The organism is Pseudomonas sp. TE6283 (assembly GCF_054060555.1).
In genome coordinates this window covers 224,058-280,105 of record NZ_JBSSDH010000003.1, presented here as the reverse complement: position 1 = coordinate 280,105, position 56,048 = coordinate 224,058, and the positions used below count along the sequence as shown (strand labels likewise).

Annotated in this window: 52 protein-coding genes and 1 pseudogene (2 of these 53 cut by a window edge); 23 read left to right on the top strand and 30 right to left on the bottom strand. The window is 64.5% G+C overall.

Features of this window, described 5'->3' with window-relative positions; all coding sequences use genetic code 11:
- Together ACVWZ5_RS06765 and ACVWZ5_RS06760 are read left to right on the top strand one after the other, a co-directional pair.
- Positions 1–684, top strand: partial view of a LysR family transcriptional regulator gene (locus ACVWZ5_RS06765; RefSeq protein ID WP_028690200.1) — the 3' portion only. The gene continues 225 nt to the left of window position 1, outside the view; only the last 684 of its 909 coding nucleotides appear in the window; the start codon falls outside the window, past its left edge; its stop codon occupies positions 682–684.
- 76 nt (positions 685–760) lie between these two features.
- Positions 761–934 (top strand): hypothetical protein, encoded by a 174-nt coding sequence (locus ACVWZ5_RS06760; protein WP_167388398.1) that lies wholly within the window; start codon positions 761–763, stop codon positions 932–934.
- A gap of 6 nt (positions 935–940) precedes the next feature.
- On the opposite strand, the gene ACVWZ5_RS06755 is transcribed toward ACVWZ5_RS06760, so the two are convergent.
- The gene (locus tag ACVWZ5_RS06755; protein WP_028690201.1) at positions 941–1,810 is read right to left on the bottom strand and encodes an isocitrate lyase/PEP mutase family protein; all 870 of its coding nucleotides are present in this window, start codon (positions 1,808–1,810) and stop codon (positions 941–943) included.
- 405 nt (positions 1,811–2,215) lie between these two features.
- Here ACVWZ5_RS06755 and ACVWZ5_RS06750 point away from each other — a divergent pair, with 405 nt between their 5' ends.
- The gene (locus ACVWZ5_RS06750; RefSeq protein WP_186599322.1) at positions 2,216–3,667 is read left to right on the top strand and encodes an MDR family MFS transporter; all 1,452 of its coding nucleotides are present in this window, start codon (positions 2,216–2,218) and stop codon (positions 3,665–3,667) included.
- 78 nt (positions 3,668–3,745) lie between these two features.
- On the opposite strand, the gene ttgR is transcribed toward ACVWZ5_RS06750, so the two are convergent.
- Entirely contained in the window at positions 3,746–4,378 is a 633-nt protein-coding gene (ttgR, locus tag ACVWZ5_RS06745; protein WP_028690203.1) for an efflux transport transcriptional regulator TtgR, read from the bottom strand.
- Positions 4,379–4,625: 247 nt separating this feature from the next.
- Between ttgR and ttgA the strand changes: the two genes are divergently transcribed.
- The 5 genes from ttgA (at position 4,626) to ACVWZ5_RS06720 (ending at position 13,028) form a co-directional block, all read left to right on the top strand.
- Positions 4,626–5,780 (top strand): toluene efflux RND transporter periplasmic adaptor subunit TtgA, encoded by a 1,155-nt coding sequence (gene ttgA, locus ACVWZ5_RS06740; RefSeq protein ID WP_062572967.1) that lies wholly within the window; start codon positions 4,626–4,628, stop codon positions 5,778–5,780.
- Between the two features lie 3 nt (positions 5,781–5,783).
- Positions 5,784–8,936: a multidrug efflux RND transporter permease subunit TtgB gene (gene ttgB / locus ACVWZ5_RS06735; protein ID WP_186599321.1), complete on the top strand. Its 3,153-nt coding sequence runs from the start codon at positions 5,784–5,786 to the stop codon at positions 8,934–8,936.
- Entirely contained in the window at positions 8,933–10,378 is a 1,446-nt protein-coding gene (locus ACVWZ5_RS06730; RefSeq protein ID WP_062572965.1) for an AdeC/AdeK/OprM family multidrug efflux complex outer membrane factor, read from the top strand. The genes ttgB and ACVWZ5_RS06730 overlap by 4 nt, the downstream gene beginning before the upstream one ends.
- Before the next feature lie 241 nt (positions 10,379–10,619).
- Positions 10,620–11,873: an OprD family porin gene (locus tag ACVWZ5_RS06725; protein ID WP_457340489.1), complete on the top strand. Its 1,254-nt coding sequence runs from the start codon at positions 10,620–10,622 to the stop codon at positions 11,871–11,873.
- Positions 11,874–12,044: 171 nt separating this feature from the next.
- Positions 12,045–13,028 carry a LysR family transcriptional regulator gene (locus ACVWZ5_RS06720; protein ID WP_280070842.1) on the top strand — a complete coding sequence of 328 codons (984 nt, stop codon included), beginning with the start codon at positions 12,045–12,047 and terminating at the stop codon, positions 13,026–13,028.
- Here the strand turns inward: ACVWZ5_RS06720 and ACVWZ5_RS06715 are convergent.
- On the bottom strand, positions 12,928–13,614 hold the full coding sequence (locus ACVWZ5_RS06715; RefSeq protein WP_096048613.1) for a Crp/Fnr family transcriptional regulator: 687 nt from the start codon (positions 13,612–13,614) through the stop codon (positions 12,928–12,930). The genes ACVWZ5_RS06720 and ACVWZ5_RS06715 overlap by 101 nt on opposite strands.
- A gap of 92 nt (positions 13,615–13,706) precedes the next feature.
- Between ACVWZ5_RS06715 and ACVWZ5_RS06710 the strand changes: the two genes are divergently transcribed.
- A complete protein-coding gene (locus ACVWZ5_RS06710) occupies positions 13,707–14,231 on the top strand; it encodes an Mpo1 family 2-hydroxy fatty acid dioxygenase (RefSeq protein WP_062572961.1) in 525 nt (174 codons plus the stop codon).
- 120 nt (positions 14,232–14,351) lie between these two features.
- Here the strand turns inward: ACVWZ5_RS06710 and pcaC are convergent, their stop codons facing one another.
- The 9 genes from pcaC to pcaR form a co-directional block, all read right to left on the bottom strand.
- Entirely contained in the window at positions 14,352–14,753 is a 402-nt protein-coding gene (gene pcaC, locus ACVWZ5_RS06705; protein ID WP_457340488.1) for a 4-carboxymuconolactone decarboxylase, read from the bottom strand.
- Between the two features lie 10 nt (positions 14,754–14,763).
- Entirely contained in the window at positions 14,764–15,555 is a 792-nt protein-coding gene (gene pcaD / locus ACVWZ5_RS06700) for a 3-oxoadipate enol-lactonase (protein WP_457340487.1), read from the bottom strand.
- Between the two features lie 12 nt (positions 15,556–15,567).
- Positions 15,568–16,920, bottom strand: a complete 1,353-nt coding sequence (locus tag ACVWZ5_RS06695) for a 3-carboxy-cis,cis-muconate cycloisomerase (protein WP_457340486.1) — start codon at positions 16,918–16,920, stop codon at positions 15,568–15,570.
- A gap of 9 nt (positions 16,921–16,929) precedes the next feature.
- Positions 16,930–18,219, bottom strand: coding sequence for an MFS family transporter (locus ACVWZ5_RS06690; protein WP_457340485.1), 1,290 nt, complete (start codon positions 18,217–18,219; stop codon positions 16,930–16,932).
- 136 nt (positions 18,220–18,355) lie between these two features.
- Positions 18,356–19,561, bottom strand: a complete 1,206-nt coding sequence (gene pcaF, locus ACVWZ5_RS06685) for a 3-oxoadipyl-CoA thiolase (RefSeq protein WP_172402399.1) — start codon at positions 19,559–19,561, stop codon at positions 18,356–18,358.
- Positions 19,558–20,337, bottom strand: coding sequence for a CoA-transferase subunit beta (locus ACVWZ5_RS06680; protein ID WP_062572956.1), 780 nt, complete (start codon positions 20,335–20,337; stop codon positions 19,558–19,560). Before ACVWZ5_RS06680 ends, pcaF begins: the two co-directional genes overlap by 4 nt.
- On the bottom strand, positions 20,334–21,194 hold the full coding sequence (locus ACVWZ5_RS06675) for a CoA transferase subunit A (RefSeq protein WP_457340484.1): 861 nt from the start codon (positions 21,192–21,194) through the stop codon (positions 20,334–20,336). Before ACVWZ5_RS06675 ends, ACVWZ5_RS06680 begins: the two co-directional genes overlap by 4 nt.
- Positions 21,195–21,362: 168 nt before the next feature.
- Entirely contained in the window at positions 21,363–22,709 is a 1,347-nt protein-coding gene (locus ACVWZ5_RS06670) for an MFS transporter (protein WP_062572955.1), read from the bottom strand.
- A gap of 357 nt (positions 22,710–23,066) precedes the next feature.
- Positions 23,067–23,936: a pca regulon transcriptional regulator PcaR gene (gene pcaR / locus ACVWZ5_RS06665; RefSeq protein WP_062572953.1), complete on the bottom strand. Its 870-nt coding sequence runs from the start codon at positions 23,934–23,936 to the stop codon at positions 23,067–23,069.
- A gap of 566 nt (positions 23,937–24,502) precedes the next feature.
- On the opposite strand from pcaR, the gene ACVWZ5_RS06660 reads away from it, so the two are divergent.
- Both ACVWZ5_RS06660 and ACVWZ5_RS06655 read left to right on the top strand, forming a co-directional pair.
- Complete coding sequence (locus tag ACVWZ5_RS06660) at positions 24,503–24,703, top strand: hypothetical protein (protein ID WP_028690221.1); 201 nt, start codon at positions 24,503–24,505, stop codon at positions 24,701–24,703.
- Positions 24,704–25,015: 312 nt separating this feature from the next.
- Entirely contained in the window at positions 25,016–26,488 is a 1,473-nt protein-coding gene (locus ACVWZ5_RS06655) for an inorganic phosphate transporter (protein ID WP_028690222.1), read from the top strand.
- 84 nt (positions 26,489–26,572) lie between these two features.
- Here the strand turns inward: ACVWZ5_RS06655 and ACVWZ5_RS06650 are convergent, their stop codons facing one another.
- The gene (locus ACVWZ5_RS06650; protein ID WP_457340483.1) at positions 26,573–28,048 is read right to left on the bottom strand and encodes a helicase HerA-like domain-containing protein; all 1,476 of its coding nucleotides are present in this window, start codon (positions 28,046–28,048) and stop codon (positions 26,573–26,575) included.
- A gap of 171 nt (positions 28,049–28,219) precedes the next feature.
- Between ACVWZ5_RS06650 and ACVWZ5_RS06645 the strand changes: the two are divergent.
- From ACVWZ5_RS06645 to ACVWZ5_RS06625, 5 genes and pseudogenes are all read left to right on the top strand, one after another.
- Positions 28,220–29,236: pseudogene (locus tag ACVWZ5_RS06645) on the top strand (HAMP domain-containing protein); the annotation flags it as partial.
- A 93-nt stretch (positions 29,237–29,329) separates the two neighbouring features.
- Complete coding sequence (locus tag ACVWZ5_RS06640; protein ID WP_371349843.1) at positions 29,330–30,094, top strand: methyl-accepting chemotaxis protein; 765 nt, start codon at positions 29,330–29,332, stop codon at positions 30,092–30,094.
- A 159-nt stretch (positions 30,095–30,253) separates the two neighbouring features.
- Positions 30,254–31,375, top strand: coding sequence for a glycosyltransferase family 4 protein (locus ACVWZ5_RS06635; protein ID WP_084941917.1), 1,122 nt, complete (start codon positions 30,254–30,256; stop codon positions 31,373–31,375).
- A complete protein-coding gene (locus tag ACVWZ5_RS06630) occupies positions 31,368–32,132 on the top strand; it encodes a DUF2334 domain-containing protein (protein WP_084941918.1) in 765 nt (254 codons plus the stop codon). The genes ACVWZ5_RS06635 and ACVWZ5_RS06630 overlap by 8 nt, the downstream gene beginning before the upstream one ends.
- The gene (locus ACVWZ5_RS06625; protein WP_457340482.1) at positions 32,129–33,118 is read left to right on the top strand and encodes a lysylphosphatidylglycerol synthase transmembrane domain-containing protein; all 990 of its coding nucleotides are present in this window, start codon (positions 32,129–32,131) and stop codon (positions 33,116–33,118) included. The genes ACVWZ5_RS06630 and ACVWZ5_RS06625 overlap by 4 nt, the downstream gene beginning before the upstream one ends.
- On the opposite strand, the gene ACVWZ5_RS06620 is transcribed toward ACVWZ5_RS06625, so the two are convergent.
- Both ACVWZ5_RS06620 and purU read right to left on the bottom strand, forming a co-directional pair.
- Complete coding sequence (locus ACVWZ5_RS06620; protein ID WP_081100221.1) at positions 33,027–33,257, bottom strand: hypothetical protein; 231 nt, start codon at positions 33,255–33,257, stop codon at positions 33,027–33,029. The genes ACVWZ5_RS06625 and ACVWZ5_RS06620 overlap by 92 nt on opposite strands.
- 15 nt (positions 33,258–33,272) lie before the next feature.
- On the bottom strand, positions 33,273–34,124 hold the full coding sequence (gene purU / locus ACVWZ5_RS06615; RefSeq protein ID WP_457340481.1) for a formyltetrahydrofolate deformylase: 852 nt from the start codon (positions 34,122–34,124) through the stop codon (positions 33,273–33,275).
- A gap of 298 nt (positions 34,125–34,422) precedes the next feature.
- Here purU and mvaT point away from each other — a divergent pair, with 298 nt between their 5' ends.
- Positions 34,423–34,800: a histone-like nucleoid-structuring protein MvaT gene (gene mvaT / locus ACVWZ5_RS06610; RefSeq protein WP_028690229.1), complete on the top strand. Its 378-nt coding sequence runs from the start codon at positions 34,423–34,425 to the stop codon at positions 34,798–34,800.
- 75 nt (positions 34,801–34,875) lie between these two features.
- Here the strand turns inward: mvaT and sbcB are convergent, their stop codons facing one another.
- The 3 genes from sbcB to ACVWZ5_RS06595 all read right to left on the bottom strand — a co-directional run bounded on the left by sbcB (position 34,876) and on the right by ACVWZ5_RS06595 (position 37,237).
- Complete coding sequence (gene sbcB / locus ACVWZ5_RS06605; RefSeq protein ID WP_457340480.1) at positions 34,876–36,306, bottom strand: exodeoxyribonuclease I; 1,431 nt, start codon at positions 36,304–36,306, stop codon at positions 34,876–34,878.
- Positions 36,307–36,367: 61 nt separating this feature from the next.
- Entirely contained in the window at positions 36,368–36,727 is a 360-nt protein-coding gene (locus ACVWZ5_RS06600; RefSeq protein ID WP_028690231.1) for a PilZ domain-containing protein, read from the bottom strand.
- Positions 36,728–36,850: 123 nt separating this feature from the next.
- The gene (locus ACVWZ5_RS06595; RefSeq protein WP_028690232.1) at positions 36,851–37,237 is read right to left on the bottom strand and encodes a tol-pal system YbgF family protein; all 387 of its coding nucleotides are present in this window, start codon (positions 37,235–37,237) and stop codon (positions 36,851–36,853) included.
- Positions 37,238–37,418: 181 nt separating this feature from the next.
- On the opposite strand from ACVWZ5_RS06595, the gene pyk reads away from it, so the two are divergent.
- Positions 37,419–38,873, top strand: coding sequence for a pyruvate kinase (pyk, locus tag ACVWZ5_RS06590; protein WP_028690233.1), 1,455 nt, complete (start codon positions 37,419–37,421; stop codon positions 38,871–38,873).
- A gap of 95 nt (positions 38,874–38,968) precedes the next feature.
- On the opposite strand, the gene ACVWZ5_RS06585 is transcribed toward pyk, so the two are convergent.
- The gene (locus ACVWZ5_RS06585; RefSeq protein WP_457340479.1) at positions 38,969–39,889 is read right to left on the bottom strand and encodes an iron-sulfur-binding ferredoxin reductase; all 921 of its coding nucleotides are present in this window, start codon (positions 39,887–39,889) and stop codon (positions 38,969–38,971) included.
- Between the two features lie 273 nt (positions 39,890–40,162).
- On the opposite strand from ACVWZ5_RS06585, the gene ACVWZ5_RS06580 reads away from it, so the two are divergent.
- Positions 40,163–41,686 carry a fumarate hydratase gene (locus ACVWZ5_RS06580; protein ID WP_011532463.1) on the top strand — a complete coding sequence of 508 codons (1,524 nt, stop codon included), beginning with the start codon at positions 40,163–40,165 and terminating at the stop codon, positions 41,684–41,686.
- An 82-nt stretch (positions 41,687–41,768) separates the two neighbouring features.
- Here the strand turns inward: ACVWZ5_RS06580 and ACVWZ5_RS06575 are convergent, their stop codons facing one another.
- The 7 genes from ACVWZ5_RS06575 to ACVWZ5_RS06545 all read right to left on the bottom strand — a co-directional run bounded on the left by ACVWZ5_RS06575 (position 41,769) and on the right by ACVWZ5_RS06545 (position 47,280).
- Positions 41,769–42,359 (bottom strand): hypothetical protein, encoded by a 591-nt coding sequence (locus ACVWZ5_RS06575; protein ID WP_062572945.1) that lies wholly within the window; start codon positions 42,357–42,359, stop codon positions 41,769–41,771.
- A gap of 183 nt (positions 42,360–42,542) precedes the next feature.
- The gene (locus ACVWZ5_RS06570; protein WP_062572944.1) at positions 42,543–43,121 is read right to left on the bottom strand and encodes a DJ-1/PfpI family protein; all 579 of its coding nucleotides are present in this window, start codon (positions 43,119–43,121) and stop codon (positions 42,543–42,545) included.
- Between the two features lie 73 nt (positions 43,122–43,194).
- The gene (locus ACVWZ5_RS06565; protein ID WP_062572943.1) at positions 43,195–44,352 is read right to left on the bottom strand and encodes a phospholipase D-like domain-containing protein; all 1,158 of its coding nucleotides are present in this window, start codon (positions 44,350–44,352) and stop codon (positions 43,195–43,197) included.
- A 1-nt stretch (position 44,353) separates the two neighbouring features.
- On the bottom strand, positions 44,354–44,935 hold the full coding sequence (locus tag ACVWZ5_RS06560; protein WP_062572942.1) for a YceI family protein: 582 nt from the start codon (positions 44,933–44,935) through the stop codon (positions 44,354–44,356).
- 44 nt (positions 44,936–44,979) lie between these two features.
- Positions 44,980–45,276, bottom strand: coding sequence for a hypothetical protein (locus ACVWZ5_RS06555; protein WP_062572941.1), 297 nt, complete (start codon positions 45,274–45,276; stop codon positions 44,980–44,982).
- A complete protein-coding gene (locus ACVWZ5_RS06550; RefSeq protein WP_062572940.1) occupies positions 45,273–46,349 on the bottom strand; it encodes a serine hydrolase domain-containing protein in 1,077 nt (358 codons plus the stop codon). Before ACVWZ5_RS06550 ends, ACVWZ5_RS06555 begins: the two co-directional genes overlap by 4 nt.
- Positions 46,350–46,392: 43 nt before the next feature.
- Positions 46,393–47,280, bottom strand: coding sequence for an acyl-CoA dehydrogenase middle domain-containing protein (locus ACVWZ5_RS06545; protein WP_062572939.1), 888 nt, complete (start codon positions 47,278–47,280; stop codon positions 46,393–46,395).
- A gap of 133 nt (positions 47,281–47,413) precedes the next feature.
- On the opposite strand from ACVWZ5_RS06545, the gene olsB reads away from it, so the two are divergent.
- A complete protein-coding gene (gene olsB / locus ACVWZ5_RS06540) occupies positions 47,414–48,169 on the top strand; it encodes an L-ornithine N(alpha)-acyltransferase (RefSeq protein ID WP_028689712.1) in 756 nt (251 codons plus the stop codon).
- Positions 48,169–48,951: a lysophospholipid acyltransferase family protein gene (locus ACVWZ5_RS06535; protein ID WP_186599319.1), complete on the top strand. Its 783-nt coding sequence runs from the start codon at positions 48,169–48,171 to the stop codon at positions 48,949–48,951. Before olsB ends, ACVWZ5_RS06535 begins: the two co-directional genes overlap by 1 nt.
- Positions 48,952–48,961: 10 nt before the next feature.
- On the opposite strand, the gene ACVWZ5_RS06530 is transcribed toward ACVWZ5_RS06535, so the two are convergent.
- Positions 48,962–49,546, bottom strand: coding sequence for an acyl carrier protein phosphodiesterase (locus ACVWZ5_RS06530; protein ID WP_084941920.1), 585 nt, complete (start codon positions 49,544–49,546; stop codon positions 48,962–48,964).
- Positions 49,547–49,697: 151 nt separating this feature from the next.
- On the opposite strand from ACVWZ5_RS06530, the gene ACVWZ5_RS06525 reads away from it, so the two are divergent.
- Complete coding sequence (locus ACVWZ5_RS06525) at positions 49,698–50,000, top strand: ArsR/SmtB family transcription factor (RefSeq protein WP_084941921.1); 303 nt, start codon at positions 49,698–49,700, stop codon at positions 49,998–50,000.
- 19 nt (positions 50,001–50,019) lie between these two features.
- Positions 50,020–51,069, top strand: a complete 1,050-nt coding sequence (locus ACVWZ5_RS06520; protein WP_457340478.1) for an alkene reductase — start codon at positions 50,020–50,022, stop codon at positions 51,067–51,069.
- A 29-nt stretch (positions 51,070–51,098) separates the two neighbouring features.
- Here ACVWZ5_RS06520 and ACVWZ5_RS06515 read toward each other — a convergent pair whose 3' ends face one another.
- From ACVWZ5_RS06515 to ACVWZ5_RS06505, 3 genes are all read right to left on the bottom strand, one after another.
- Positions 51,099–53,303, bottom strand: coding sequence for an autotransporter outer membrane beta-barrel domain-containing protein (locus tag ACVWZ5_RS06515; RefSeq protein ID WP_280071289.1), 2,205 nt, complete (start codon positions 53,301–53,303; stop codon positions 51,099–51,101).
- A 190-nt stretch (positions 53,304–53,493) separates the two neighbouring features.
- Entirely contained in the window at positions 53,494–55,572 is a 2,079-nt protein-coding gene (locus ACVWZ5_RS06510) for an AsmA family protein (RefSeq protein WP_084941924.1), read from the bottom strand.
- A gap of 88 nt (positions 55,573–55,660) precedes the next feature.
- A protein-coding gene (locus tag ACVWZ5_RS06505) for a hypothetical protein (protein ID WP_336196440.1) crosses the window boundary here: on the bottom strand, positions 55,661–56,048 show its final stretch. Its footprint extends 1,634 nt past the window's final position; the window shows 388 of its 2,022 coding nt (coding positions 1,635–2,022); its start codon lies beyond the right edge, outside the window — the gene reads right to left on this strand; its stop codon occupies positions 55,661–55,663.

Here is a 56,048-nt window from a genome sequence, read left to right as displayed (position 1 = left end):
GCCGGCGACCTGCAGAACGCCGTGCGCCAGCCGGACGACGCCCCCCGCGGTGAACTGCGCATCAGCGTCAGCACCTCGTTCGGCCAGGCCCAACTGGTGGATGCGCTGGCCGCCTATGTCAAACGCTACCCTGGGGTGAAAGTGGAACTGCAGATGCTCGACCGCACCGTCAACTTGGTGGACGAGCGCATCGACCTGGCCATCCGCACCAGCAACGACGTCGACCCCAACCTCATCGCCCGGCGCCTGAGCGTGTGCCGCTCGGTGGTCTGCGCCAGCCCCGCCTACCTGCGCGAGCACGGTACGCCGCGCCAGGTCGAGGAACTGAGCCGGCACAACTGCCTGACCCACGCCTACTTCGGCCACAGCCTGTGGCATTTCGAGGTGGACGGGCAGAACGTCGCCGTGCCGGTGCAGGGCAATATCAGCGCCAACGAGGCCATGACCCTGCAGAAAGCCGCCCTGGCCCACGCCGGGATCGCCATGTTGCCCACCTACCAGGCGGCGGCCGCGTTGCGCAGTGGCGAGCTGGTGCGGCTATTGCCGCACGCCAGGCCACGGGAACTGACCCTGAATGCGGTGTACACCTCGCGCAAGCACATGCCGGCGACGCTGCGCAGCATGCTGGACTTCCTGGCGCAGCGGTTCGGCGACGAGCCGGAGTGGGACAAGGGATTGAGCTGAGTCCAGGCGATGCAGATCCGTGCACAAGGCCTATGCTTGAAGGTATCACCTGTTGCACCAACAGGAGGTCCGCACCATGAGCATCAAATCCAGGCGTTGCGCCCTCGTCTTCGCCCTGGTCGCGGTGGCCGGGCTCTATGGCTCGGCCTGCTGGCGGGTCGAGCTGCTGCGAAGCCAGCCCAACACGGCGGCCAGTTGCGTCCACGAACACTGCGTTCCCCACAGCGCCACCCTGAGCGCCGTCAGGTAGAGAAAATCACTCCTCGACGCTCATGTACTCTTTCGCCCAGCGGATGTAGTCCTCGGGCTGGGTGTAGGTGTGCGAAAGCTCGGTGGCGCCGAGGCTGTCCGACTTGTGCTGCTGGCCACGCTGCTGGCGCAGGCAGTCGTAGGTGGCCTTGATCGCGGCAAAGTAGGCGGCATGGCCATCGACCACGATGCGCACGCCCAGGCGCGCCAGGCGCTCGTCGTCGCGCAGGTTCGGGTTGGCGTAGGTGACCAGCATCAGCGGCACGCTCAGGTGCTCGGCGATCTGCTCCAACTGCTCGAAGTCCTTCACCCCCACCATGCAGATGCCATCAGCACCGGCCTTCTGGTAGCTCTGGGTGCGGACGATGATTTCCTCGGTGGTGAGCACGCCGGCATTGGTCCGGGCGATGATCGCCAGCGCCGAGTCGACACGTGCCTCCAGCGCCGCGCGAATCTTGCCCACGCCCTCCTCCACCGAGATCAGGTCGGTGGACTTGCGGCCGAACTGGGCCGGCAGCAAGGTGTCCTCGATGGTCAGCGCGGCCACGCCGGCGCGCTCCAGCTCGATGACCGTGCGCATCACGTTGAGCGCATTGCCGTAGCCATGGTCGGCATCGGCCAGTACCGGCAACTGGGCAACACGGCCGATGCGGGTGGCCTGCTCGACGAACTCGCTGAGGGTGATCAGGGCGAAGTCCGGCGCGGCCAGGACCTGCAACGAGGCGACCGAGCCGCCGAGGATGCCGACTTCGAAGCCCAGGTCCGCGGCGATACGGGCGGACATCGGGTCGAAGACCGAAGCGGTGTGATAGCACGAACCTGAAGCTAGCAGTTCGCGGAAGGCAAAACGCAGATCGTGGTGGGAAGCCTTGGGCATGATCACTCCGCTTGAACAATGAGAAATGGTGAACGGCTGACTACCGACCCCTGTATCGGGTCTACCTGACTGTTCCAACCGTCGCCATCAGGGCGGTCATGCTCGACATGCAGGCAGAGGAATAGAAGGTGTGGACATACAGCGACGCGAAACCCCGCGACAAATAGCTGCACCATGCTGGTGCAGGCCCCGGATTTCAGCGTCTGCGGCCCTGCCACGATATCATGCGGTCATGCAGGGCTGGATGAATGCGCCAATGCCGATCTTGCATAGGGGATGCATGGAGTACATAGGTAGCTATGTAACTCAGGTTACAATGCTCCACCATGAATGAGCCCATCGCGGGGCAAGCCCGCTCCGACGATGCCTCGCGATCGCGCCAGCTCTGACCACAAGGTATCCATCGTGACCGCCGCCCTGCCCCCCACCGTCCTGCGCAGCGTCCTGACCGCCCTGATGCTGGCGATCTTTCTCGGCGCCCTCGACCAGACCATCGTCGCCGTGTCGATGCCAGCGATTTCCGCGCAGTTCAATGATGTCGGGCTGCTGGCCTGGGTCATCTCCGGCTACATGGTGGCCATGACCATCGCCGTGCCGATCTACGGCAAGCTCGGCGATCTGTATGGCCGGCGGCGCATGATCCTCACCGGCACCGCCCTGTTCACCCTGGCCTCGGTGGCCTGCGGCCTGGCCCAGGACATGCCACAACTGGTGCTGGCGCGGGTGCTCCAGGGCATCGGCGCCGGCGGCATGGTGTCGGTGAGCCAGGCGATCATCGGCGACTTCGTGCCGCCGCGCGAGCGCGGACGCTACCAGGGCTATTTCAGCAGTATGTACGCCCTGGCCAGCGTCGCCGGGCCGGTGCTCGGCGGTTGGCTGACCGAGTACCTGTCCTGGCGCTGGGTGTTCTGGATCAACCTGCCGCTGGGACTGGTCGCCCTATGGGTCATCCATCGGGCGCTGGACGGGTTGTCGGTCAAGCGCCGCGAGGCCCGGGTGGACTACCTGGGCGCTGTGTTGATGATCCTCGGCCTGGGCAGCCTGCTGCTGGGCATCACCCTGGTCGGCCAGGGGCATGCCTGGCTGTCGTCGCAGGTGCTGGCGCTGCTGGGTTGCGCGCTGCTCGGGCTGCTGGCGTTCATCGCCCACGAGCGCCGTTGCCGCGAGCCGCTGCTGCCGCTGAGCCTGTTCGGCAATCGGGTGGCGGTGCTGTGCTGGTGCGTGATCTTCTTCGCCAGCTTCCAGTCGATTTCGCTGACCATGCTCATGCCCCTGCGCTACCAGGGCATTACCGGTGCGGGTGCCGACAGCGCGGCGCTGCACCTGCTGCCACTGGCCATGGGGCTGCCCATCGGCGCCTTCACCGGTGGGCGCATGACCAGCCGCACTGGCCGCTTCAAGCCGCAGATCCTGACCGGAGCACTGCTGATGCCGCTGGCCATTGCCGCCATGGCGCTGACGCCGCCACAGTCGGGCTTGCTCGGCGCGGTGTTCATGCTGCTGACCGGCATCGCCTGCGGCCTGCAGTTCCCCACCTCTCTGGTGGGCACGCAAAGCGCGGTGGACAGCAGGGACATCGGCGTGGCGACCAGTACCACCAACCTGTTCCGCTCGCTCGGAGGGGCGATGGGGGTGGCGTGCATGTCCAGCCTGCTGCTGGCGCTGCTGCATCAGGGCGGTTTCGAAATGCTGGGCAACCCGCTGCTGGGGAGCCTCAAGGCCGGCGAGGCGGATCCGCAGACCCAGGCGCGCTTGCTGGAAACCTTCCGCGACCTGCTGCTGGTCAGTGCCGGCGCTTCGCTGATCGGGCTGCTGGCGGCGCTGGCCTTACCCGACCGGCAGTTGCGCGGGCGCTAGCTGTCTGCGCCCACAGGGGGTATTAACGCCCCCTTAATCGCAAAGGAATAACACTTCCTCACAATCCTTAACAAAGTGTCATTTGCGCAAGCCTGGGCTCAAGCGCAGCATATCCAGCCCGGTATCGACCCATTTTTCGACATCGGCCAACAGATCGAAGCTGTCCGGCAGCAGCAGCCAGCGGCCAATCAGGCCATCCACATAGGCAAACATGGCCACGGCAGCCCGATCGATATCAAGCTCCCCGGGCAACTGGCCACGACGTACCGCATTGCCCAGGGCCAGGGCGATGCTCTGATGGCAGTCCAGCACCGCGCCCTGGCGTTGCTGGCGAATCTCACACATGTCGTCGGTGAACTCGCACTTGTGATGCAGGATTTCATTGATACGCCGGGTACGGGCATCGAGCACCAGCTCGTTGAACACTTGCAGCAACAGCTTGCGCATGCAGCCGAGCGGGTCGAGTTCGTCCTCGCTTTCACTGGCCCGGGCCAGGTGGTCATGGGTTTCGTGCAGGCTGTCGAGCAGCGCCTGCACCAGCTCCGCCTTGTTGCTGAAATGCCAGTAGATCGCCCCGCGGGTCACCCCCGCGAGCTCGGCGATGTCGGCCAGGGTGGTACGCGCGACACCGCGCTTGTAGAAGGCCTTTTCCGCCGCCTCAATGATCTGGGCACGGGTTTCCTGGGCTTCTTCTTTGGTTCGACGGACCATGGCAGTACAACCTCATCAGGCCCCGCCCGCACATCTGGCGGACGGGAATCGGGCCGGGGCGGGCGCTTCATGGGCCACTCCCGGGTGCATGTGGACGATCCGCGGCGACTCACCGACGGTATTTACAAACAACCATGAATGTAAGTATATTCCTTAGCAAGCTATTTATCCACCGGACAGCGTTTTTCTCTTAAGACTCTTCCACTATATTCTTGAGCTCCCTTGCTCCTGCGACCCGAGGATCCTCATGCAATTCAAGCCAGCCGTAACCGCCCTGGTTTCCGCCGTGGCCCTGGCAACCCTGCTCAGTGGCTGTAAGAAAGAGGAAGCAGCGCCTGCGCCGCAGGCTCCTCAGGTCGGCGTCGTGACCGTGCAACCGCAAGCCTTCACCCTGACCTCGGAACTGCCGGGGCGCACCAGCGCCTACCGTGTGGCCGAGGTTCGCCCGCAGGTGAACGGGATCATTCTCAAGCGCCTGTTCAAGGAAGGCACCGACGTCAAGGAAGGGCAGCAGCTCTACCAGATCGACCCGGCCGTCTACGAGGCGACCCTGGCCAACGCCCAGGCCAACCTGCAGGCTACCCGCTCGCTGGCCGAACGCTACAAGCAACTGATCGACGAGCAGGCCGTCTCCAAGCAGGAATACGACGACGCCAATGCCAAACGATTGCAGGCCGAGGCATCGCTCAAGAGCGCCCAGATCGACCTGCGCTACACCAAGGTACTGGCCCCGATCAGTGGCCGCATCGGTCGCTCCTCGGTCACCGAAGGCGCCCTGGTGAACAACGGCCAGACCAACGCCATGGCCACCATCCAGCAGCTCGATCCGATCTACGTCGACGTCACCCAGTCCACCGCCGAGCTGCTCAAGCTGCGTCGTGACCTGGAAAGCGGCCAACTGCAGAAGGCCGGCGAAAACGCCGCCCAGGTACAGCTGGTGCTGGAAGACGGCAGCCTGTTCAAGCAACAGGGTCGCCTGGAGTTCTCCGAAGTCGCCGTCGACGAGACCACAGGCTCGGTCACCCTGCGCGCGATCTTCCCCAACCCCGACCACACCCTGCTGCCTGGCATGTTCGTGCATGCGCGGCTCAAGGCCGGGGTCAACGCCAACGCCATCCTGGCCCCGCAACAAGGCGTGACCCGCGACCTCAAGGGCGCGCCGACCGCGCTGGTGGTCAACCAGGAGAACAAGGTCGAACTGCGCCAACTCAAGGCCAGCCGCACCCTGGGCAGCGACTGGCTGATCGAGGAAGGCCTGAACCCGGGCGATCGTCTGATCACCGAAGGGCTGCAGTTCGTGCGACCGGGCGTCGAGGTCAAGGTCAGCGAAGCCACCAACGTCAAGAAGCCGGCCGGCCCTGCTCAGGCCAACACGGCCAAAGCCGACGCCAAAGCGGAGTAAACCATGTCGAAGTTCTTTATCGATCGCCCGATCTTCGCCTGGGTGATTGCCCTGGTGATCATGCTGGTCGGCGCCCTGTCGATCCTGAAGCTGCCGATCAACCAGTACCCGAGCATCGCCCCGCCGGCCATCGCCATCTCCGTGACCTACCCGGGCGCCTCGGCGCAGACAGTGCAGGACACCGTGGTGCAGGTGATCGAGCAACAGCTCAACGGTATCGACAACCTGCGTTATGTGTCGTCGGAAAGTAACTCCGACGGCAGCATGACCATCACCGCCACCTTCGAGCAGGGCACCAACTCCGACACTGCGCAGGTCCAGGTACAGAACAAGCTGAACCTGGCCACCCCGCTGTTGCCGCAGGAAGTGCAGCAGCAAGGTATCCGCGTCACCAAGGCCGTGAAAAACTTCCTGCTGGTGATCGGCCTGGTGTCCGAAGACGGCAGCATGAGCAAGGACGACCTGGCCAACTACATCGTCTCCAACATGCAGGACCCGATCTCGCGGACCGCGGGCGTCGGTGACTTCCAGGTGTTCGGTGCGCAGTACGCCATGCGTATCTGGCTGGATCCGGCCAAGCTGAACAAGTTCCAGCTGACCCCGGTCGACGTGCGCACCGCCGTGGCCGCGCAGAACGTCCAGGTATCGTCCGGCCAGCTTGGCGGCCTGCCGGCACTGCCAGGTACCCAGCTCAACGCCACCATCATCGGCAAGACCCGCCTGCAGACCGCCGAGCAGTTCGAGAAGATCCTGCTCAAGGTCAACAACGACGGTTCCCAGGTACGCCTGGGCGATGTCGCCACGGTCGGCCTGGGCGGCGAGAACTACGCCATCAGCGCCCAGTACAACGGCAAGCCGGCCTCGGGCCTGGCGGTCAAGCTGGCCACCGGCGCCAACGCCCTGGACACCGCCAAGGCGCTGCGCACCACCATCAGCGACCTGGAGCCATTCTTCCCGCCGGGCGTGAAGGCCGTGTTCCCGTATGACACCACGCCGGTGGTCACCGAATCGATCAGCGGGGTGATCCACACCCTGATCGAGGCCGTGGTCCTGGTGTTCCTGGTGATGTACCTGTTCCTGCAGAACTTCCGCGCCACCATCATCACCACCATGACCGTGCCGGTGGTGTTGCTGGGTACCTTCGGCATCCTTGCCGCCGCAGGCTTCAGCATCAACACCCTGACCATGTTCGCCATGGTACTGGCCATCGGCCTGCTGGTGGACGACGCCATCGTCGTGGTGGAGAACGTCGAGCGGGTGATGTCCGAGGAAGGGTTGCCGCCCAAGGAAGCAACCAAGCGCTCCATGGAGCAGATCCAGGGCGCCCTGGTGGGTATCGCCCTGGTCCTGTCGGCGGTACTGCTGCCGATGGCCTTCTTCGGCGGTTCCACCGGTGTGATCTATCGCCAGTTCTCCATCACCATCGTCTCGGCCATGGGCCTGTCGGTGCTGGTTGCGCTGATCTTCACCCCGGCCCTGTGCGCCACCATGCTCAAGCCGCTGAAGAAGGGCGAGCACCATGTGGCCAAGCGCGGCTTCTTCGGCTGGTTCAACCGCAACTTCGACCGCAGCGTCGTCGGCTACGAACGCAGCATCGGCACCATCCTGCGCAACAAGATCCCGTTCCTGCTGGCCTACGCCCTGATCGTGGTCGGCATGATCTGGCTGTTCGCCCGTATCCCCACCGCGTTCCTGCCCGAGGAAGACCAGGGCGTGCTGTTCGCCCAGGTGCAGACCCCGGCCGGCTCCAGTGCCGAGCGCACCCAGGTGGTGGTCGACCAGATGCGTGAGTACCTGCTCGACAAGGAAGCCGACACCGTGGCATCGGTGTTCACCGTCAACGGCTTCAACTTCGCCGGTCGTGGCCAGAGCTCGGGCATGGCGTTCATCATGCTCAAGCCGTGGGGCGAGCGCTCGAAGGAGAACAGCGTGTTCGCCCTCGCCCAGCGCGCGCAGATGCACTTCTTCAGCTTCCGCGACGCGATGGTGTTCGCCTTCGCCCCGCCGGCGGTACTCGAACTGGGTAACGCCACCGGCTTCGACGTGTTCCTCCAGGACCGCGCCGGCGTCGGCCACGCGAAACTGATGGAAGCGCGCAACCAGTTCCTGGCCAAGGCCGCGCAGAGCAAGATCCTCAGCGCCGTGCGTCCGAACGGCCTGAACGACGAGCCACAGTACCAACTGACCATCGACGACGAACGCGCCAGTGCCCTGGGCGTGACCATCGCCGACATCAACAACACCCTGTCGATCGCCCTGGGCGGTAGCTACGTCAACGACTTCATCGACCGCGGTCGGGTCAAGAAGGTCTACATCCAGGGCGAGCCAAACTCGCGGATGAGCCCGGAAGACCTGCAGAAGTGGTACGTGCGCAACGGCAAGGGTGAAATGGTGCCGTTCTCCTCCTTCGCCAAGGGCGAATGGAGCTACGGCTCGCCGAAGCTGTCGCGCTACAACGGCGTGGAAGCGGTCGAGATCCTCGGCACCCCGGCCCCGGGCTACAGTACCGGTGAGGCCATGGCCGAAGTCGAGCGCATCGCCGGCGAACTGCCAACCGGCATCGGCTACTCCTGGACCGGCATGTCCTACGAGGAAAAACTCTCCGGCTCGCAGATGCCGGCGCTGTTCGCCCTCTCGGTACTGTTCGTGTTCCTGTGCCTGGCGGCGCTGTACGAAAGCTGGTCGATCCCGATCGCGGTCGTGCTCGTGGTACCGCTGGGCATCATCGGTGCCCTGCTCGCCACCAGCCTGCGCGGGTTGTCCAACGACGTGTACTTCCTGGTCGGCCTGCTGACCACGATCGGCCTGGCGGCGAAGAACGCCATCCTGATCGTCGAGTTTGCCAAGGAACTGCACGAGCAAGGTCGCAGCCTCTATGACGCGGCGATCGAGGCGTGCCGCATGCGTCTGCGCCCGATCATCATGACCTCGCTGGCGTTCATCCTCGGCGTGGTACCGTTGACCATCGCCAGCGGCGCCGGCGCCGGCAGCCAGCACGCCATCGGTACCGGCGTGATCGGCGGCATGATCAGTGCGACCGTGCTGGCCATCTTCTGGGTACCGCTATTCTTCGTCGCAGTGTCGTCGCTGTTCGGCAGCAAAGAGCCGAAAGAACACGCCACCCCTGAAACTCCACGTTATGAGGCTGGGCAATGACCAAGTCTTTGTTGTCCCTGGCGGTAACCGCCTTCATCCTCGGCGGCTGCTCGCTGATCCCCGACTACCAGGCGCCCGAGGCGCCGGTGGCCGCGCAGTGGCCGCAAGGCCCTGCGTACTCGCCGACCGAGTCGGCCAACGTTGCCGCGGCCGAGCAAGGCTGGCGCCAGTTCTTCCACGACCCGGCGCTGCAGCAGCTGATCCAGACCTCGCTGGAAAACAACCGCGACCTGCGCGTCGCGGCGTTGAACATCGACGCCTACCGCGCCCAGTACCGCATCCAGCGCGCCGACCTGTTCCCGGCTGTAACGGCCAATGGCAGCGGCAGCCGCCAGCGGCTGCCGGCGAACATGTCGCAGACCGGCGAGGCATCGATCAACAGCCAGTACTCGGCCACCCTCGGTGTCAGCGCTTATGAGCTTGACCTGTTCGGCCGTGTGCGCAGCCTGACCCAACAGGCCCTGGAAACCTACCTGTCCAGCGAGCAGGCGCGTCGCTCCACGCAGATCAGCCTGGTGGCCAGCGTGGCCAACGCCTATTACACCTGGCAGGCCGACCAGGCGTTGCTGAAGCTGACCGAAGAAACGCTCAAGACGTACGAAGAAAGCTACAACCTGACCCGCCGCAGCAATGAGGTGGGCGTGGCTTCGGCGCTGGACCTGAGCCAGGCCCGCACCGCCGTCGAAGGAGCGCGGGTCAAGCTGTCGCAGTACCAGCGCCTGGTCGCTCAGGACCTGAACAGCCTCACCGTGCTGGTAGGTACCGGCGTGCCGGCCAACCTGCCCAAGCCGCTGGAGCTCAATGCCGACCAACTGGCCGAAGTGCCGGCGGGCCTGCCGTCCGACATCCTGCAACGTCGTCCGGACATCCAGGAAGCCGAGCACCTGCTCAAGGCCGCCAACGCCAACATCGGCGCCGCCCGCGCCGCGTTCTTCCCGAGCATCAGCCTGACCGCCAACGCCGGTACCCTGAGCCCGGACATGGGCGGGCTGTTCAAGGGTGGTTCGGGCACCTGGCTGTTCCAGCCGCAGATCAACCTGCCGATCTTCAACGCCGGTAGCCTCAAGGCCAGCCTGGACTACTCGAAGATCCAGAAGGACATCAACGTCGCCAAGTACGAAAAGACCATCCAGACCGCCTTCCAGGAAGTCGCCGATGGCCTGGCCGCACGCAAGACGTTCGAGGAGCAGCTGCAAGCGCAACGTGACCTGGTGGCCGCCAACCAGGACTACTACCGCCTGGCCGAGCGCCGCTACCGCATCGGAATCGACAGCAACCTGACCTTCCTCGACGCCCAGCGCAACCTGTTCAGCGCCCAGCAGTCGCTGATCAGCGATCGCCTGTCGCAGCTGGTCAGCGAGGTCAACCTGTACAAGGCCCTCGGTGGCGGCTGGTACGAGCAGACCCAGCAACAAGCCTCGATCCAGACGCCGAAAGGCTGATTGGCCCGGTAACGCATCAAGCCCACCCTTGCGGTGGGCTTTTTGTTGCCCGCGATGACGCTCGGTCAACATTACGTTCGATAATCGCCCCATTCCGCGTTCCACGAATTGCCTCGCCCCCACCCTCCCCCGCACCATCGCCCACGCAACGTTGCACTCGTTCTCTCTAAAGACGCCCGCCCCTGCGGCCCGTACCCGCAGCGCACCGGCTCGCCCAATAAAAACAAGAGATCCACGACAGATGAGCACTTTGCAACCCGCACGCCAGCTGCTCCCGGGCCTGTTGGCCCTGTCCTGCGCCCTGCCCGCCGTCGCCGCCGAAAGCGGTTTCCTGGAAGACGCCAAGGCCAGCCTCAACCTGCGCAACTTCTACATCAACCGCAACTTCGTCGACCCGGCCAACCCCCAGGGCAAGGCCGAGGAATGGACCCAGAGCTTCATCCTCGACGCCCGCTCCGGCTTCACCCAGGGCACCGTCGGCTTCGGTGTCGACGTGCTGGGGCTGTACTCGGTCAAGCTCGACGGTGGCAAGGGCACCGCCGGCACTCACCTGCTGCCGGTGCATGACGATGGCCGCCCGGCCGATGATTTCGGCCGCCTGGGCGTGGCATTCAAGGCGCGCCTGTCGCAGACCGAACTCAAGGCCGGCGAGTGGATGCCGGTGCTGCCGATCCTGCGTTCGGACGATGGCCGCTCGCTGCCGCAGACGTTCCGCGGCGGCCAGCTCACCTCCAAGGAGATCGACGGCCTGACCCTCTATGCCGGCCAGTTCCGCGGCAACAGCCCGCGCAACGACGCAAGCATGGAAGACATGTTCATGCAGGGACGCGCCGGCATCACCTCCGATCGCTTCAACTTCGCCGGTGGCGAATACAGCTTCAACGACAAGCGCACGATGGTCGGCCTGTGGGACGCCCGCCTCAAGGACATCTACCGCCAGCAGTACCTGAACCTGGTGCACAGCCACCCCTTGGGCGACTGGACCCTGGGCGCCAACCTGGGCTACTTCCTCGGCAAGGAAGACGGCAGCGCCCGCGCCGGCGACCTCGACAACCGCACCGCCTCGGCCATGCTCTCGGCGCGCTATCAGGGCCACACCTTCTATGTCGGCCTGCAAAAGGTCAGCGGCGATGACGCCTGGATGCGGGTCAACGGCACCAGCGGCGGCACCCTGGCCAACGACAGCTACAACGCCAGCTTCGATAATGCCAAGGAGCGCTCCTGGCAGGTGCGCCATGACTTCAACTTCGTCACTGTCGGTATTCCCGGGCTGACCCTGATGAACCGCTACATCAAGGGTGACAACGTGCGCGCCGGCGGGGTGGACGATGGCAAGGAGTGGGCCAGGGAGACCGAGCTGGCCTATGTGGTGCAGGCCGGGACGTTCAAGGACCTGTCGGTGAAATGGCGCAACTCGACCATGCGCAGGGACTTCAGCAGCAACGCGTTCGACGAGAACCGGTTGATCGTCAGCTATCCGCTTAATCTTCTTTGATGCCATCGCGGGGCAAACCCGCTCCCACATCGGCTGCACAAGATAGGAGCGACGTGGGAGTGGGTTTCCCTCAAATAATCAAAAGACATATTCAAATCAAATAAAATTCTTTGACGCTATATGTGAGAACTCGCTAAAACCAAGCTCCGATCCCCGCCCCAGAGCCCGAGCATGGACCTGCGCCAACTGCGCTACTTCATCGCCCTCACCGAATACCGCAGTTTCGTCCGCGCTGCCGAAGCCATGGGCATCACCCAACCCGCCTTCAGCCGCGCCATCCAGAACCTCGAACAGGCCTTCGGCTGCGCCCTGGTCGATCGCGCCAACAAGTCACTGCCCCCAACTCCCGAGGGGCAAGTGGTACTGCAACACGCCCGCCGCCTGGTGCAAGGCGCCGCGCAGTTGAACAACGAAGTGCTGCAGATGACCAAGCTCGATGCCGGCGAACTGCATTTCGGCAGCGGCCCGGCCCTGGCCGTGCGCCTGGTGCCCCAGGCCCTGCAACACTTCATCGAGCGCCATCCGGGCATCCGCACCGCACTGCTGGTGGACAACGCCGAACGCCTGGGCCAGGCCCTGCGGCGCGAGCAGATCGAGTTCTTCGTCGATGACGTGCGCCCCTTCGAGGCCGACCCGAACTTCCACACCGAACCGCTGACCCCGCGCCCCGGTCTGTTTTTCTGTCGCCCCGGGCACCCATTGCTGGCCAAGGACAGCCTGTCGACCAACGACTTGTTCGCCTATCCCCTGGCCAGTGCATTGCTGGCACCGGGCGTGCGCAAGCGCCTGGCCAACCTCAGCGGGCGCAGCGACTTCATCCCGCACCTGCAGACCGAGCACCTGGCGGTGCTGCGCAGTGTGGTGCTGGCCAGCGACGCCATCGGCACGGCCAGTGAGGAGGCGGTGGCCGAGGAACTGGCCGCCGGCGATCTGGTGCGCCTGCACTGGCGCAACCTGCCGCCAGGCCTGGAGGTGCTCAGCGTCCGCTGCGGGGTGATCAGCCGCAGCGGCTATCGCCTGTCACCGGCGGCACGGGCGATGATCGACACCCTGGTCAGCCTGGATGCTGCCCCATCGCCCGCAGACGCCGGGCATCGACAATCTCCACCTCACCATAGCCCAGGCGCACCACGCCGGACTGCTCGAAGCTCTTGAGGATCTGGTTGATGGTCTGGCGCGACAGCGACAGCATCAGCGCCAGCTGTTCCTGGGACACCTGCAGCCGCCACTGGGCGACATCGCGCTCGCCGTAGCCTTCGGCCATCTGCAGCAGGCGCTGGGCCACCCGCGGCGCGGCGGCCAGCAGGCTCTGCTGCTCCAGGGCAACGAACACCCAGCGCAACTTGTGGCTCATCAGCAAGGCCAGCTCTCGCCAAAGCACAGGCTCGCGCGCCAGCCACTCGAGCAGCGGCGCCTGGGGGATCCACAGCAGGCGCGTCGGTCCTTCGGCATAGGCGTCATGGGTACGCGGCTGGCCGTCGAACAGGCTGATCTCGCCGAACCAGTGGGGCGATTCAACCAACGTCAACAACGCCTCCTTGCCCTCGCTGCTGACCGCGCCGACCCGCATCGCCCCCTCTAGCACCGCATACAGGCCACAGGGCGCATCGCCGCGCTGGAACAGGCACTGCCCCGGCGCCAGCTCGCGCGAACGCCCCAGGGCCAGCAGGCTATCCTGAACGGTAGCGGGCAATTGCCGGAACCACTGGCCATGCAGCAGCTGGATACGCGGATCGTGCATGGCGCCTCGCAAGACGAACTCTGTCGGCCAGGCGACAGACGACGGTGACTGAACGGGGGCAAGCTGCGCTCACCCCTGATGGAGGAACAACAATGAAAAACCTCGTCGAGCACCTGAGTCAATACGCGACCTACCACCGCGACCCGCGCAATATCGCCACCCACTTCATCGGCATTCCGCTGATCGTGCTGGCCGTGACCATCCTGCTGTCGCGCCCCGGCTGGGAACTGGCCGGCGTCTGGCTGTCGCCGGCGCTGTTGCTGGCGGGCTGGTCGGTGTGGTTCTACCTGCGCCTGGACCTGCGCTTCGGGCTGGTGATGGGCCTGCTGCTGGGGCTGTGCCTGTGGGCCGGCCAGGCACTGGCCGTGCAGAGCACCGGGCTGTGGCTGAGCGCCGGGCTGGGAGCGTTCGTGGTGGGCTGGATCATCCAGTTCGTCGGCCACTGGTACGAAGGGCGCAAGCCGGCGTTCGTCGATGACCTGAGCGGGCTGATCATCGGGCCGCTGTTCGTGGTGGCGGAGCTGGCGTTCATGGCCGGGCTGTGCCCTGAGCTGAAAAAAGCCGTGGAGGCCAAGGCCGGGCCGGTGGCCATCCGCCAGAAGAAAGCGGCGATCTGACCAGAAGAGTCAGGGGCCGCCGCACACCCCAACGCGACACAGCCGCTCCCGCAGGCTTGTGCAAACCCTGTGGGAGCGGCCTTGTGTCGCGATGGGCTGCACAGCAGCCCCGGCAATTTCTCAAGTCACCTGGGTGCGCGACTCCACCCCCAGGTCATCCCACACCGACTCGGCCAGGTGGAACGTGGCGTTGGCCGCCGGGATCCCGCAGTAGATCGCGCTCTGCATGATCACCTCCTTGATCTCCTCTCGCGTTACGCCATTATTGGCGGCAGCGCGCAGGTGCAGCTTGAGCTCTTCGTTGCGGTTCATGCCGATCAGCATGGCGATGGTGATCAGGCTGCGGGTATGCCTCGCCAAGCCGGGGCGCGTCCAGATATCGCCCCAGGCATGCCGGGTGATCATCTCCTGGAACTCGCCGTTGAAGTCATTGAGCTTCTCCAGGCTGCGGTCGACATGGGCATCGCCCAGTACCGCGCGGCGCACCTGCATGCCCGCCTCGTAGCGTTGTTTCTCGTCCACGGTGTACTCCTCAGCGGCTCGACAGGAAGTCGAGCACACGGGCGCTGAATGGCGCGCCGATTTCGACATTGGACAGGTGCGCCGCCGCAAACTCGGCGTACTCGGCGCCATGGATGCCGGCCTGCATGAAGCGACCATGCTCGGTGGTGGTCACCGCATCGGCGGTGCCGGCGACGATCAAGGTCGGCACCTGGATGTGGTTGAGCTGGTCACGGAAATCGGCATCGCGCACCGCCGCGCAATTGGCCGCGTAGCCTTGCGGCGAGGTCTGCGCCAGCATCTGGCAGATACGCAAGGTGCGTTCCGGCTCGGCGGCGGCGAACGCCGGGGTGAACCAGCGGGCGATGGACGCATCACGCAGTTCGGTCATGGCCTGCCGGCCACCCGCGAGCACGGTGGCGATGCGGGTGTTCCACACCTCGTCGTTGGCGATCTTCGCCGCGGTGTTGCACAGGGTCAGGCTGAGCAAGCGGCTACCCGCATTGATGCCCAGCCACTGACCGATCAGGCCGCCCATGGACAGGCCTATGAAGTGGGCCTTCTCGATATCCTGGGCATCGAGCAGGGTCAGCACGTCGCCCCCCAACTGCTCGATGCTGTAGGGCCCCTCGCTGACCAGCGAACCGCCATGCCCCCGGGTGTCGTAGCGCAGCACACGGAAATGTTCGGCCCATGCCGGGATCTGCGCATCCCACATGTGCAGGTCGGTGCCCAGCGAATTGGACAGGACCAACACCGGCGCGTCAGCCGGACCGTCGAGTTGGTAATGCATTTCGCCATCGGCCAGTTGCAGGTGCGCCAAAGCGGTCTCCTTTCAGGCAGTGAATCGTTGATGTTCGGCCACGGCGCGCGCCACCCAGACGCGGGCCTGGCCGAGGTAATGTGCCGGGTCGAGCAGGCGGTCGAGTTCGTCGGCGGACAGTTCGGCGCTGACCTGTGGCTCGTCGCCCAGCACGGCACGCAAATGGCGATCCTCGGCCACGGCGCGCCGGCAGCATTGCTCCAGAAGGTGATGGGCACGCTCGCGCCCCAGGCGCTGGGCGAGCACGATACTGACCGCCTCGGCCAGCACCAGGCCCTGGGTCAGGTCCAGGTTGCGGCGCATGCGGGCGGCGTCCACCTCCATGCCCTCGGCGATCAGCTGCGCCTGGCGCAGGGCGCCGGAGACCAGGCAACAGATTTCCGGCAGGGTTTCCCATTCCGCGTGCCACAGGCCAAGGCTACGCTCGTGCTCCTGGGGCATCGCGGCGAACAATGTCGAGACCAGTCCCGGTACACGGGTGGCAGCACCGATCAGCACCGCCGCGCCCACCGGGTTGCGCTTGTGCGGCATGGTCGAGGACCCGCCCTTGCCCGGCGCGGCGGGCTCGAACAGCTCGCCCGCCTCGGTCTGCATCAGCAGGCTGACATCCCGGCCGAACTTGCCCAGGCTGCCGGCGACCAGGCCCAATACCGAGGCGAACTCCACCAGGCGGTCCCGCTGGGTATGCCATGGCTGTTCGGGCAAGGACAGTTTCAACTGCGCGGCCAGGGCTTCTGCCACTGGCAAGGCCTTGCTGCCCAACGCCGCCAGGCTGCCCGAGGCGCCGCCAAACTGCAGTACCAGCAGGCGCGGGCGCAGCTCCTTGAGGCGCTGGCGATGACGGTTCAGGGCGCCGAGCACACCGGCCAGTTTCATGCCCAGCGTCACCGGCGTGGCATGCTGCAGCCAGGTACGCCCCACCAGCGGCGTGTCGGCATGTTGCAGGGCCTGACGAGCCAGGGTGTCGGCCAGCTTGGCAAGGTCGCGGTCGATCAGCGCCAGGGCGTCACGCAGTTGCAGCACCAGGCCGCTGTCCATCGCATCCTGGCTGGTCGCGCCCAGGTGCACGTAGCGCTCGGCCTCGGGCACGCCGCTGGCGACCACCTTGCCCAAGGCCTTGACCAGCGGAATCGCCGAGTTGCCAGCGGTGGCGATGGCATCGGCCAAGGCACGCACGTCATAACGCTCGGCCTTGCAGGCCGTCTCGATGGCGGTCACCGCCGTGTGCGGCACCAGGCCGGCACCGGCCTCGGCGCGGGCCAAGGCGGCCTCGAAATCGAGCATGCCCTGCAACCGGCCACGGTCAGAGAAGATCTCGCGCATGGCCGGCGCGGTGAAGTAGGCGTCGAACAGTTGGTTGCTCATGCAACGTCCTTAATGATCGTGATGCAGATACGCCGCCTGCTTGGGCAGGCGCAGGCTGAACAGGAAGGCCACCGCCATCATCGCGGTCACGTACCAGTAGAAGGTGTTCTCCATGCCTAAGGTTTTCAAGCCCAGCGCAACGTATTCGGCCGAGCCGCCAAACACCGCGTTGGCCACCGCGTAGGCCAGCCCCACCCCCAGCGCACGGACCTGCGGCGGGAACATCTCGGCCTTCACCAGGCCGCTGATGGAGGTGTAGAAGCTGACGATGCACAGTGCCAGGGTTACCAGCACGAAGGCCATGAACGGGCTGCTCACGGTCTTCAGCGCCATCAGCAACGGCACGGTGAAAATCGTCCCGAGGGCGCCGAACAGGAGCATCGAATTGCGTCGGCCGATACGGTCGGAGAGCATGCCGAACACCGGCTGCAGGATCATGAACAGGAACAGCGCGCCAGTCATCACGAAACTGGCGCTCTTGGCGTTCATGCCGGCCGTATTGACCAGGTACTTCTGCATGTAGGTGGTGAAGGTGTAGAAGATCAGCGAGCCACCGGCGGTGTAGCCCAGCACGGTGATGAAGGCGGCGGCATGGTTGCGGAACAGTCCGCGGATGGTACCGGCCTCCTTGTCCTGGCGGGTCTCGGCGCTGCTGGTCTCCTTCAGCGAGCGGCGCAGCATCAGCGAGATCAGCGCGGCGATGGCGCCGACCACGAACGGGATGCGCCAGCCGTATGCCCGCAGCTCTTCCTCGCTGAGCAACTGTTGCAGGATCACCACCACCAGCACCGCCAGCAACTGGCCGCCGATCAGGGTGACGTACTGGAACGAGGCGAAGAAGCCGCGCTGGCCGCGCAAGGCCACTTCGCTCATGTAGGTGGCGGTGGTGCCGTACTCGCCGCCCACCGACAGGCCCTGGATCAGCCGCGCCAGGAGCAGCAGCGCCGGCGCCCAGGCGCCGATGCTGGCGTAGGTCGGCAGGCAGGCGATGATCAGCGAGCCGCCGCACATCATCAGCACCGAGATCATCAGCGAATTCTTGCGCCCGTGGCGGTCGGCCAGGCGGCCGAAGATCCAGCCACCGATGGGGCGCATCAGGAAGCCCGCGGCGAACACGCCGGCGGTATTGAGCAACTGCACGGTGGGGTCGTCGGAGGGGAAGAAGGCCGGTGCGAAGTAGATCGCGCAGAAGGCGTAGACATAGAAGTCGAACCATTCCACCAGGTTGCCCGAGGAGGCGCCGACGATGGCGAAGATCCGCTTGCTGCGCTCTTCGCCGGTGTAATAGCTGGAAGTCATGGTGTTTTTACTCTTGGGAGGTCACTGCAAAGTCTAGACATACCCAGTAACAATCTCGTTCCCTGTCAGACACGGTTCCCTGTAGGAGCGGCCCTTTCGCGACATAAGGCCGCTCCTACAGGGCGCGCGTCCAACTTCAGACCCGCTCGATGGCCAGTGCCAACCCTTGGCCAACTCCGACGCACATGGTCGCCAACGCCTTGCGCCCACCGCTCCTCTCCAGCTGATGCAACGCCGTCAGCACCAGCCGCGCCCCGCTCATCCCCAGCGGATGCCCCAGGGCAATCGCGCCGCCGTTAGGGTTGACCTGCGGCGCATCATCCGCCACGCCCAGCTCGCGCAGCACCGCCAGCCCCTGGCTGGCAAACGCCTCGTTGAGCTCGATGACATCGAAATCCGCCACCGCCACACCCAGCCGTTCGGTCAGTTTGCGCACCGCCGGCACCGGGCCGATACCCATCACCCGTGGCGCCACGCCGGCACTGGCCATGCCCAGCACCCGGGCGCGTGGGGTCAGGCCATGTTTCTTCACCGCATCGGCCGAGGCCAGGATCAGTGCGGCGGCGCCATCGTTGACGCCCGAGGCATTGCCTGCGGTAACCGTCTTGTCCGGGCCATTGACCGGCTTGAGCCTGTTCAGCGCCTCCAGCGTGGTGTCCGGGCGCAGGTGCTCATCCTGCTCGACCACGGTCTCGCCTTTTTTATGGGCGATACGTACCGGCACGATCTCTTCGGCAAAGTAACCGGCAGCCTGCGCGGCGGCGGCCTTTTGCTGGCTGCGCAGGGCGAAGGCGTCCTGGTCGACGCGCGACACCTGGTAATCGTCAGCGACGTTGTCGGCGGTCTCGGGCATGGAGTCCACGCCATGTTGCGCCTTCATCAACGGATTGACGAAGCGCCAGCCGATGGTGGTGTCCTCAAGCTTCATGTTGCGCGAGTAGCCGCTCTCGGCTTTTCCCATCACGAACGGCGCGCGGGACATCGACTCGACGCCACCGGCAATGGCCAGCTCCATCTCGCCACTGGCGATGGCGCGAAACGCGCTGCCGATGGCGTCCATGCCCGAGGCGCACAGACGATTGAGGGTCACGCCAGGAATGCTCTGCGGCAGACCGGCCAGCAGCAGCGCCATGCGCGCCACGTTACGGTTGTCCTCGCCGGCCTGGTTGGCGCAGCCGAGGAACACTTCGTCGAGCAGCTCCCACTGCACCTGCGGATTGCGCTCGACCAGCGCCTTGAGCGGCACCGCCGCCAGGTCGTCGGCGCGCACGCCGGCCAGGGCGCCGCCAAAGCGGCCAATGGGGGTGCGAATGGCGTCGCAGATAAAGACGTCACGCATCAGGCTTCTCCTGCCGTCTGGCCATGGGCGGCGGCGGTGCGCGCTTCGAGGTCGCGCAGGGCGGACAGCTCGACGTCGCTGGGTGCCGCGGTCTGCTGCACGTCGTCGGCGAAGCGGATCGCCCAGCCGGTAGCGGCAACGATCTGCTCGCGAGTCACGCCCGGATGGATCGACGTGACCACGAATTCATGGGTGTCCGCTTCCGGCTCCATGATGCACAGGTCGGTGATGATGCCGACCGGCCCCTCGCCAGGCAGGCCCAGGCGCTTGCGCGAGTCACCGCCTTCGCCGTGGCCGACCGAGGTGATGAAATCGAGCTTGTCGACGAAGGCACGTGGCGACTGCTTGAGAATGATCAGCACCTGCTTGGCGGAACCGGCAATCTCCGGCGCACCGCCGGCACCTGGCAGGCGGGTCTTCGGCGCGTGGTAGTCGCCGACCACCGTGGTGTTGATGTTGCCAAAGCGGTCGACCTGGGCCGCGCCGAGGAAGCCGACGTCGATGCGCCCGCCCTGCAGCCAGTAGCGGAAGATCTCGCCGGTCGGCACCACGGTGTCGGCGGTCTCGGCCAGCTCGCCGTCACCGATGGACAGCGGCAGCACGCTGGGCTTGGCGCCGATCGGGCCGGACTCGTAGATCAGCACGACATCGGGCGATGAGGTCAGGCGCGCCAGGTTGGCGGCCTTCGACGGCAAGCCGATGCCGACGAAGCACACGGCACCGTTGCGCAGGCGTCGGGCCGCCGCGACAGTCATCATTTCGGAAGTGGAATAGCTCATTGCGCGGCCTCCGCGGTGCTGGCCAGCTTGGCCTGGAATTCGGTGAAGTCCCGGGTGCCACGGATGAAGGTGTCGATCCAGGCGGTGAACGACTCGCGGTTGCGGGCGATCGGGTCCCAGGCCTGGTAGAAGCGGTTGTCACGCTCGTAGTAGCCGTGGGCGTAGGACGGGTGGGCGCCGCCGGGTACCAGGCACACCGCGCTGAGCGCCCAGGTCGGCAACACGCAGGCATTCATCGGCGCATTCAGGTCATCGACGATCTCCTCGACGGTGACGATGCAGCGCTTGGCCGCCAGGGCCGCTTCCTTCTGCACGCCGAGGATGCCCCACAGCAGCACGTTGCCCTTGCGGTCGGCCTTCTGCGCGTGGATCACGGTGACGTCCGGGCGCACCGACGGCACGGCGGCGAGGACCTCGCCGGTGAACGGGCAGGTGACGCTCTTGATCAGCGGATTGACCTTCGGCAGGTCGGAGCCGGCGTAGGCGCGCAGCACCGCGAACGGCAGGCCGGAGGCGCCGGCGACATAGGCGTTGGCCAGGTCGGCGTGGCTGTGCTCCTCGATCTCGATGGCGTACGGCCACTGCTTCTCCACCGCGTCGCGCAGGCGATGCAGCGAACCGACGCCGGGATTGCCGCCCCAGGAAAAGATCAGCTTGCGCGCGCAGCCGGCACCGATCAGCTGGTCGTAGATCAGGTCCGGGGTCATGCGCACCAGGGTCAGGTCGCGCTTGCCCTGGCGGATGATCTCGTGACCGGCCGCCGTCGGGATCAAGTGGGTGAAACCTTCGAGGGCGACGCGGTCGCCATCCTGGATGAACTGCTTCACAGCCTCGTGAAGCGAGAGGATTGCTGCCATTGGAGACTCCTGGTCAGGTCGAGTCGAGTCAGTGAGCAGCGGGCCATTGCGTCGCTGCGATGGGCCCAGATTACGGAGGCTATCGGGGTGCTTACAATCCGATAATCGCACTTTCGTGCGATTATCGAACAACTTGTTATCTTGCTACTTATGCGCGCCCCTGTCGTCTCAGGTCGCGTCGGCGTGGCTTACCAGCCCCTTGACCACCACCGCCAGGGTGGCCAGCGCCGCCGGCACCAACAGCGCGGTCAGTACCTGCTCGAAAGTCCACCCCAGCCCCAGCAGCGTCGCCCCGCTCCAGGCACCGAGAATCGCGCCGAAGCGACCGATCCCGAGCATCCACGACACCCCAGTGGCGCGCCCCTGGGTCGGGTAGAACCGCGCTGCCAGCGAAGGCATGGCCGACTGCGCGCCGTTCACGCACATGCCGGCGACCAGCACCAGCGTGGCCAGCAAGGTAATGTTGCCCAGGCTCTGCCCCACGGCATAGGCGAACACACCCGCCAGCAGGTAGAAGATGCCGATCACCTTGTGCGGGTTGAAGCGGTCCATCGCCCAACCCACGGCCACCGCACTGAGCACGCCGCCGAACTGGAACAATGCGCCGATGAAGGCAGCCTGCTCCATGCTCGCGCCGCTGTCACGCATCAGGGTCGGCAGCCAACTGGTCAGCAGGTAGACGATCACCAGGCCCATGAAGTAGGTCAGCCACAGCAGCACGGTGCCCAGGCCATAGGTGCCCGAGAAGATCACCGCGAACACGTTGCGCGCCGCCACCACCTTGTGCTCAGGCACACTGAAGCTCGCGGCCTGGGCCACCAGGGCCGGGGCAATCGGCGCCAAGGTCCGGCGCACCTTCTCGGTGCCACGGTTGCGCACCACCAGGAACCGCGCCGACTCCGGCAACCAGGCCAACAACACCAGCGCCAGCAGCAACGGCAGCACCCCGCCGATCACCAGCAGGCTATGCCAGCCATAGGCCGGGATCAGCTTGGCCGAGATGAAACCACCTCCGGCCATGCCCAGGTTGAAGCCACAGAACATGCTGGTCACCAGCAGCGACTTGAGCCGTTCCGGGGTGTACTCGGAAAGCAAGGTAGTGGCATTGGGCATGCCCGCCCCCAGGCCCAGGCCGGTCAGAAAGCGCAGCACCAGCAACTGGTCGACATTGGTCGCGTAGGCCGAGGCCAGGCTGAACCCGCCGAACACCAGCACGGCCCCCACCAGCACGCCCTTGCGCCCGAAGCGGTCGGCCAGCGGCCCGGAGCCGAGGGCGCCAAACACCATGCCGATCAGCGCGGCGCTCATCACCGGGCCGAGGCTGGCACGGTCGATGCCCCATTCCTGGGATAGCGCCGGGGCGATGAAACCCATGGCGGCAGTGTCCAGGCCATCGAGGAAGACGATCAGGAAGCACAGGATCACCACCCGCCATTGATAGCGCGACAGCGGTTGGTCATTGATGAAGGACTGGACATCGAGGCAGTTGCCGACAGCGGATTGAGGCTTGTTCATTGTTGTTATCCGGGAGTTGGGCACAGGCAGGCTACCGGCGCATCGCTGATACGCAGGAGCAGGAAACGTTGGATACGACGGCCTGGGATCAGCCGGGCAGCAGCACTGCGCGCGGGTGCGGCCGCGACAGCGAACGGACGGTCTTCATGGGGGATGCCCTCGGGCCTGTTGTTATTGTCCGGTCGGCAAAGCCGACGCGTGCGACAGACATTAATCAGCAGGTGTGGGTAGCGCAATTCGTCGGGAACGACACTGTGCGTTTATCGAACAGGAAACGGCAGCGCCGGTTCGGCAGCTCAGCCCGCACGGTGTGAAAGCCCGTTTGCCGGCGATGGGCGCAATGCGCCCCGACGTTGCTCAGCCAAACAACTGGTGACACAGGTCCCGGCTGGCCGCCAGCAGGATCGGCAGGAAACGTTGCTCCAGTTCCCCACGGCTGACCCGACCGACATGGGTGCTCACGTTCAACGCCGCCAGCACCTGCCCGGAGGCGTCATAGATCGGCACGGCAATCGAACGCAACCCCTGCTCCAGTTCCTGGTCGACCACGCACCAACCCTGCTCGCGCACCTGCTGGATGCAGGCGAACAACGATTCAGGGTCGTGCAGTGTACGGCTGGTCCGCGCCTTGAGGTCCGCCCTATCCAGATATTCGTGCAGGCTGGCGTCGTCAAGCGCCGCCAAGAGGATGCGCCCCATCGACGTGCAATAGGCCGGCAACCGCCCACCGACGGACAGGTCGACCGAGATCAACCGTTCGACCGTGGCCGAGCGCGCTATATAAAGAATGTCGTCGCCTTCCAGCGTGGCCATGTTGGCCGCTTCGTGTAGCTGGTCGCTGATCCGGTCGAGGTAGGGCTGTGCCGATACCGCCAACGGCGTCGACGACAGGTAGGCATGGCCAAGGGTCAACACCTTGGGCAACAGCGAATAGGTACGCCCGTCGGTGGTCGCATAACCCAGCTTCATCAAGGTATGCAGACAACGCCGCACCGCCGCCCGGGGTATTTCCGTGCGGTGGCTGATCTGCGCGATGGTCAGGTGTCGCTTGCGCTCCTGGAACGCCTGGATCACTGCCAGCCCGCGGGCCAGGGAAGTCATGAAGTCCGGGTCGCCGGTGAAGGCCTGAATGCGCTTGGCCGCGGACGCCACGATCGGCGGTGCCAGGGCGGGGCTGGTACTGCGCGTGGGCTCGTTTGCTGGCGGCCCGCTGGTTTCTTCGCTCATGGACATGCCTCAAAAAATCGCTACCTCGTGCGATTATCGAACGAACGGCCGATAATCGCAATTGACCGCTGACACGTTTGCTTATACCTTTCCCCTGCCACATGTGGCTTCTTTGGAGAGACTGGTCAGGTACCCACCGTAGAAGTCCCAGGCAGCGGCCTCGCCTCCTAGCGAGGCCGTTTTCATTTCTGACAGCGAACGGTCAAAGTGGCCCCCTGACAAGTGGAACTTTCAGCACGCCAATCAGGCCAAAACTTTGTCTGGCCAGAATAACTTCCGGTCTGTTGTCAATGACGCGTAAAGAACGATAGCCTTCGAATTGACGATTGCTATAATCGGCACTGTTGATTGCCAGTGCTGTATAACGGATCCAATCGATAAACTTTCGTTGCCTTCCTGACGCCAGCCCGCTGCTTGAGCAGCGGCGTGTCGTGTGGTGCACGGCAGGTCGCCCTCCCCACGCACAGTCATTCCAAGTGCAACGATGTGTACGCGCTGCCTGTATGTCCACATTCAGCATGTGTATTTAACGGCCAACGCCCAACTTAACCTATTCAGGTATTACTGTGACGAAAGAAGAACTGCGCGCCGAACTCGAGCGCCAGGCTGAACGTTACAAGGATGTTTACGGTGGTGAAGTCACCACCTATGCCGCACAACCCGACCCGGAACGCAAACCCTGGCGTAAACGCGCCAGCATTCTCGACCAGGCCTTCGCCCAGGAGATCGAGAAGATCGAAAAGGAACTGCGCAGCGACGGCGATTGAAGCTGAGCGATGCTACAGCGCCATCACCCTATGGCGATTGCAGCGAGGCATCCTGGGCAAAATTGCTCGATATGAAATGGAATCACACAAATTTCATACAAGCGTTTTAATTGCGGAAAACTTGCCTAAATCGTCTCAAATCGCTGATTTTTCTGAAATTTATCGATTTTTTACGGCGTTTTTTCGCAACAGCCCCCTCGCACGACGCGTGGATGGGGTCGACATTCCCCTGCCATCGGTCAGTGGCGGGTGCATCGATTGCCATGGTTTTCTGGCATAATCCGCCCCCCCTAAGACCGCCAGACAACCTTCATGATCGATTTATTCAGCGGACTGGATGCCTGGGTTATCGTGAGCCTGACGCTCGCTCTGACCTTCGTGCTCGCATTCGAGTTCATCAATGGCTTTCATGACACCGCCAACGCGGTAGCCACTGTCATCTATACCAAGGCCATGCCACCGCACCTGGCCGTGTTCTTCTCCGGGGTGTTCAACTTCCTCGGCGTTCTGCTCGGCGGTGTCGGGGTGGCCTACGCCATCGTCCACCTGCTGCCGGTCGAACTGCTGATCAACGTGAACACCGGCCACGGCCTGGCCATGGTCTTCTCGCTGCTGGCTGCGGCCATCACCTGGAACCTGGGCACCTGGTACTTCGGTATCCCGGCCTCCAGTTCACACACCCTGATCGGCTCGATCCTCGGTGTCGGCCTGGCCAACGCCCTGCTCAGCGACATTCCGCTGGGCGACGGCGTCAACTGGCAGAAGGCGATCGACATCGGCATGTCCCTGGTGCTTTCGCCCATGGCCGGCTTCGCTGTCGCCGCCCTGCTGCTGATCGGCCTGAAATGGTGGCGTCCGCTGTCGAAGATGCACAAGACCCCGGACCAGCGCCGCAAGCTCGACGACAAGAAGCACCCGCCGTTCTGGAACCGCCTGGTGCTGGTGATCTCGGCCATGGGCGTGAGCTTCGTGCACGGCTCCAACGATGGCCAGAAAGGCATCGGTCTGATCATGCTGGTGCTGATCGGCATCGTCCCGGCCAAGTTCGTCCTCGACCTGAACAGCACCACCTACCAGATCGAGCGTACCCGTGACGCCACCCTGCACCTGAGCCAGTTCTACCAGCGCAACGCCGCCACCCTGGGCGAGTTCCTGGCGCTGGGCAAGGCGCAGGCGAGCGACCTGCCGGAGCAGTTCAGCTGCAATCCACAGCAGACCGAGCCAACCATCGCCGCGCTGCAATCGTCGCTGGCCGGCGTGACCGACTACCGCGCCCTGAGCGCCGAGAAGCGCGTCGAAGTACGTCGCTACCTGCTGTGCCTGGACGACACGGCGAAGAAGGTCGGCAAGCTGCCGGGCCTGCAGGCCCGTGAAAAGGCCGACCTGGAGAAACTGCGCAAGGACCTGACCGCCACCACCGAGTATGCACCGTTCTGGGTGATCGTCGCCGTCGCACTGGCCCTGGGCCTGGGCACCATGGTCGGCTGGAAACGCGTGGTACTGACTGTCGGCGAGAAGATCGGCAAGCAGGGCATGACCTATGCCCAGGGCATGTCGGCCCAGATCACCGCGGCCTGCGCCATCGGCATGGCCAACGTGTTCAGCCTGCCGGTGTCCACCACCCACGTGCTGTCGTCGGGTGTCGCCGGTACCATGGTCGCCAACAAGAGCGGCCTGCAGGGCGGCACCGTGAAGACCATCCTGCTGGCCTGGGTACTCACCCTGCCGGCAACGATGGGCCTGGCGGCCGGCCTGTTCTGGCTGGCCACCAAGGCCATTGGCTGAGTGCTGATGCAGTACTGAAAAAGGCGCCTTTGCAGGGCGCCTTTTTCATATCCGTCATTCGCGCCCTATCGCGGGGTAACGGGTTTAACGTTTCTTCCCGCCCAGCAACGATCCCATCAACCCACGCACCAACTGCCGCCCCAACTGATTGGCCGCCTGGCGCACCGCCGACTTGATGGCCTGCCCCGCCGCGCTCTGCAGAAACTCGCCGGCCTTGTCGGCGAAGCTGTCCTCGTCGGCCTTGGCCTGGGGCGCGGGCTCCACCGGCTCGCCCTTGCGCTGGGTAAGCATTTCATAGGCCGACTCACGGTCCACCGGCTTGTCATAGCGCCCTGCCAGCGGCGATGCCGCGATCAGTGCCTGCCGCTCGACTGCGCTCAATGGCCCGATCCGCGACTGCGGCGGCGCGACCAGCACCCGCTGGACCATGGCCGGCGTACCCTTCTCTTCCAACGTCCCGACCAGAGCCTCACCAATGCCCAGCTCGGTCAACACCGCCAGGCTGTCGAACGCCGGATTGGGACGGAAACCATCGGCCACCGCGCGCAGCGACTTCTGCTCCTTGGCGGTGAATGCCCGCAGGCCATGCTGGATGCGCAGCCCCAACTGAGCCAGTACCGCATCCGGCAGGTCGCCCGGCGACTGGGTGACGAAATACACCCCCACGCCCTTGGAGCGGATCAACCGCACCACCAGCTCCAGGCGGTCCTGCAACGCCTTGGGGGTGCCGTTGAACAGCAGGTGCGCTTCGTCGAAGAACAGTGCCAGCACCGGCTTGTCGGAATCGCCACGCTCCGGCAACTGCTCGAACAGCTCGGCCAGCAGCCACAACAGGAAGGTCGCGTAGACCTTGGGCGCGTCATGCACCAGGCGGCTGGCATCGAGCAGGTGAATACGCCCGCGACCATCGCCTTCGGGGCGCAGCAGGTCCTGCAGTTGCAGCGCCGGCTCGCCGAACAGCGCCTCGGCGCCCTGCTGTTCCAGGGTCGCCAGCCGGCGCAGCAAGGCCTGCGTGGAAGCGCCGGTCATCAAGGCGCTGTCCTCGCCCAGCAGCTGCGGGTTGTCCTTCAGGTGCGCGAGCAGGGCCTTGAGGTCTTTCAGGTCGAGCAGCAGCAGGCCTTCGCGATCGGCCACCTTGAACGCCGCATACAAGGCGGCCTGCTGGCTGTCTGTGAGCTCCAGCAGGTTGCCCAGCAACAACGGTCCCATTTCGCTCAAGGTAGTGCGCAATGGATGCCCCGATTGCCCCGCGATATCCCAAAGACTTACCGGATAAGCCTGGGGCGTGTGGTTCAGCCAGGGCATGCCGGCGATCCGCTCGGCCACCTTGCCCTGGGGCGCCCCCGCCGCGCCCAGGCCGCACAGGTCGCCCTTCACATCTGCGGCGAATACCACGACCCCGGCATCGCTGAACAGCTCGGCCAGATGTTGCAGGGTGACCGTCTTGCCGGTGCCGGTGGCCCCGGCCACCAGGCCGTGCCGGTTGGCCAGTCGCATGGACTGGGACACCGGCTGACCATCGGGACCTGCTCCTACTACCATTCGTAAGAAATCCGACATCTTCTTTCATCCCCTGCTCAAGTTCTGACGCGTGACAGCCGATATTTCAAATTGATTCTTCCAGAAAGACAGTAACAACCCGAAAAGGACCCACGGGAATTGTTGCACTGTTTTCCAGCCGTGCTTTGTGCGAACGACCCGATAAAAAACCTTAGCGGACGCGATCACGTTATGAATAAAAGCCTTCGTTTCAGCCATAAGATTCTTCTGGCGGCATCACTGATCGTGATACTCGCCTTCAGCCTCTTCACCCTTTACAACGACTACCTCCAGCGTAACGCCATTCGCGAAGACCTGGAGAACTACCTGGCTGAGATGGGCGAGTCCACCTCCACCAATATCCGCAACCTGTTCGAAGGGCGCATCAAGCTGGTCGAGAACGTCGCCCAGAATATTGCCCAGTACCCACAGAACACCGGTACCCTGCTGGGCCAGAACGCCCTCACCTCGAGCTTCCAGACCATCTATCTGGGCCAGCCCGACGGCACCTTCACCGTGCGCCCGGACACCAAGATGCCCGACGGCTATGACCCGCGCGTGCGTCCTTGGTACAAGGACGGCCTGAACGCCAATGGCACGATCCTCACCGAACCCTATATCGACATGGCCACCAATGAGCTGGTCATTTCGATCATCAGCACCGCCTCGCGCTCGGTCGGTGTGGTCGGCGGCGACCTGGCCCTCGACGGACTGGTGCAGATCATCAACTCGCTGAACTTCGGCGGCATGGGCTACGCGTTTCTGGTCAACGACCAGGGCAAGATCCTGGTACACCCGGACAAGAACCTGGTGATGAAGTCGCTGTCGGACCTGTTCCCGCAGAACACGCCCAGGCTGTCCAGCAACCTGACCGAAGTGACGCTCAACGGCGAAACCCGCCTGCTTACCTTCACCCCGGTCAAGGGCCTGCCGTCGGCCAACTGGTACATCGGCCTGTCGGTGGACAAGGACAAGGCCTTCTCGATGCTCAGCACCTTCCGCACTTCGGCGGTGATCGCCACGCTGGTGGCGGTGGTGATCATCATCGCCCTGCTCGGCCTGCTGATCCGCGTGCTGATGCAGCCGCTGCACACCATGACTCGCGCCATGTCGAACATCGCCGAGGGTGAAGGCGACCTGACCCGCCGTCTGGAAATCCACAACCACGACGAGTTCGGCATCCTCGGTAGCGCCTTCAACCGCTTCGTCGAGCGTATCCATGGTTCGATCCGCGAGGTGTCCTCGGCCACCGAGCAAGTCAACGAAGTGGCACTGCGGGTCATCAGCGCCTCGAATTCGTCGATGAGCAACTCCGACGAGCAGTCCAATCGCACCAACAGCGTCGCCGCCGCCATCAACCAGCTCGGCGCCGCCGCCCAGGAAATCGCCGGCAACGCCGCCCAGGCCTCGCAGCATGCCAGCTCCGCGCGGCTGCTGGCCGAGGAAGGCCAGCAGGTGGTGCAACGCAACATCGATGCGATGAACCGCCTGTCGGACCTGATCGTCACCTCCAGCGAGCATATCGAGACGCTGAACAACAAGACCGTCAACATTGGCCAGATCCTCGAGGTGATCACCAGCATTTCCCAGCAGACCAACCTGCTCGCCCTCAACGCTGCCATCGAGGCTGCCCGCGCCGGCGAGGCAGGACGTGGTTTTGCCGTGGTCGCCGACGAGGTGCGCAACCTGGCGCACCGCACCCAGGAGTCGGCGCAACAGGTGCAGACCATGATCGAGGAGCTGCAGGTCGGCGCCCGCGAGTCGGTCGACACCATGGGCCAGAGCCAGCGTCATAGCCAGGACAGCATGGAGATCGCCAACCAGGCCGGCGAACGCCTGGGCAGCGTCACCCAGCGCATCGGCGAGATCGACGGCATGAACCAGTCGGTGGCTACCGCCACCGAAGAGCAGACCGCCGTGGTCGACTCGATCAACATGGATATCAACGAGATCAACATGCTCAACCAGGAAGGCGTCGAGAACCTGCAGGCCACCCTGCGCGCCTGCTCGGACCTCGAGCAACAGGCCGGCCGCCTCAAGCAACTGGTCGGCAGCTTCCGCATCTGACCTGCCGCCCGCTCCCGTCATGGGAGCGGGCTTGCCCCGCGACTGGGCGCCCCGCCAAATCCCGATCGAACAAACTATCCTTCAGACAGGTCAACCCTCAGGCGCGTCATCGCCGGTTCATTACCGCCGGATGACACACTCGAGGACGATCCCGGAGGGATGCTGATCGTGCACATCGCCGACATCACCATGTTCTACGCCCCGGCCAGCGGCGGCGTGCGAACCTATCTTGATGCCAAACACCGCCGCCTCGACGCCATGCCCGGCGTTCGCCACAGCCTGCTGATTCCCGGTGCCAATGCCAGCCATGTCGATGGTGTCTACCACGTACCGGCCCCGCCCCTGCCCTTCGGCAATGGCTACCGCTTCCCGTTGCGCCTGGCGCCCTGGTGCAAGGAGCTGCGCCGCCTGCAGCCCGACCTGATCGAGGTCGGTGACCCCTACCTCACCGCCTGGGCAGCCCTGGAGGCGCGGCGCAAGCTCGATGTGCCGGTGATCGGCTTCTATCATTCCGACCTGCCCTTGCTGGTAAGCAACCGCATGGGCAACTGGTTCACCCCCAATGTCGAGGCCTACGTCAGCAAGCTCTACGGGCATTTCGACCGAGTCCTGGCGCCCAGCCAGGTAATGGCCGACAAGTTGCGCCGGCTGGGCGTTGAGAATGTGCACGTGCAGCGCCTGGGTGTGGACTTGGCGCTGTTCAACCCCGACCGGCACGACCCCGGCCTGCGTGCCGAGATGGGCATCGCCGACGACCGTCGCCTGCTGGTATTCGCCGGTCGCGGCTCACGGGAAAAGAACCTGCCGGTGCTGCTCGACTGCATGCAAGCGCTCGGCCAGCCCTACCACCTGCTGCTGGTGGGCTCGAACATGCCGGCCAACGTGCCGGGCAATGTCAGCGTGATCGACCACTTCTGCCCGCCCACGCAGATCGCACGACTGCTGGCCAGCGCCGACCTTCTGGTGCATGCCGGTGACCAGGAGACCTTTGGTCTGGTGATCCTCGAGGCCATGGCCAGCGCGACGCCCGTGGTGGCCGTGCGTGCCGGCGCCTTCAGCGAGATCGTCGACGGGCACTGCGGCCGGCTGTGTCCACCCAACGATGGCCAAGCCATGGCCGAAGCTGTGCGCGAGGCGTTCGACTGCGGTGTGGACCAACTGGGCCGTCAGGCGCGCCAGCATGTGGAGCGTCATTACAGCTGGGACACCGTGGTCAACGGTCTGCTCCAGCATTACCAGGCAGTGCTCGGCCACCCACTGACGGTGCGCGCCCATGGCTGAGGGCCAGACCGCCACGCGCAGCCTGATGCTGGTGCTGCACGATGTCGCGCCAGAAACCTGGCCGGACTACCAGCCCTTTGTCCAGGCCATCGACGCACTGGGCGGGGTGCCTATGACCTGGCTGGTGGTGCCGGATTTCCACCATCGCAATCCACTGACGCGTTCTCCTACCTTCTGCCGACTGCTCGAGCGGCGCCTGGCCCAAGGTGACGAGCTGGCCTTGCATGGCTACTACCACGCCGACGATGGCCCGCCACCGCGCGGACCGGGCGAATACTTCATGCGCCGGATCTATACCCACGAAGGCGAGTTCCATGGGCTGGACCAGGCAGATGCCCTGCAGCGCCTGCAGGCGGGGCTGGCACTGTTCGAGAAACAGGGCTGGCCGGTGGCGGGCTTCGTCGCTCCCGCCTGGCTGATGAGCGAAGGCACGCGCCAGGCATTGCGGGCGTTGCCGCTGCGCTATACCAGTTCACCGCGCCATCTCTACCGGCTGCCGGATTTCACCGCCTTCGATGCCCCGGGGCTGGTGTGGAGCGCACGCAGCGCATGGCGCCGCGGCCTGTCGAGGGTGGTCAGCGACTGGCAGTGCCACCGCTGGCGCGAAGCCGACACCCTGCGCCTGGGCCTGCATCCGGTCGACATGCGCCACGCCAGCGCACGCAATTACTGGCTCGACACCCTGCACCGGTTGCTGGCCCAAGGCCGTGAGCCACTGACCAAGTCCGCCTGGCTGGGGCGCCAGGCCGCCCCATGAAGCGCCTGGGCTGGTTGGCCCTGGCACTGCTGCTGGCAATGCTGGTGCCCACCCTGCTCGGCGGCAGCAACCTGCTCCCGCGCCTGCGCGCGTTCGACGCCGGGCTGATGCTGTTGCTGCTGGCCATGATCCTGCTGTGCTGGATCCTCAATGCCGCCCGTCTGCGCCTGCTGCTGGGTGAGCAGAGCACGCAGGTGGGACGAATGCACAGCCTGGGCGTGGTGATGGCCACAGAATTTGCCATCTGCACCACCCCCGGCGGGAGCGGTGGCCCGTTGACCCTGATGACACTGCTGGCCCGCGCGCGCATCGCGCCATCGCGCAGTGGCGCGGTGTTCGCCATGGACCAATTGAACGACCTGCTGTTCTTCTTCTGTGCGATGCTGGCGATTGCCGCCTATGCCCTGTTCCACCGCCTCGGTCATAGCCAGGCGCAGATGCTGCTGGGCAGCGCCCTGCTGCTGTGCGCCGCACTTGCGGGGATTTTACTGCTGCTGCGCTATCGACGCGCGGTGATGCGCGGCAACGGTCGGTTGTTGCTTCGCCTGGGCATCGCGCCGGAACGCCGACGGCGCTGGGCGCGCAAGCTGCTGCGCTTTGTCCACGCACTGAGCGAAACCTGGGGCATGCCCAGGCGCACACTTGCGCTGGTGTTCACCCTCACCTGCGCGCACTGGTGCCTGCGCTACAGCGTTCTGTATCTGGCGTTGCGGGGCTTGGGGGTGGACCTGGCGTGGATTGCCAGTTTCCTGGTGCAGATGCTCGCGCTCAGTGCCGGGCAGTTCAGCCTGTTGCCAGGCGGTGCCGGTGCGGCGGAGCTGACCTCGGCGACCTTGCTGTCACCGCTGGTGGGCAGTTCGACGGCAGCCGCGGCGATCCTGATCTGGCGCGCGGTTACCTATTACTTCTATCTGCTGGCGGGCGGGCCGGTGTTCCTGTTCCTGCTGGTGCGTCCACGGCAGGCGCATCGTCACCAGACGGGTTGAGTCGTCCCCAGAGCTCGGCGGCACCGGGAAACTCGGTGCCGTCCTCGCCGCTCAACGCCTCGGGGTCGAAGCGGGCCAAGCAGCCTTCGCCCAAGGTCGCTGGCGCCGAAGCGCCGGCCTTGTCACGCGGATCTGCCATGCCTGAGCCCTCGTCTCAGTTGAACACCACGGTCTTGTTGCCATGCACCAGCACGCGGTCTTCCAGGTGGTAGCGCAGGCCACGGGCCAGGACCATCTTTTCCACGTCACGGCCAAAGCGCACCATGTCCTCGATGCTGTCGGCGTGACTGACACGGACCACGTCCTGCTCGATGATCGGGCCGGCATCCAGCTCCTCGGTCACGTAGTGGCAGGTCGCGCCGATCAGCTTCACGCCGCGCAGCGCCGCCTGGTGGTACGGCTTGGCACCCACGAACGAGGGCAGGAAACTGTGGTGGATGTTGATGACCTTTTCGGCGTATTCCTGGCACAGCTGCGGCGGCAGGATCTGCATGTAGCGCGCCAGCACCACGGCGTCGGCGCCGTACTCGGCGACCAGGCGCGAGACCTCGGCGAACGCCGGCTGCTTGTCCTTCGGATCGACCGGCACATGGTGGAACGGAATGCCGTGCCACTCGACCATGCTGCGCAGGTCATTGTGGTTGGAGATCACGCAGGGAATCTCGCAGTCCAGCTCGTCGGTGTGCCAGCGGTGAAGCAGGTCGGCCAGGCAGTGCGATTCGCGGCTGGCCATCAGCACCACGCGCTTCTTCTGCGCCGAGTCAGTGATCCGCCAGGTCATGGAGAACTCTTCGGCGATTGGGGCGAACGCCTCACGGAAAGCATCGATACCGAACGGCAGCGACTCGGCGCGGATCTCATGGCGCATGAAGAACCAACCGCTTTGCTCGTCGGAGTGATGGCTGGCTTCATTGATCCAGCCATTGTAGAGGGCCAGGAAATTACTGACTTTTGCCACGATGCCGACACGGTCGGGGCAGGCAATCACCAGTCGATAGGTGCGCATGAGGGAGACTCCAGAACTTCGCAAAGGCGCATATTCTAGCGACCTGCCGGGAAAAACGCAGTAAGCATCTACACCCCTGCGCCTTCAAGCTCGAGGACACCGTCGCACAAGCCTATTCCCTTCATCCCAAGGGGAAATAGCCAGTAGCCCAGACAAATTGTAAATTTTTCTTAACCTAATGGCTGCGCAGTCAGTGCCTACTATTAAATGAGTGATCAATATTAAATTGTTTACTTGAGAGTTTCGCCTGTCTATTATTGCGTCACTGTCTCTCTGAACATGCATTAAGGAACACACCATGTCCCTGATCAACGAATACCGCGCCACCGAAGAAGCCATCAAGGAACTTCAAGCTCGCCTGGCCAACCTGTCGCAAGACGGCAAGCTGCAAAAAGAACTGGAATTCGAAAAGAAGCTGCGCGAGCTGATGGCCGAAAACGGCAAGTCGCTGCGTGACGTGATCGCCCTGCTCGATCCGGAAAGCAAACTGAGCAAAGCCCCGCGCGGCGCAGTCAAGACCACCGGCACCAAGCGTGCACGCAAGGTCAAGCAATACAAGAACCCGCACAACGGCGAGGTTATTGAAACCAAGGGTGGCAACCACAAGACCCTGAAAGAGTGGAAAGCCAAGTGGGGCGGCGACGTCGTCGAAAGCTGGGCTACCCTGCTGGACTGATTCGCTTAACAGGCGCATTGGTTTCAACATGAAAAACGCCGGCACTTGCCGGCGTTTTTTGTTTATCTGCACATTTCAAAGCTGGTACTGCACTTTCAGTTGCCGGACATGGGCTTGCCAGGCCTCCAGCACCTGCCGCCCCGCTTCGCTGGCGTCGGCCCAACTGCTCTGGCATGCCTGCTCGAAGTCCGCCAGGGTATTAGGCGCACCGTAAGTAGGATCAGTAAGCCGCTGCTGACAGAACCCATGCCAACGGGCGCGCTCTTGTTCATCAAGGGTGTCGGAAAAGTTCCGCGCACGATAGCGGAACAGCAGTTCCGGCAGCCGCGAGTCATCGAACATCCATTGTCCATGTGCCAATTGCGCCGGATCCACACGCCGCACTTGTTCGCTCAGGCGCTTGTCGCGGTCGCCGAGAAAACCGTCATACAACTGTTGCTCCGGGTCTTCACTGGGGGAAAAGCCTTCTTCCTGATAAATGATGTCCAGCTTGTCTCCCCAAATGGCCTGCTGATTGGCCAACTGTTCCGCCTTTACCTGCAATGCCGACAACTCGAGCCCCAGGCGTTGTTGGTCGTCCAGGCGCAGTACCGACAGTGGCGCCACGACCGGACAGCGGTTGATATGCACCAACTTCAGCGGCACCGGTAGTTCGCCCTGGGTCATGTCTTCGTGCCGCGTATACAGCCGCTGGCGCAAGGCCTCTGCACTTTCCTGGAGCAGCGGCGAAGCATCTTGTTGCAAGTCACAGACAATCAGCGCGTTGCGGTTGCGCGGATGCCAGGCCAATGGCAGCACCACGCCGATATAGTTGCGCTGGGCCGAGAAACGCCCGGAGACATGTACCAGGGGCTGTAACAGTCGAACCTGCTCCATGACCTTGTGTTTGCTGCGCAACTGGAATAACCAGTCATACAACCGCGGCTGTTTCTCACGGATCAAGCGGGCCAGGGCAATAGTCGCCCGCACGTCGGAAAGCGCCTCGTGTGCATGGCCGTGATCGATGCCATTGGCCTGGCTCAGCAGTTCCAGGCGCAGACTGGTGCGCCCGTCCTGCTGTGGCCAGACAATCCCCTCGGGGCGCAGCGCATAGGCGGTACGGACTACGTCGATCAGGTCCCAGCGGCTGTTGCCGCCCTGCCATTCCCGGGCGTAGGGGTCGAAGAAGTTGCGATAGAGGCTGTAGCGCGTGACCTCATCGTCAAAACGCAAGGTGTTGTAGCCCGCGCCGCAGGTACCGGGGCGAGCCAGCTGATCGTGCACCCGAGTCATGAACTCGGCTTCGCACAGGCCCTGGTCGGCCAGCTGCCGGGGAGTGATGCCGGTCACCAGGCAGGCCGCCGGGTGCGGCAGGATATCGTCTGAGGGACGGCAGTAGAGACTGATCGGCGCCTCGATCTCGTTGAGGTCGAGGTCGGTACGCACGCCGGCCACCTGCAGCGGGCGGTCGCTGCGCGGATTGATGCCGGTGGTTTCGTAGTCGTGCCAGAAAATGCTGGAGCTCACGGGGTCTTCCTGTTTCGAGGTCGACCAGAGTCTAACGGCACGTGGGAGGGCTGGGCCAGCCTCAGGCGGAGGCGTTCATGGGACGGAAGCTGAAGAAGTCGCGCAGGGTGCGGACAAACTCATCGTATTCCTGCGGTGCCTGCAGCAGCATGAAACCGGCATCGAAATGCCCCGGCGTCTCATCTTCGCGGCACCACAGGCAACTGGCCGTCAGGTTGATGAACTGCAGGCCACCGCCGGCGAGGGGCACCCGCAGCTGCAACTCGAAGTCGGGCCCCACCAGCACCGGCAACTGGCTGATCAGCATCAGGCCATCTTCCGAAGCGTTGCCCAGATAACCGATCTGCTGGTCGGTGCAGCGGTTGAACACCTTGAGCACGCAAGGCAGCTGATGACGTTGTATGTGTCGCTCGATAAACATGATCGCAGTGAAGTCCTGTACCTGGAGCCAGGAAGACAAGGTACTGGCGATGATCGTTACAACTCTTTAACAGATTAGCCCAGTCCGACGGACGGACTACATGAAATCATCGACACCTTGGGATTAACGCCAAGGTGTAGTCTTCACCGGATTGGCCACCGCCGCCTCGCTGCCACGCAGGTAGCCGAGCTTATCCAGCGTCTGCAGCCGGGCCTGGGCGCGGTAGGCGTACTCGTTGCGTGGGTACTGCTGGATCAGGTACTGATAGGTCTGCGCCGCATCGACGTAGAGTTTCTGCCGCTCCAGGCACTGGCCACGCAGCAGCGACACTTCCGGGTGGATGAACGGACGGGCGCGGCTGGTGCGGTCGACCTGTGACAGCTCCAGCATGACTTTCGCGCAATCGCCACGATCATAGGCGCGATAGGCATTGTTCAAATGGTGGTCCATGGACCAGCGGGTGCAGCCGACGACACTGGCCGCCATGGTCAAAACGATCAGGGTGCGCATGGGAATTCTCCTTTGATGGGCAGTGTATCGGCCTTTCACGACAAATCTTCACCGCCTTTTGCAAGCATACCCGCGCCGTTCAAACGCAACCCTGCTTCGTGTGCGGGTAGTGCAACGGAACAATGACTACAGCGCAATTGAGGAGTAGCCTTTCGCTGCGCTTCACTATAGGAGTCTGTGCATGACCATCCGCCGTACCAAAATCGTCGCCACCCTTGGCCCCGCCAGCAACTCGCCGGAAGTGATCGAACAGCTGATCCTCGCCGGCCTGGACGTGGCACGCCTGAACTTCTCCCACGGCACCCCGGACGAGCACAAGGCCCGCGCCCGCCTGATCCGTGACATCGCCGCCAAGAACGGCCGCCATGTCGCGCTGCTGGGCGACCTGCAGGGTCCGAAGATCCGCATCGCCAAGTTCGCCAACAAGCGCATCGAACTGAAAGTCGGTGACACGTTCACCTTCTCCACCGCCCACCCGCTGACCGAAGGCAACCAGGATATCGTCGGCATCGACTACCCCGACCTGGTCAAGGACTGCGGCGTCGGTGACGAACTGCTGCTCGACGACGGCCGTGTGGTCATGCGTGTCGAAACCGCCACCGCCGATGCCCTGCACTGCGTGGTGATCATCGGTGGCCCGCTGTCCGACCACAAAGGCATCAACCGCAAGGGTGGCGGCCTGACCGCGCCGGCCCTGACCGAAAAAGACAAGGCCGACATCAAGCTGGCCGCGGAAATGGACCTGGACTACCTGGCCGTGTCGTTCCCGCGTGACGCCAGCGACATGGAGTACGCGCGCAAGCTGCGTGACGAAGCCGGCGGCAGCGCCTGGCTGGTGGCCAAGATCGAACGCGCCGAAGCGGTCGCCGACGACGAGACCCTCGACCAACTGATCCTCGCTTCCGACGCCGTCATGGTTGCCCGTGGCGACCTGGGCGTGGAAATCGGCGACGCCGAGCTGATCGCCATCCAGAAGAAGATCATCCAGCACGCCCGCCGCAACAACAAGGCGGTGATCGTGGCAACCCAGATGATGGAGTCGATGATCCAGAACCCGATGCCGACCCGCGCCGAAGTGTCCGACGTGGCCAACGCCGTGCTGGACAACACCGACGCGGTGATGCTGTCGGCCGAAAGCGCCGCCGGTGCCTACCCGATCGAAGCCGTGCAGGCCATGGCCCGTATCTGCTCGGGCGCCGAGAAGCACCCGACCAGCCAGAAGTCCAGCCACCGCCTGCACACCACTTTCGAGCGCTGCGACGAGTCCATCGCCCTGGCGGCGATGTACACCGCCAACCACTTCCCCGGCGTCAAGGCGATCATCGCCCTCACCGAAAGTGGCTATACCCCACTGATCATGTCGCGCCTGCGTTCGCACGTGCCGATCTTCGCCCTGTCGCCGCACCGCGCCACCCAGGCCCGTGCCAACATGTTCCGCGGCGTCTACCCGATCGCCTTCGATCCGGCCTCGCTGCCGGCCGACAAGGTGAGCCAGGCGGCGGTCGACGAGCTGCTCAAGCGTGGCCTGGTCGAGCAAGGTGACTGGGTGATCCTGACCAAGGGCGACAGCTACCACACCATCGGCGGCACCAATGGCATGAAGATCCTGCATGTCGGTGATCCGCTGGTCGGCTGATTCCTCGGCAGTCCCTATCGCGGGGCAAGCCCGCTCCCACGCCGATCCCCTCGGCACTTGTGGGAGCGGGCTTGCCCCGCGATGCTTTTCAGCCCTCAAACATGCTCGGTAAATACGTCCGCAAATATCTGACTACGTGGCACCCCGGCAATGAACAGCCGTCGGGCAAAGCGCTCCACGCTCCCAGGCGACCCGCACACCAGCGCCATGGTCTGACGCGACATCAGCTTCAATCCAGCCAGCGCTTCATCCAGCTGCGCCGCCAACACCCATTCGACCGTCACTCCGTCCAGCGCCTGTAACGACTGCGCCAGATAGTGCCCCTCAGCGGTGTGTGCCACGTGCAGCACCCGAACTTCCCCCTGATGCCCCTGTCGCAACGCCTCGCGCAGGATGCCCCACAACGGCGCCAGCCCGGTGCCCGCCGCCAGCAGCCAAAGCGGCCGCGCCTGCCAGTCCGGGTCGTAGTGCAACGCACCGCCTCGCAGTTCGCCGAGCCTCAGCACATCCCCCAGCCGAAGTTGCCTTGCCTGGTCGCAGAACGCGCCGGGACGGCGGCAGTCCAGGTGAAACTCGAGGAAGTCGTCCTCGCCTGGCACGCTCGCCAGCGAGTAAGGCCGTGCAACGCCGCCGCGCCACAACACCAGGTGCTGCCCGGCCTGGTAGCGCAATGGCCGCTCCGGTTGCAGCCTCAGGCGCAGGACATCGGCGAACCAGTCCAGTCCGATCACCGTGGCCGGCAGGCCATCGTTTCGGGGGTCGAACAACGCCACCCGCAAGTCGCCGGCGACCGAGCACTGGCAGGCCAGGCGCCAGCCCTGCTCGCGCTTGTCCGCCGCCAGAGCCTCGGGTTTGGCGTCAATGGGGATACCGTCCAGACAGCGCACCAGGCAGGCGTGGCAGCTGCCTGCGCGGCAGCTGTAGGGCACGTTCAGGCCTGCCCCGTTGAGGGCATCCAGCAGGTTGCTGCCGCTAGGCACGGTCCACAGGTGCTCGCCCACGCAAAGTTCGGGCATGGTCAGGTTTCTCGTCTGATTCAAGATTGTCCTGGGAGCCGCTTTGCGCCCCAGTGCCACAGCATCGCATGCCGTCAGCAAAAAGGATGCCCTTTCCCTGCCGACCTTGGTCCAGACCACGTGCAGGTGTTTCCGAAGGCGCGGCACGGTATACTGCCGCGCCTTTTTGTGCCGGCCCGACCAGCCGGTGCCTTGCCAGGCGTTCCTGACATACCGGTGTGCACTGTCGGAATGCCTTTTCGAATGTTCCCGTCTTTAAGAGGAGCGCGCTGCATGACCGTGATCAAGCAAGACGACCTGATTCAGAGCGTCGCCGACGCCCTGCAATTCATCTCGTACTACCACCCCGTCGACTTCATCCAGGCGATGCACGAAGCCTACCTGCGTGAAGAGTCGCCAGCCGCGCGTGACTCGATCGCCCAGATCCTGATCAACTCGCGCATGTGCGCCACCGGCCACCGCCCGATCTGCCAGGACACCGGTATCGTCACCGTGTTCATCCGCGTCGGCATGGACGTACGCTGGGACGGCGCCACCCTGAGCGTCGACGACATGATCAACGAGGGTGTGCGCCGCGCCTACAACCTGCCCGAGAACGTCCTGCGCGCCTCGATCCTGGCCGACCCGGCCGGTGCCCGCAAGAACACCAAGGACAACACCCCGGCCGTGATCCACTACTCCATCGTCCCCGGCGACAAGGTCGAGGTCGATGTCGCGGCCAAGGGCGGCGGCTCGGAGAACAAGTCCAAGATGGCCATGCTCAACCCGTCCGACTCGATCGTCGACTGGGTGCTCAAGACCGTCCCCACCATGGGCGCCGGCTGGTGTCCGCCTGGCATGCTCGGCATCGGCATCGGCGGCACCGCCGAGAAAGCCGCGGTCATGGCCAAGGAAGTGTTGATGGAATCCATCGACATCCATGAGCTGAAGGCTCGTGGCCCGCAGAACCGTCTTGAGGAAATCCGCCTCGAGCTGTTCGACAAGGTCAACCAGCTGGGCATCGGCGCCCAGGGCCTGGGCGGCCTGACCACCGTGCTCGACGTCAAGATCATGGACTACCCGACCCACGCCGCCTCGCTGCCGGTGTGCATGATCCCCAACTGTGCCGCCACCCGTCACGCCCACTTCGTGCTGGACGGTTCCGGCCCTGCCGAGCTGGAAGCGCCGTCGCTGGACGCCTACCCGGAAATCGTCTGGGAAGCCGGCCCGAGCGCCCGTCGCGTCAACCTCGACGACATCACCCCGGAAGAAGTCGCCAGCTGGAAGCCGGGCGAGACCATCCTGCTCAATGGCAAGATGCTCACCGGTCGCGATGCCGCGCACAAGCGCATGGTCGAGATGCTCAACCGTGGCGAAGAGCTGCCGGTCGACCTCAAGGGCCGCTTCATCTACTACGTCGGCCCGGTCGATCCGGTCGGTGACGAAGTGGTGGGCCCGGCCGGTCCGACCACCGCTACCCGCATGGACAAGTTCACCCGCCAGATCCTCGAACAGACCGGCCTGCTGGGCATGATCGGCAAGTCCGAGCGCGGCCCGACCGCCATCGAGGCGATCAAGGACAACAAGGCCGTGTACCTGATGGCCGTCGGCGGCGCCGCCTACCTGGTGGCCCAGGCCATCCGCAAGTCGAAGGTCCTGGCCTTCGCCGAGCTGGGCATGGAAGCGATCTACGAGTTCGAAGTGAAGGACATGCCGGTCACCGTCGCGGTGGACAGCAAGGGCGAGTCGGTGCACATCACCGGTCCCGCGCTGTGGCAGAGCAAGATCGCCGAGAGCCTGGCGGTGGAAGTGAAGTAAAGCACCGTTCGCGGTCAAAGAAACGCCCGGCTTATGTCGGGCGTTTTCGTTTACGGCGCTCGCTTGGGCGACTCAGGCAAGATCACGCAGGCAGCGCCTTGAGCCAGAACGACATGATCTTGGCCGACTGCGCCTGCTCGTCGAGGTCTCGCCAACGATAGGCGGTACGCAGCGACGGTTCATGCAGAAAGCCACGGTTGCGCCAGAAACCCTGCAATGACTTGTAGTCCGCCGGACGCCGCGGATGCCCGGAAGGACGCTCCACCGCACAGAACGCGCAGCAGTCGAACTCGGCCAGCTTGTGCGCATAGGACTCGCGTTCGATGAAAAAGCGCACGCCCAGTCCCTGTCCACGGTAGGCCGGCAGCAGCACCGACTCGCCGAAGTAATAGACCGAGGCTGGATCACGCCCCTGGGCGAGGAACGGTTGCTGCAACTCGAGATCGACATCCACCAGCGGCAGGCCGGTGGCGGCGCCCACCAGCTGGTTGCCGTCCAGCGCCAGCACCACCAGGCTGCGTCCGGATTCAGCGTAATTGGCCAGGTAATCGACCTGGTGGCTCAGGGAACTGTCCAGGAGATAGGGAAACTCGCGAAACAGCGTCAGGCGCAGGCGCGCGAGGTCATCGATGTAAGGCGCGATGGCGGCGCCATGGAGCAGACGTATTTCCATGCGGGGCGGTCGTCCTGTCGATGGCTGTGACTGAGGCCCACCCTAGCATCCCCCCAACCCCGCGGCCTTTCCCCTGCGCGACAGGTATTTCTCCATGACCGCTACTCCCACAGGGGACAGTTCCCGGCGCGGCAACGCAGCCCGAAGGGCTGGGCGCTCGCCTACAAAGCTCAACCGTGTCAGTCAGGAGATTCGGGTACCCAGCACTTTCAGAAACGCCGCCAGCCACGCCGGATGCGCAGGCCAGGCCGGCGCCGTCACCAGATTCCCGTCGACATGGGCCTGGTCCACCGCAATATCGATGAACCGCCCACCCGCCAGCCGTACCTCGGGCGCACAAGCGGGATAGGCGCTGCACTCGCGCCCTTCTAGCACGCCTGCCGCCGCCAGCAACTGGGCCCCATGGCACACGGCCGCAATGGGCTTGCCGGCCTGGTCGAAGGCCTTGACCAGCTCCAGCACCCTGTCGTTCAGGCGCAGATACTCCGGGGCGCGGCCACCGGGAATCAGCAGCGCGTCGTAGCTCTCGGCGCGCACCTGGACGAAGTCGTAGTTCAGGGCAAAATTGTGCCCCGGCTTCTCGCTGTAGGTCTGCTCGCCCTCAAAATCGTGGATCGCCGTGCGCACCGTCTGCCCGGCAATCTTCTCCGGGCACACGGCATGGACGGTGTGGCCGACCATGGCCAGGGCCTGGAATGGCACCATGACCTCGTAGTCCTCGACGTAGTCGCCCACCAGCATGAGAATCTTCTTCGCCGTCATCGCATCCACTCCTTCGCTTGTCTGGGAACAATCCTGCAAGATAGTCCGGTTTGCCCGATGGCGATATACACGACTAGTTGCGCCGGTCCAACAGGTTGGCCACCACCCGGTCAAGCCAGCCCCACAGGCGTTGCTGGATCCGCCGCCACAATGGCCGCGCGTGCCAGCGTGCCAGGTCAACCTCCAGGCTCTGGGCGAAATCGCGCTCGAAGCTGGCGGCCACCGCGGCGGTCAGCGGAGGGTCGAGGGCCTCGACGTTGGCTTCGAGGTTAAAGCGCAGGTTCCAGTGATCGAAGTTGCATGACCCCACGCTGACCCAGTCATCCACCAGCACCATCTTCAGGTGCAGGAAGCACGGCTGGTACTCGAAGATCCGCACCCCGGCGCGCAGCAGTCGCGGGTAATAGCGGTGGCCGGCGTAGCGCACCGCAGGGTGGTCGGTGCGCGGCCCGGTCAGCAGCAGGCGCACATCAATGCCCTTCTGCGCGGCCCGGCGCAGTGAGCGGCGCACGCTGAAGGTCGGCAGGAAGTACGGCGTGGCCAGCCAGATACGGCGTTGGCCGCTGTTCAGGGCACGGACCAGCGCATGCAGGATGTCCTTGTGCTGGCGGGCGTCGGCGTAGGCCACCCGACCCATGCCCTGGCCCTGGGCCGGGACCTGGGGCAGACGCGGCAGACCGAAGCCCTCGGGCGGACGCCAGGCGGTGCGGCGCTGGTTGGCGTGCCACTGGCGATCGAACAACAGCTGCCAGTCGGTGACGATCGGCCCCTGTATGCGCACCATCACCTCATGCCATTCGCTGGCCTCCTCGCCCGGCGTCCAGAACTCATCGGTGACCCCGGTACCGCCGACCACCGCCAGCCGCTCATCCACCAGCAGCAGCTTGCGATGATCGCGATAGAGGTTGCGCAGGCCCCGGCGCCAGCGCAGGCGGTTGTACCAGCGCAGGTAGACCCCCGCCGCCAGCAGGCGCTCGCGCAGCGCCGTGGGGAAGGCCAGCGAGCCGTAGTCATCGAACAGGCAGCGCACCCGCACGCCACGCCGCGCCGCTTGCTCCAGGGCCTCGACCACCGCCTCGGCGCAGGCGCCGCCCTCGACCAGGTACAGCTCCAGGTCGACCTGGAATTCGGCGCGCACGATCGCCAGCAGCATGCGCGGAAAGAATTCGGGGCCGTCGATCAGCAGTTCGAACTGGTTGCCATCCCGCCAGGGGAAGACCGGCCCCGGCATGTCAGCGAGCGGTGAAGATCAGCACCGCGCTCACCGGCACCGAGGGGTTGATCGACTTGAGCCCGGCCAGCTTGCGCAGGTTTTCCAGGCCCGGCAGCAGGCCGAAGTCCGAGGCGCGCAGGATCAGCGGCTCGAGGGTCACCACCTGGAATCGTCGCTCATCCAGGCGCGTGGCCAGCAGCAAGGTGTTGTAGCTGCGGGTCTGCCCATGCAGGGTGACACTGACCGGCAGGCGCAGCTCCAGTTGCGCGCCACTGGCCAGGTCGTTGATCGGACGCAGGTCGATCTGCGCCTGCACCGTGGCCTCGGGGAACTGTTCAAAGACGAACAGGTTGTCGCGCATGCGCTCATCGCGCAGTGGAATACCACTGCTGATCGAGTCCATTTCGATGCTTACTTCGGCGGCGCCCTTGCGGTCGACCTTGCCGTGCAGCACCAGGAATCGGTTGACCTCGGCGATATTGCCGTTCTTGCCGGTGACGAAGGACAGGCGCGAGGACTCGCCGTCCAGGTGCCAGTTGGCGTGAGCGGGCAGGCACAGGGCGAACAGGAGGGCGGGCAGCAGGCGAGACGGCTTGAACATGTGAAATCCTGTAAATCAAGGCCGTCAACCTTACCCGCACGGTTTCACGGCAGCAAGCGGCAGCCCTCACGCGCGCCCTGCCAGGCGGCCTGGTTGCGCCGCCCCATGCCTTCGGCGGTGACCAGGCGCCGGGCGCCGTCCTCCTCCAGCAGGCTCAAGGGCAGGTACTGCTGCACATAGCCACGGCAGTAGGTCTCAGCAAAGCCCATGACGAAGCGGCACGAGCAGTACTCCTTGGCCGAATAGGCCGAAAGAATGCCCGGGAAGTCCGCCAGCGCCTGGCGCTCATGCCAGGCCCAGGCCAACCCGGCCAGCACCACCAAGAGCACGACCCGCTTCATGCGCCCTCCCCGGCCACGGCGGCCAGTACCCGCTTGAGCAGTTCGTTGTGGCTGAAGCTGGCGTCGCGGTCATCGGCGTAGCGCACGATCACCAGTTTGTGCGAAGGCAGCACATAGAGGGCTTGGCCCCAATGGCCGAGCGCGGCGAAGGTGTCCGCTGGCGCATCCGGCCACGGCGCCGGCTGCCCGGGCAGCGGCTGGTTGAGCCACCAATGGCCGCCGGGATTGGCTTCGCCCGGCACCGGCTGGGCGGCGTTGAACAGAGTGCGGTTGAACGCCACCCAATCGGCCGGTAGCAACCGGCCCTCGCGCCAGCGTCCGTCGCGCTGCATCAGCAGGCCGATGCGCGCCAGGTCGCGGGCATTGAGATAAAGATAGGAAGAGCCGACATAGGTGCCCGCCCCATCCCGTTCCCAGACCGCGCTGCCGATCCCCAGCGGGGTGAACAGGGCCTGCCAGGGGTAGTCGGCATAGCGCGCGGGGTCGAGCATGCCGCGCAGGCTGGCGGCGAGCAGGTTGCTGTCGCCGCTGGAATAGGCGAACCGCATGCCGGGCGCACTGGCCGCGGGCATTGCCGCCGTGTAGGCCGCCATGTCAGCGCGGCCACGGGTATAGAGCATGGCCACCACCGACGACTTCAGGGGCGCGTATTCGTAGTCCTCCTGCCAGGCCAGGCCGCTGGCCCAGTGCAGCAGGTCGGCCAGGCGCAGCCCGGGATGTCGCTGCAGGGCCGGGTAGTAACGGGCGGCCGGGTCATCAAGCCTGAAACGCCCCTCGCCGTAGGCCACGCCCATGACCGTGGCCAGCACGCTTTTGCTCACCGACCAGGTCAGGTGCGGCGTGTCGGCTTGGGTTGGTTCGGTATAGCGCTCATGCAGAATACGACCATCGCGGATGATCAACAGCGCGTCGGTGCGAATGCCGCCGCGTTCGGCATCACGCGGCGCGAAGGCGTAGGTGTCGACCGCCTGCCAGTCGATGACGGCGTTATCGACCGGCCATTGCGCCGAGGGCCAGTATTCGGCCCAGGCAGGGCCTGCGGTCATGGCCAGGGCAAGCAATAGTGACTTCATGGGGAGCAGCCCAGGTTCAAAGGCTCCCCAGCCTCTCAGGCTTTCATGACAGTCCGGCGGCACTCCAGGCCTTGGCCAGGCGCTTGTCACGGGCCACGCCGGCCAGCGCCAGCAGGCCCTGGTCGCGCTGCCACAATTGCGCCCAGTGCCCGGGCCCGGCGGCCAACGCCTGGTCGATCTCGCCCCGCAAACCCTGGAACTGGGCAAACAGGCCACCCAGCAGCAAGTGGCAGGCCACGCTGTCCGGGCATTGCCGGCTGCCCTCGGCACAACCGGCCAGCAGCCCGATCAGCCGCAGGCGCAGGCCCTGCGGCCAGGCACACTCCTGGGCCACGCCATACAACCAAGCCACCAGCGCGGCGAGCACATAAAGGTCTTCAAGGGAGCGGAACGGTTTGACGTAGGCATCCCAACCATCACCGGCGAGTAGCTCGCACGCCGCCTCCTTGAGCTGTAGCCGGCCATGACCGACTTCGGGCATCAGCGGCAGGGTCGGCAAGGCCTCGAGGCTGACACCGGGCTCCCCCGGAAAGACCACCGCCAGTTGCAACCGCGGCGCCTCGCCCGGCCCTTCATGGCGCGCCGCCACCAACAGCCATTCAGCATCCAGCCCGGCGGTGACGAAGTCCTTGCTGCCACTCAGGCGCAGGCCATCGAGACGGGTGTGCATGTCCGCCGGGCGCACGCTGCGCCGCTCGGTGGCGCACAACGCCCCCAGGCTGGCCGGCGCGCTGGGCCAGAGCACGCGCAGCGCCGCCTGGTAACCGAGCAGGAAGGCCAGGCCCGGCGTGGCCATGGCGCGCCCGCCCAGCACCGCCAGCTCGAACGGCGCGACGGCGCCCAGGCGCTCGAGTACCGCCGCGTAGGTTTCGCCCAGGGTCGCCGCCAGCGGGTGGCGCAAGGGGTCGTTGAGTCGTTGCAACCAGGCCATCGCAAGCTCCTTGTGGGGGTGTCACGCAAGCATCACCAAAGATTCACAGGGGTGACACCGGGCGTACCTAGGCTGACTTTGCACAACAAAGCCGACCGGCCGCAACCCTTTGGCTGGCTTACGGAGACTCGCAATGACTCGGATCGCTCGCTCTGGCGACAACAGCACTGAACGCCGTCTGCAAGCCGAACGCCTGGTCGGCGCCGCGGCCCTGCAGGAAGCACAGGCCCTGCGCTTCAAAGTGTTCAGCGCCGAATTCAAGGCCAAGCTCAAAGGCGCCGAACACGGCCTGGACATGGACGACTACGACATCCACTGCCGCCACATCGGCGTGCGCGACCTGGCCACCGGCCAGCTGGTCGCCACCACCCGCCTGCTCGACCACCAGGCCGCCAGCAGCCTTGGCCGCTTCTACAGCGAAGAAGAATTCAGCCTGCACGGGCTGTTGCAGCTGCAGGGACCGATCCTCGAGCTGGGCCGTACCTGCGTCGACCCGGCCTACCGCAACGGCGGCACCATCGCCGTGCTCTGGAGCGAACTGGCCGAAGTACTCAACGAAGGCCGCTACAGCTACCTGATGGGTTGCGCCAGCATCCCCATGCAGGACGGCGGCGTGCAGGCCCACGCGATCATGCAACGCCTGCGCGAACGCTACCTGTGCACCGAGCATCTGCGCGCCGAGCCGAAGAACCCACTGCCCAGCCTGCCGCTGCCGAACAACGTCATCGCCGAGATGCCGCCACTGCTCAAGGCCTACATGCGCCTGGGCGCGAAGATCTGCGGCGAGCCTTGCTGGGACGAGGATTTCCAGGTCGCCGACGTGTTCATCCTGCTCAAGCGCGACGACCTCTGCCCGCGCTACGCCCGCCACTTCAAGGCGGCGGTCTGATGCCGCGCCTGCGGGCCAGTGCCCGCCTGCTGCGGCTGTTCCTGGTGCTGGCGCTGGGGCTGGCAATGGCCAGCATCATCGCCCTTGGCGAACGCCTGGGCCTGAAGGCCTCGATCGAACACCGCCAGCGCTGGACACGCCTGTTCATGGGCCGCCTGGTTGCCGCCCTGCCCTTCGAGGTAAAGGTCAGGGGTGAACTGCCACAACAGCCGATGCTGTGGGTCTGCAACCATGTCTCGTGGACCGATATCCCGCTGCTCGGCATGCTCACGCCGCTGTCGTTCCTGTCCAAGGCCGAGGTGCGGCACTGGCCGGTGGCCGGCTGGCTGGCCGAGAAGGCCGGGACCCTGTTCATCCGCCGTGGCGGTGGCGATGCCCAGCGCCTGCGCCAGCAGATCAGCGAACAGCTGGGCGAGCAACGCCCCCTGCTGATCTTCCCCGAAGGCACCACCACCGACGGTCGCACCCTGCGCACCTTCCATGGCCGTCTGCTGGCCGGGGCCATCGACCAGGGCACACCGCTGCAGCCGGTGGCGATCCAGTATCTGCGCGCAGGCCTTCCCGATCCGATTGCGCCGTTCATTGGCGAGGATGACCTGGTGTCCCATCTGATGCGGCTGTTCACGCAGGATCGGGGCGAGGTGATGATCCACCTGTTGCCGCCGATTAGCAGCGAAGGCCAGGAGCGCGCGGCGCTGGCGTTTCAGGCGCAGCAGGCGGTGCGTCTGGCGTTGTTCGGCATCGAGGATGTCGAGCCGCGCCGCCAGGCCAAGGCAGCTTGAACAGCTGACGTCAGCTGGACCGGCCTCGTCGCGCTGCCGCAAATGCCTGCAACTGCGGATAGAACTCGCGAAAATCCGCCAGCAACGGCTCGTACAAGCGCTCCAGTTCCCCCATCACCCCGTCCATCCCCTCGGGCCGCGACAAGCGCCGGGCAATACCGCCAAACACCTGCTCCAGGGTGGCGAAGTCGCCATACGCCCCCAACCAGTCATCCGCCGCCATGAACGGCGCGATCCGCGCCAGCCGGCCCGGCAGCTGCGGCTCGGCCAGCAGCACCTTGTAGAAGTCGCCGGTGAACTGCGCCAACGGCTGCTCCGCGTACTCCCCCCAATGCCTGGCCAGGCAATGATCGAAGAACACATCCAGCACGATCCCGGCGAAGCGTCGACGCTCGCGCGGGAACCGCGCCAGCGCCGCCAGCACCAGCGGGTGGCTGTCGGTGTAGCTGTCGATATGCCGGTGCAGTCGTATCGAAGCCTCCAGCGCCGGCGGAAAACGCCCCTCCAGCGCGCCCTTGACGAAATCGCCATACAGGCTGCCAAGCAGTTGTTGCGGCGCGGGGCCGCCCAGGTGAAGGTGCGCGAGGTAGTTCATGGCGCCAGTCTAGCACTGCCCACAGCCATATCGTCATGAACCGATATAGCCAATGACGCTTGCTTCAGAACACTTTCATATTTGTATATCGCGATGCAACGATTTATATTTCGCCACATCGCGATATACCGCTACACGCCACGAGCCAACCATGCCCCTCGATCTCGACGAAATCATAAAAGCCCTGGCCCACCCGGTCCGGCGAGACATCCTCAACTGGCTGAAAGACCCGGCCGCGCAGTTTCCCGACCAGCACCACAGCACCGAGCACGGTGTATGTGCCGGGCAGATCGACCAACGCTGCGGCCTGTCGCAGTCGACCGTCTCCGCCCACCTGGCCACCCTGCAGCGCGCCGGCCTGATCAGCAGCCAGAAGATCGGCCAGTGGCATTTCTTCAAACGCAACGAGGCGACCATCAAGGCGTTCCTCGAGCAAATGAGCCAAGAGCTCTGATCCAAGCGAGGCTTTGCACATGACTACGTTGTTCGACCCGATCACCCTGGGCGACCTGGAACTGCCCAACCGCATCATCATGGCCCCGCTGACCCGCTGCCGCGCCGACGAAGGCCGCGTGCCCAACGCGCTGATGGCCGAGTACTACGTTCAGCGCGCCAGCGCCGGCCTGATCCTCAGCGAAGCGACCTCGGTCACGCCGATGGGCGTCGGCTATCCGGACACCCCCGGGATCTGGAACGACCAGCAGGTGCGAGGCTGGCTCAATGTGACCAAGGCCATCCACGGCGCCGGTGGGCGGATCTTCCTGCAACTGTGGCATGTCGGGCGCATCTCCCACCCGTCGTACCTGAACGGCGAGCTGCCGGTGGCCCCCAGCGCTATCCAGCCCAAGGGCCATGTCAGCCTGGTGCGCCCACTGAGCGACTATCCGACCCCGCGAGCCCTGGAAACCGAAGAGATCGCCGACATCGTCGAGGCCTATCGCAGCAGCGCCGAGAACGCCAAGGCCGCCGGCTTCGACGGCGTGGAGATCCACGGCGCCAACGGCTACCTGCTTGACCAGTTCCTGCAGAGCAGCACCAACCAGCGCACAGACCGCTATGGCGGCTCGCTGGAGAACCGCGCGCGGTTGCTGCTGGAAGTCACCGACGCCGCCATCGAGGTGTGGGGCCCGGGCCGCGTGGGCGTGCACCTGGCGCCACGGGCCGATGCCCACGACATGGGCGACGCCGACCGTGCCGAGACCTTCACCTACGTGGCACGGGAGCTGGGCAAGCGTGGCATCGCCTTCATCTGCTCGCGAGAGAAGGAAGCCGACGACAGCATCGGCCCGCTGATCAAGGCCGCGTTCGGCGGCCCCTACATCGTCAACGAACGCTTCGACAAAGCCAGCGCCAACGCGGCCCTGGCCAGCGACAAGGCCGATGCGGTGGCCTTCGGCATCCCGTTCATCGCCAACCCCGACCTGCCCGCGCGCCTGGCCGCCGATGCGCCGCTCAATGCGCCGCGTCCGGAGACGTTCTACGCCGGTGGGCCAGTGGGGTATATCGATTATCCGCGGATGTAGTCTGTTGCAGGAGCGGGCTTGCCAAGCGCTCAGAAGTTGTAGCGCAAGCCCAGGTTGACCCCATACGGCTGTTCGATGTGCTTGCCGTTGCTGTACTGGAACTCGCCGTGCAACTGAAGCACCTCGGACACCTGTGCGGCCAACCCCACGGCAAACTCGCCCCGCGTGCCGGACAGGTCGTTGGTGAAGTGGTTGTCGTTGACCTTCACCTTGTTGCTCTTGATGAACTCGTGAGCCGCCGCGACTTTCAGGTAGGGCTGCAGGACACTGCCGTTGTCAAGCGCCAGGCTGCGCCCTACCTGGGCACCAACCTTGCCGAGCACCGAGTTGGCGCCATCGCTCTGGGCGCGCATGCCGTTGTCCAACGTGTAGCTGTCATCGCCGACCCACAACGTGGACAACTGGGTGAACGGCTCGACATACCAACCATTATCCAGCTTGAAATGCCGGCCAACCTCCACAGAAGCGCCCAGGCCGTCATTGTGGTATTCGCCCTTGGTACGACGACCATCGCTCATTACCACGTCGTTGCTGTTACGAAAGCGGTTGTACTTGAGCATCGCGTCGACGTAGTAACCGCTGTCGGCCATCCAGGTGCTGTAGGCACCGACGTAGTAGCTCTTGACCTTGCCGGATGAACCGAGGCTGAAGTCCAGGTCGGACTCGCTGTAACCGCCCATGACCCCGAGCAACCAGCGCCCGTCGTGGCCCGGCACCGCGCCGTCGGCGCCGAAGCTCACGCCGTTCTGATCCTGTTGGTAGGCCACGGCGTTGCCGGCCGAGAGGTTGTAGCGGTTGCCGTAGCTGCGCATCCAGATGCCCTGGCCATGCCCCAGGCGCAATTCACCCATGCGGCTGCGCAACGAGGACAGTTCGCCATACCAGACGGTGGGCGCGGCGCTGAACAGCCCCAGCACCGCGCGGGCGCCCGGCGTCACGATCGGGCTGCCGCTGTCGTCGAATTTCTGCACCAGGTACCAGTTGTCCTCACCCTCGCCTTTTTCCAGGGTGTAGGTGTAGGTACCGAAATCGATATCGTGCAGCAGGCCGAAGGTCGCGTTGCCGCCACCGGTTTCGACGATACGGTGCGGCGCCTGCCCTTCGACTGGATCGGCACCGGTACTGGCGATGCTCAACTGGTGGCTGCCCTCGGCGGCCCCGGTGACCTTCAGCAGATCGCCGGTCCCACTGGCCAGATCGATGTCCATCACGAAGATGCCCGAGCCCTTGAGGTTGTCTACCGTCAGGGTCTTGAAGCCAGTCGTGGTGTCCCGGTCGGTGAAATCGACCGTGCCATTGTCGAGCGTCAGCTCGCCAACCTCGCCGTCCTTGGTCAGGATCCAGCGGCCACCGCTGTTCAGCTCCAGGCTCTGCACATTGACCAGGTTTCCCCGCAGCGAGGCATTGTTCTGCAGCAGCAGGTTCGCGGTACTGCCGGCTTCCACCACCACGTCGCCGTTCAGCTGGCTGTTGTCCGCGGTGAAGTCGGCGGTCATGCCACCGATGACCTCGAGGATATTGCCATTGCCCCCGATAAGCTGACTGCCATTGGCCACCAGAATGTGTGCGGTGCCGGTGGACCTACCGGTACCGGCCCTGACGATGATGGCACTCTGGGTGTCGCCCCTGACCGTCGATCCATCCAGGATCACCTGGGAGCCGCCACCACCGTTGGCTGCCGACTCCTGGCGGACATCCAGACCATAGGTCTTGCCACTGACGAGACTGCCGCCCGTGGTTTGCAGACTGGAACCGACGACAAAGGCGCCGACACGCTCCAGCCCGGTAAGCGTGCTGCCTTCCAGAACAAGGCTGCTGCCTTGCACAAGGGAGGCCCCACTGCCACCTGCAATCGTGCTGCCCTGGGCCCGGATGCTGGATGCCAGAAGCGCCGCAACACCGAACGAGGCTGCCGTCGCCCCCCCCGTCACGGTTGCGCCATTGAGCTGCGCCTGGGTGCCATCGCGCAGGTTGATGCCGGCTTGCGCGCCGGTGGCGGCTACCTGTCCACCATTGACAGTGACAGTCGACCCTGTGGAGACCGTTATACCCTGGGTGCTGCCGGTGGCGGTAATCTCCAGGGTCGATCCGTTTCTCAGCTCATAGGTATCCGCGACCGGGCCAGTGACCGTTTCGCTCTGGTTGTCGAGTACCTTGGCCTCGGCCAGGCCCGCGCCTGACAGGGCGCTTACCAGGCCCACCGCGACACTCAAGGGTATGCTGGAACTTCTCATAGCAATCTCCCACATGACATCATCAACCGAACGGCTAGTCGTCGTAGCACATCGGTATTGTTGAAACGGCGAACAGTCTCGACAGAAAGTCAAAAATCTTCTGTAGGATTTTTCTGCATAGCACTCGGAAAAACACTGACATCGGCCTCGCCATGGCGCATGGAATGTGGGATTGAAAGGGGCCGAACCGTTACTTCGGCGTGAATACCTCAAGAGGCGAAAACTGCCGTTTTTCACCTACCTTCGGAACAACGGAATAGTTGGCGTAAACCGTCTTTCCTTCATCTGCGGCAACCCAGCTCCGCTCGATAGGCACAAGCCAGTAGTTGGCGTCCGGATGCACCACCGCCGTTGCACTCCTGGACGGTTCCCCTTCAACCTGCCAGTGAATGTCCACCTGATCGCCGTTCTTGACCTCGGGATAGCACACGACGAACTTCGGCTCCTGACCGGCAAAGGACATGTATCTGGGAGCCTGCATCTCCAACTGCTGTTCCTGTATGTTCAGCTCCAGCACATCCGAGGTTTGCTCGTGTTCACCACGCAGGATCTTGTAGCTGATCGGCACCGTATGCCCGATCCCGTGCATCACCACGCCAGCGGGGACCTCGAACACCAGATCCGCTGGCCCGACGACGTCCTTCCAGGGTGACTGGTAGTCAAGGTCCGGCACCTCCAGCACTACCGCGACCTGGTCTCCGGCCATGCCGGCGTATTGGCGCACGGTGACCTTCACATGGCTGACCCCGGCGAAGTCGCGGTTGAAGTCCAGCTGGTCCTTGTTATCCCCGAATGCCTTTTCCACTTCTGGGCGCGGGAATTCGACACGCCCTACCCGCAGGTCGCAATTCGCGGAACCGGAGAGGGCGCCGCCCCCTGCAGTCAGCGTGTAGGACAAGGTGACCCGCCCGCCAACGAGAACCTCGACCTCGTCCTTCCCGACCCTTTGCTCAAGCTCACCCACCTTTTCAACATCGAGGTGCCAGGAAAGCTCATGAGGATCTCCATCAGCGGACACGCCATTCCACTCCAGCAGGATCTGATCCCCCTTGGCCATATAGGGGTAAGCCTTGATCCGTATCGTCGCGCCCTGCGGCGGAACATTCTCGGGATCGAGCGCCCCGTCCGCTGCCTCATCCACCTCAGGAGCATCAAGTTCGAGGGAGCCGATGATGGAAATCACCCGTGGATCGGAGCCGAGCCCACTTTCATCAATGCGATAGACAAGGCGAGCATCCCCCTGCAACACCGCCGCCGCATGGGCGTTCTCCAAAGAAAACTCGACGCCATCAGCCTTCAATTGGCCGTGCTTGAGCACAGGCGCCAGACGGCTGGCATTGGCGGTCATGCCCACCCAGACCAGCGTCACCGCCTGCCCGGCTACCCAACGGTCGTCGGGGTCCAGAAAGATGCGGACGTCGGCATCGCCCAGCAGGTTGAAGTCAAGGTTGCCCGCGTCGTCGGCATCCAGCACGCGCGGCGCAGGCAGGGGTTGTACGACTTGGAGTACCAGGCTGTCGTGAGCCAGGGACAGGCCGGACTCGTTACCTGCCCGGTCCTGTATCTGATAGGTGAAAGCGATCGGAATCCCGCCAACCAATGTCTGCAACTTGGCCTGGGGCAATGCGATGGGAGTAGCCTCGCTCTCGCTGTCCACGGTGAACGGCCCGGCGCTGATTCGCTCAATGCCATCGGTCATACTGACCGTGATCGTGTCACCCGGCGCCTGATGCAAGTAACCGCTGATCGTGACCCAGAGCACGCCCAGCTCGAAATCGGACTCAAGGATGACACCCCTGTCCTCCAATGCCTTGGGGAACACCATCTTCCCCAGTGCCCCCTCCCCACCTCCAGGGGCCAGCCTGTCGATGCGAACCAATCGGCTGGGGCCATGCTCCCAGACCTCGCTCAGGTTAGGGCGAACAGCGTAGGCCAGGCTGAACCATGATTCTTCTCCCACCCCTACTGAATGCCAATAGGAAGCGGGCAGGCTGAGCTCGAACTCATGCTCGGGGTCATTCGCCTCAGACTGCTGGACATAATGGTAAGCGCCGTTCTTGGCCTCAAGGATATCGTCGTTCCAGACCAACGCTATGTGGTCATCAGCCACAATCCCCGGCCACCACGGAACGATCACCTGCAGATCCTCGCCCAGCTTGTCGCTCGGTAACAGTTCGGGGACCTTATCGTAACCGTCATCCAACAGCGCATCGACTACGAGCGCCTTGAATTCAAGCGTGCCCTTTACCCCTTCATTGAAGGTGCTCATGCGTCATCCTCTGCCAGTCAAGGTGCCCACAGGCAACCAAGGAATGTGAAGAAACAGTGCCCTGGCGAATCGCCAGGGCACTTTCACTTCAAGGCAGCGGGCATGTCGGCTCGCTGGGCTTTTTGACCGTGACCACCACACGCTCGTGACCTGCCCTCACCGGCCCATGGACATTCGTCGCCGTGTACTCGACGGTGGCCGAGCCCGAGCAGACTTTGAACGCCCATTGACGTGCGATCTCATGGGTGAGTTCACCCGCGTCTATGTGATGCTGTTCGATTCTGATGAATGGGAGGTCTCCTTCAGCTTCCGGGATCGGGTTTCCGGGAGTCGGCCGCTGACTGTCGTCTGCCCCGAGATGGATCACGATGGTGTCGCCCACCGTCACGTTGTCATAAAGCTCGATTCTCACCGGTAAAGGTCGTTGCGCCTTCTCGATATCGATTGCGTCAAACCGATTGAGGTCGGTGAACTCG

What these genes read in the sequence shown, in the direction of transcription:
- ACVWZ5_RS06710 (WP_062572961.1), top strand. Translation starts at nt 13,707, where the DNA reads ATGAAAAACCTCGTCGAGCACCTGAGTCAATACGCGACCTACCACCGC.
- ACVWZ5_RS06720 (WP_280070842.1), top strand. Translation starts at nt 12,045, where the DNA reads ATGGACCTGCGCCAACTGCGCTACTTCATCGCCCTCACCGAATACCGC.
- ACVWZ5_RS06650 (WP_457340483.1), bottom strand. Translation starts at nt 28,048, where the DNA reads ATGTCGGATTTCTTACGAATGGTAGTAGGAGCAGGTCCCGATGGTCAG.
- ACVWZ5_RS06690 (WP_457340485.1), bottom strand. Translation starts at nt 18,219, where the DNA reads ATGACTTCCAGCTATTACACCGGCGAAGAGCGCAGCAAGCGGATCTTC.
- ACVWZ5_RS06635 (WP_084941917.1), top strand. Translation starts at nt 30,254, where the DNA reads ATGCTGATCGTGCACATCGCCGACATCACCATGTTCTACGCCCCGGCC.
- pcaR (WP_062572953.1), bottom strand. Translation starts at nt 23,936, where the DNA reads ATGAGCGAAGAAACCAGCGGGCCGCCAGCAAACGAGCCCACGCGCAGT.
- ACVWZ5_RS06625 (WP_457340482.1), top strand. Translation starts at nt 32,129, where the DNA reads ATGAAGCGCCTGGGCTGGTTGGCCCTGGCACTGCTGCTGGCAATGCTG.
- ACVWZ5_RS06520 (WP_457340478.1), top strand. Translation starts at nt 50,020, where the DNA reads ATGACTACGTTGTTCGACCCGATCACCCTGGGCGACCTGGAACTGCCC.
- ACVWZ5_RS06655 (WP_028690222.1), top strand. Translation starts at nt 25,016, where the DNA reads ATGATCGATTTATTCAGCGGACTGGATGCCTGGGTTATCGTGAGCCTG.
- ACVWZ5_RS06570 (WP_062572944.1), bottom strand. Translation starts at nt 43,121, where the DNA reads ATGACGGCGAAGAAGATTCTCATGCTGGTGGGCGACTACGTCGAGGAC.
- ACVWZ5_RS06695 (WP_457340486.1), bottom strand. Translation starts at nt 16,920, where the DNA reads ATGAGCAACCAACTGTTCGACGCCTACTTCACCGCGCCGGCCATGCGC.
- ACVWZ5_RS06585 (WP_457340479.1), bottom strand. Translation starts at nt 39,889, where the DNA reads ATGCCCGAACTTTGCGTGGGCGAGCACCTGTGGACCGTGCCTAGCGGC.
- ACVWZ5_RS06550 (WP_062572940.1), bottom strand. Translation starts at nt 46,349, where the DNA reads ATGAAGTCACTATTGCTTGCCCTGGCCATGACCGCAGGCCCTGCCTGG.
- ACVWZ5_RS06595 (WP_028690232.1), bottom strand. Translation starts at nt 37,237, where the DNA reads ATGCGCACCCTGATCGTTTTGACCATGGCGGCCAGTGTCGTCGGCTGC.
- ACVWZ5_RS06575 (WP_062572945.1), bottom strand. Translation starts at nt 42,359, where the DNA reads ATGGAAATACGTCTGCTCCATGGCGCCGCCATCGCGCCTTACATCGAT.
- ACVWZ5_RS06535 (WP_186599319.1), top strand. Translation starts at nt 48,169, where the DNA reads ATGCCGCGCCTGCGGGCCAGTGCCCGCCTGCTGCGGCTGTTCCTGGTG.
- ACVWZ5_RS06545 (WP_062572939.1), bottom strand. Translation starts at nt 47,280, where the DNA reads ATGGCCTGGTTGCAACGACTCAACGACCCCTTGCGCCACCCGCTGGCG.
- ACVWZ5_RS06630 (WP_084941918.1), top strand. Translation starts at nt 31,368, where the DNA reads ATGGCTGAGGGCCAGACCGCCACGCGCAGCCTGATGCTGGTGCTGCAC.
- ACVWZ5_RS06755 (WP_028690201.1), bottom strand. Translation starts at nt 1,810, where the DNA reads ATGCCCAAGGCTTCCCACCACGATCTGCGTTTTGCCTTCCGCGAACTG.
- ACVWZ5_RS06680 (WP_062572956.1), bottom strand. Translation starts at nt 20,337, where the DNA reads ATGAGCTATTCCACTTCCGAAATGATGACTGTCGCGGCGGCCCGACGC.
- ACVWZ5_RS06555 (WP_062572941.1), bottom strand. Translation starts at nt 45,276, where the DNA reads ATGAAGCGGGTCGTGCTCTTGGTGGTGCTGGCCGGGTTGGCCTGGGCC.
- ACVWZ5_RS06580 (WP_011532463.1), top strand. Translation starts at nt 40,163, where the DNA reads ATGACCGTGATCAAGCAAGACGACCTGATTCAGAGCGTCGCCGACGCC.
- ttgB (WP_186599321.1), top strand. Translation starts at nt 5,784, where the DNA reads ATGTCGAAGTTCTTTATCGATCGCCCGATCTTCGCCTGGGTGATTGCC.
- ACVWZ5_RS06730 (WP_062572965.1), top strand. Translation starts at nt 8,933, where the DNA reads ATGACCAAGTCTTTGTTGTCCCTGGCGGTAACCGCCTTCATCCTCGGC.
- ACVWZ5_RS06640 (WP_371349843.1), top strand. Translation starts at nt 29,330, where the DNA reads ATGAGCAACTCCGACGAGCAGTCCAATCGCACCAACAGCGTCGCCGCC.
- ACVWZ5_RS06760 (WP_167388398.1), top strand. Translation starts at nt 761, where the DNA reads ATGAGCATCAAATCCAGGCGTTGCGCCCTCGTCTTCGCCCTGGTCGCG.
- ACVWZ5_RS06510 (WP_084941924.1), bottom strand. Translation starts at nt 55,572, where the DNA reads ATGAGCACCTTCAATGAAGGGGTAAAGGGCACGCTTGAATTCAAGGCG.
- olsB (WP_028689712.1), top strand. Translation starts at nt 47,414, where the DNA reads ATGACTCGGATCGCTCGCTCTGGCGACAACAGCACTGAACGCCGTCTG.
- ttgA (WP_062572967.1), top strand. Translation starts at nt 4,626, where the DNA reads ATGCAATTCAAGCCAGCCGTAACCGCCCTGGTTTCCGCCGTGGCCCTG.
- mvaT (WP_028690229.1), top strand. Translation starts at nt 34,423, where the DNA reads ATGTCCCTGATCAACGAATACCGCGCCACCGAAGAAGCCATCAAGGAA.
- ACVWZ5_RS06670 (WP_062572955.1), bottom strand. Translation starts at nt 22,709, where the DNA reads ATGAACAAGCCTCAATCCGCTGTCGGCAACTGCCTCGATGTCCAGTCC.
- ACVWZ5_RS06715 (WP_096048613.1), bottom strand. Translation starts at nt 13,614, where the DNA reads ATGCACGATCCGCGTATCCAGCTGCTGCATGGCCAGTGGTTCCGGCAA.
- ACVWZ5_RS06530 (WP_084941920.1), bottom strand. Translation starts at nt 49,546, where the DNA reads ATGAACTACCTCGCGCACCTTCACCTGGGCGGCCCCGCGCCGCAACAA.
- ACVWZ5_RS06725 (WP_457340489.1), top strand. Translation starts at nt 10,620, where the DNA reads ATGAGCACTTTGCAACCCGCACGCCAGCTGCTCCCGGGCCTGTTGGCC.
- purU (WP_457340481.1), bottom strand. Translation starts at nt 34,124, where the DNA reads ATGCGCACCTATCGACTGGTGATTGCCTGCCCCGACCGTGTCGGCATC.
- ACVWZ5_RS06560 (WP_062572942.1), bottom strand. Translation starts at nt 44,935, where the DNA reads ATGTTCAAGCCGTCTCGCCTGCTGCCCGCCCTCCTGTTCGCCCTGTGC.
- ACVWZ5_RS06675 (WP_457340484.1), bottom strand. Translation starts at nt 21,194, where the DNA reads ATGGCAGCAATCCTCTCGCTTCACGAGGCTGTGAAGCAGTTCATCCAG.
- ACVWZ5_RS06600 (WP_028690231.1), bottom strand. Translation starts at nt 36,727, where the DNA reads ATGTTTATCGAGCGACACATACAACGTCATCAGCTGCCTTGCGTGCTC.
- ACVWZ5_RS06515 (WP_280071289.1), bottom strand. Translation starts at nt 53,303, where the DNA reads ATGAGAAGTTCCAGCATACCCTTGAGTGTCGCGGTGGGCCTGGTAAGC.
- pyk (WP_028690233.1), top strand. Translation starts at nt 37,419, where the DNA reads ATGACCATCCGCCGTACCAAAATCGTCGCCACCCTTGGCCCCGCCAGC.
- ACVWZ5_RS06565 (WP_062572943.1), bottom strand. Translation starts at nt 44,352, where the DNA reads ATGCCGGGGCCGGTCTTCCCCTGGCGGGATGGCAACCAGTTCGAACTG.
- ACVWZ5_RS06525 (WP_084941921.1), top strand. Translation starts at nt 49,698, where the DNA reads ATGCCCCTCGATCTCGACGAAATCATAAAAGCCCTGGCCCACCCGGTC.
- ttgR (WP_028690203.1), bottom strand. Translation starts at nt 4,378, where the DNA reads ATGGTCCGTCGAACCAAAGAAGAAGCCCAGGAAACCCGTGCCCAGATC.
- ACVWZ5_RS06620 (WP_081100221.1), bottom strand. Translation starts at nt 33,257, where the DNA reads ATGGCAGATCCGCGTGACAAGGCCGGCGCTTCGGCGCCAGCGACCTTG.